Here is a 49,862-nt window from a genome sequence, read left to right on the forward strand (position 1 = left end):
GACCCTGTGGGAGAGTAGGACACCGCCGAACAAATTTTGAAAAAGCCTCGTCCCGAGTTGAAGTAATTCAGCTCGGGACGAGGCTTTTTTGCGTTTAGGGTCAGGGTATGCGTTATGACCTGGTCATCTTCGACAACGACGGCGTCCTCGTCGACAGTGAGCCCCTGTCCAACACCATCCTGGCCGGCTATCTCACCGAGCTCGGGCACCCCACGTCGTACGAGGAATCGATACGCGACTACATGGGGTCGGCGATGCACCGTATTCACGACCTCGTCCTGGAGCGGACCGGGCGGCGGTTGCCGGAGGAATTCGACGAGGTTTTTCACGGGCGGGTCTTCGCGGCTTTCGAGCGGGAGCTGCGGCCGGTGCCGGGGGTGACGGACGTCTTGGAGAAGCTGGCCGCGGACGGCATTCCGTACTGCGTGGGTTCCTCCGGGAGTCATGAGCGGATTCGGGTGGGGCACCGGGCGACGGGGCTGGACCGGTGGTTCGCGCCGGAGCGGGTCTTCTCCTCGCAGGACGTGGGGCGGGGGAAGCCGGCACCGGATCTCTTTCTGCATGCGGCGCGGGAGATGGGTGTGGTGCCCGAGCGGTGTGCGGTGATTGAGGACAGTCCGCTGGGGGTGCGGGCGGCGGTTGCCGCGGGGATGGACGTCTACGGGTACACGGCGATGACGCCGGCGGCGAAGCTGGTGGAGGCCGGAGCGACCGCGCTGTTCGGTGGGATGGGGGAGCTGCCGGATCTGCTGTGACGCGGCCTCACCCGCCGGACATACGTCGGAATTGATGGTGTGATCCATCTACCCAGCGGTAGCCGGGAGTTCTACGCTGAGCGGCCATGACGGCCCCTCTGGCACCGGGAGCGCAGCTGCGGCACGGCCGGGTTTCGCTCGCCCTCAGCTTCTTCGTCCAGGGTGCGGTCTTCGCCCTCCTCGTGACACGCATACCGGCGATCCAGGACCGGTACGGGATTTCGGACGGGCTGTTGCCGGTGTTCCTGGCGGCGGTGCCGGTGCTGGCCGGCGTCGGCAGCATCGTCACCGAGCAGCTGGTGAAGCGGGTGCGGCCGAGCCGGGTGCTGCGGTGCGTACAGCCGGTGGTGTGTCTGGCGTTGCTGGCCGTCGGATCGGTCGGGTCGATGGCGCAGGTGGCCGTGGCACTGGCGGCTTTCGGGCTGGCGGTGGGGGCGCTGGACGCCTCGATGAACATGCTCGGGGTGAGCCTGCAGCGCGCGTACGGGCGGAGCATCATGCTCGGCTTCCACGCCGCGTACAGCCTGGGCGGCATCGTGGGGGCGTCGCTGGCCTGGGCGGGAGCGCACTGGAAGCTGTCGCTGGGGCTGCTGTACGGGCCGGTGGTGGCGGTGCTGGTCCCGTTGGCAGTGGTGGTGGGCCGATGGTTCGTGGACCAGCGGGACGTGGCCGGGCCCGGAAAGCCAGAGCCCGTGCAGCCGGTGGAGGCCGGCCCCGGTGCCCCAGGCGCCCCGTCCGTCTCCGTAGCTCCCGCGGCCGCTGCCGCGCCGGTCACTCCCGTCGCGATGCGGCTGCTGTTGCCGTTGTGTCTGGTGATGGCGTTCGCCTATATAGGCGACTCGACGGTGTCCAACTGGAGCGCCAAGTATCTGCAGGACGTCCTGGGGAGTTCCGAGCAGCTCGCCACGGTGCCGTACAACGTCTACATGGTCACCACGCTGCTCGGGCGGGCGGTGGGGGACCTGGGGGTGCGGCGCTTCGGTGCGGTCGCGGTGGTGCGGTGCGGGACGGTGGTGGCGGCGGGCGGCTTCGCGGTGGTGGCCGCGGCGCCGGGGGCCTGGGCGGGCATGGCGGGGTTCACGCTGCTGGGGCTGGGGCTGTGTGTGATCGTGCCGCAGACGTTCGCGGCGGCCGGGCGGTACGCGTACGACAGCCAGGGTGCCGGGGCTTCGGACATGGCCGTCGCGCGGCTGAACATCTTCAATTACGTGGGCTTTCTGATCGGTTCTCCGTTGGTGGGGGCGCTGGGCGACGCCTGGAGCTATCGGGGGGCGATGCTGGTGCCGATGGCGCTTGTGCTGGTGACGCTCGTGTATGCCCGCTCGTTCGGTGCGCCGCGGGCCGGATACGGTGACAGGCATGAGCGGCCGCGCACAGCTGATGTGGGATGAGGCAGTAACGGGCTACAACTTCGGGCCCGGGCACCCGATGGACCCGGTCAGGCTCGCGCTGACCATGCGTCTGGTCGAGGCGTTCGAGCTGGACCGCGGACCGTTGGAGGTGGTCGCGGCCAAGCCGGCCGGGGACTCCACGCTGCGGCTGGTGCACCGCCAGGACTACATCGAGGCGGTCCGCCGGGCGTCGGCGGATCCGGCCGCCGCGGACCTCTCGTACGGGCTGGGGACGGCCGACGATCCGGCGTTCGCGGGGATGCACGAGGTGTCCGCGCTGATCGCCGGGCAGTCGGTCGGCGCGGCCGAGGCGGTCTGGCGCGGTGACGCGGCGCACGCCGTGAACTTCGCCGGCGGGCTGCACCACGGGATGCCGGGCGGCGCGTCCGGATTCTGCATCTACAACGACGCGTCGCTGGCGATCGCCCGGCTGCTGGAGCTGGGCGCCGAGCGGATCGCGTACGTCGATGTGGACGTCCACCACGGCGATGGGGTGCAGGCGGCCTTCTGGGACGATCCGCGGGTCCTGACGATCTCGCTGCACGAGCATCCGCGGACGCTGTTCCCGCAGACCGGCTGGCCGGAGGAGACCGGCGGGGAGGACGCGGCCGGCAGCGCGGTGAACGTGGCGCTGCCCGCCGGGACCGGCGACGAGGGCTGGCTGCGGGCCTTCCACGCCGTGGTGCCGGAGCTGCTGGGTGCGTTCCGCCCGCAGGTGCTGGTGACGCAGCACGGCGCCGACACGCACTTCGAGGACCCGCTGGCGCACCTCGCGGTGAGCCTGGACGCCCAGCGGGCGGTGGCCGAATCCTGTCACTCGCTGGCGCACGAGCACGCGGACGGGCGGTGGGTCGCGCTCGGGGGCGGCGGCTATGCGGTGGTGGACGTGGTGCCGCGCAGCTGGACGCATCTGACGGCGATCGCGGCCGGGCGGCCGATCGAGCCGACCACCGTGGTGCCGGAGTCCTGGCGGCACGAAGTCTTCCGGCGGACGCGCCAGTTGGCGCCGCAGCGGATGACGGACGGCCGGACGCCGCAGTGGCGGGATTTCCTCGACGGCGGTTACGACCCGGCCGACCGGCTGGACCAGGCGGTGCTGGCCACCCGGCGGGCGGTGTTCCCGGCGCACGGTCTGCTGCCGTAGCGGAGGCCGACGGAACGGGGCGGAGCCGGGATGCGCCCGGATGTGTGACTACCCGTCGGTTGGGGCATCGACCGGCCGGCCAACGGGCGAGCATGGACGGCGTGTTGGCCACCGGGGAGCTGCGGGCGCATCTGGTCGGGGCGCGGCTGGCGGGGACGATCGCGACGACCCGGGAGCAGAGCCTGGGGCGCTACCGGCTCTTCGCGGCGCGCGATCCCCGGGTGCTGCTGGGGCTGGACCCCGAGCGGGAGTGGCCGCTCAGCGCACTCCTGCGACTGATGGGACAGAAGTGCGGTGTTTCGGTCGATCCCGCGCACATTTCCGGCCCGGACGTGATCGATCCGGATCGTACGATCGCGGCGCTCGACCGGTTCGCCGACCGGATCGGCGTCGCCGCGGGCCGTGCGGAGCCGGTGCTGCTCGGCACCGGCCACCCGCAGGCGTTACTGGAGTTCTACGCCGGCCTCGCAGACGCCCTCTCGGCGGCGGGCTGCCCCGTCCTCACCCCGGCGTATGGCGTCCGTGTCGACATAGCGACCCGGTTCGGCGTACGCACCCGGGCCCTGGGCTACGTACGGGGAGTCGCGATGTTGCGAGAGACCGGCGTGCGGGGCGCGTCCGGGGCGGGGGGCGTACACACCCATTCGCCGCTGCCGGTACGGACCGTTCTGGCGGCCGCCGCGGACGCCGGAGGGCCGCTTCCGGGGCTGGTGATCGGGGACCACGGATGGGCCTGCGGGGCAGGTCAGCTGGGCATTGAGGCGATCGCACTGGCGGATTCGGACGACCCGGCTCCGTTCGTCGGACAGGCCGAGGGGCGGCTCTCGGAGGTGGTGCCGCTCGACGATGCCGTCCCGGCCGCGTCCTACCGGCCGCTCATGAGGTATGTCCTGGATCGTGTCGGTCTGTCATATTAGGCGGCTGTTCGCTGCTCCTCTTCCCCACTCGCATCACCCGCCCCTAATCTGGGGAGTGAGCGCATAGCGACGAAGAGTCACCGGAGGGGAAGCCGGTGACCGTCTTATGCGGAAGGTGCAGGTGTGTTCATGGCTGCTGACCAGAGGCCTCTGAACGAGGTCGTGTTCCTTACGGTGGCGGAAGTTGCCACGGTGATGCGAGTGTCCAAGATGACCGTGTACCGCTTGGTGCACAGCGGTCATCTGCCCGCGATTCGGGTGGGGAGGTCATTCCGGGTGCCGGAGCAGGCCGTTCACGACTACCTCCGGGAGTCCTACGTGGGGGTGGAATCGGCCTGACGGACACCTCGCCGACCCTCGGATTACGCCGTTCGCCCGGTGCCGGGTAGGCTGGCCCGATGTAGGTAGTGTGGGCTCGGACGCCCCGCACCGAGTGATTCGAAGTGAGCGAGGGTAGTCGTGGGCTCTGTTATCAAGAAGCGGCGCAAGCGGATGGCCAAGAAGAAGCACCGCAAGCTGCTCAAGCGCACCCGTGTTCAGCGTCGTAACAAGAAGTAAGCGACGCTGATCGCGAATTCGCAGCCCCCCATCGCCTTGGTGCGGTCGGGGGCTGCGGCGCGTTGTGGGCCGTATGGACGGTGGTGGGACGGAAATGTCGTCGTGGGCATCCCGTGGTCATCACTGCGCAACACCGACCCGATAGCGTTGACCGCACAGCTGGGCTACGCGCAGGTCGCGGCGGGAAGGTAGGGCTGATCTTGGGCAAGGTCGTGCTCGTCACGGGAGTCGCACGGCAGCTGGGCGGCAGATTCGTCCGCCGGATCCGGCGCGAGCCGGACGTCGACCGGGTGATCGGGGTCGACGCGGTGGCTCCCGAGCACCATCTGGGCGGCGCCGAATTCCTCAGGGCCGACATCCGGCACCCGGCGATCGCCCGGGTCCTGGCCGAAACCGGCGTCGACACCGTGGTCCATATGGATATCAACGGGACGCCGTTGGGCAAGCGCGGCGGCCGCACCTCGGTGAAGGAAACCAACGTCATCGGGACGATGCAGCTGCTGGGCGCCTGCCAGAAGGCCCCGAACGTCGAGCGCGTGGTCATCAAGTCCAGCACCAGCGTCTACGGCTCCGCGCCCCGCGACCCGGCCGTCTTCACCGAGACCACCACCCCGAAGTCGCTGCCCAGCGGAGGCTTCGCCAAGGACATCGTCGAGGTCGAAGGGTATGTCCGCGGCTTCGCGCGGCGCCGGCCCGACGTGGCCGTCTGCATCCTGCGGTTCGCCAACATCCTCGGGCCGTGCGCGGATTCCCCGCTCGCCGAGTACTTCTCGCTGCCCGTCCTGCCCACCGTCCTCGGTTACGACCCGCGGCTGCAGTTCGTCCATGAGGACGACGCCCTCGACGTGCTGCGGATCGCCGCCGCCGCGCCGCGCCGGGGCACGCTCAACAGCGGCACCTTCAACATCGCCGGCGACGGCGTCCTGCTGCTCTCGCAGACCTCCCGGAGGCTCGGCCGGCCCACCCTGCCGCTCTTCCTGCCGACGGTGACCTGGGCCGGCACCGCGCTGCGGTCCGTCGGCATCACGGATTTCTCGCCGGAACAGATCCGGCTGCTCACGCACGGCAGGGTCGTCGAGACGACGCAGATGCGCGAGACACTGGGGTTCCACCCCAAGTACACGACGGCGGAGGCCTTCGCGGAATTCGCCCGCAGCCGCGGACCCGGGCTGCTGCCGCCCGAGTCCCTCGCCCGCACCGTCGACCGGCTCGCCGGCGTGCTCACCGCACGCCGGACCCCGGCCCAGTGAGGAGGTCACCCACCATGGCGGACGCCAAGGTCATTCCCTTCGGCGAGGAGCCCCGGGCGCGCCGGAAGGCCCGGCGGGCCGGGCGCGGCGGGCGCGGTGCCGCGCTGGCGCCCGTACCGGAGGCCCGGACCGAGCACCCGCCGGCGGCACCCCCACAGCCCCGGCCGCGCTCCCTGGACGAGCGGATCGCGGGCGGACTGGCGTTCCTGCGCCGCCGGATCACCGGCGACTACGAGGTCGACGACTTCGGCTACGACGAGGAGCTGACCGACCAGGTCCTGATGTCGCTGCTGCGGCCCTTCGCCGAGAAGTACTTCCGGGTCGAGGTCAAGGGCATCGAGAACATCCCGGCGGACGGCGGGGCGCTGGTCGTCGCCAACCACTCCGGGACGCTGCCGCTGGACGGCCTGATGCTGCAGGTCGCGGTGCACGACAACCACCCGGCGCAGCGTCATCTGCGGCTGCTGGCGGCCGATTTGGTGTTCGTGCTGCCGGTGATAAACGAGCTGGCGCGCAAGGCCGGGCACACCCTGGCCTGTGCGGAGGACGCCCAGCGGCTGCTGGAGCGCGGCGAGATCGTCGGGGTGATGCCGGAGGGCTTCAAGGGCATCGGCAAGCCCTTCGCGGACCGCTACAAGCTGCAGCGCTTCGGGCGGGGCGGCTTCGTGTCGACGGCGCTGAAGGCCGGGGTGCCGATCGTGCCGTGCTCGATCGTGGGCGCCGAGGAGATCTACCCGATGATCGGGAACGCCAAGACCCTGGCGCGGGTGCTGGGGCTGCCGTACTTCCCGATCACGCCGACGTTCCCGTGGCTGGGCCCGCTGGGCGCGGTGCCGCTGCCGACGAAGTGGACGATCCAGTTCGGCGAGCCCATCCCGACCGACGGCTACCCGCCGGAGGCGGCGGACGACCCGATGCTGATGTTCAACCTCACCGACCAGGTGCGCGAAACGATTCAGCACACCCTGTACAAGCTGTTGGTGCAGCGGCGGTCGGTGTTCTTCTGAGCCCCCGCAAGCTGTTGGTGCGGCGGCGTTCGGTGTGCTTCTGAGCTCTTGGCAAGCCGTTGGTGCGGCGGCGTTCGGTGTTCTTCTGACGGGGCCGCAGTGCGGCGGATCGTCGTGTGAGGAGCATCGAACGCCGCCGCACCGGGCGCGGCGTGGCGTTACTTCGGGAGGTCCTGGCCGTCGATGCCCAGGCCGGGCAGCAGGCCCGGGAGCAGCGGGGGCAGGGTGACGTCGGGGTGGCCGCCGGGGTGGCCTCCCGTGCCGTGGCCGGCGTCGTGCGGGGACGGGCTGCCGGACTTGTCCTGCGGGTCGAGCAGACCGCCCGTGTTGCCGCCGAGCAGACCGTCCTCCTGGGACGGGGAGGCCGACGGACGGGGGGCGTGCCGGCCCGCGGAGTGGCCCGTGGCGGCGGAGCCGTGGCCGGAGGGGGCCGGGCGGCTGTCGGAGCCGGAGCCGGTGCCCGCGGAGGCCGGGGTGTTGCGCGGGTGGTTCTTGCCGTCGGGGGCCTGCGGCAGCAGCGAACGGAGCGGACCGACCTCTTGGTCTATGGCGTCGAAGACCGAGCTGACCTGGTCGCGGACGTCCATGAGCTGCACCGGGAGCTTGTCGCGCAGCTGCGACCACGTGCCGCGGTGGGACCGGGTGAAGGAGTTCAGCGCCTGGATCGGGCCGAGCGAGCCGTCCCGCTCGTAGGCCGCGTGCAGCAGGCGGTGCCCCTCGCCCGCGTCGTGCTTCACCCCGGACAGGGCGCGGCGGACCTCGCCGAGCGACTCGTGGTCGAGGTCGGCGGCCCGGGCCCGCTCCAACAGGCGGCGCGCCTCGAACATGCGGGTGGACGCCTGGTCGAGGTAGAGCCGGCCGCGGTCGGAGTCGTCGTCGGCCATGTCGAGCTTGAGGTCCTCCATGCCCCGCTTGAGGCCGTAGAGGCCGTCACCGGGCAGGGCGTCGGAGCTGGCGGCGGCGACCCCGGTGAAGGCTCCGGCCGCGACGCCGACGGTCAGCCCGCCGGCGGCCAGTCCTTTGGAGAGCCGGGAGCGCGGCCGCAGCCGGCCGATCGATTTGTCGGCGCGGTGCGCGCCCTTGTGTTCGCGCTGCTCGGGCACCCTGGCACCCTCGGACGGAGCGCCTTCGGCGAAGGCGGACTCCATCGCGGCGAGGAGCTGGGCGCGCTGGACAGTCTTGACCTCGGCGGCCATCTCCGGCCGTGGAAGCCTCCCGAGACCGTCGGCGACCGCCAACAGCCGTGCCTCGCCCGGCGTCTGTGCCGGATTGTCGACCTGTTCCTCGGCCGCCGCGCCCTTGAGGACCTGCTCCTCCAGGGTCTGGGCGAAGGCGTTGGCCCGCCGGTGCACCGAGACATTCGCGATCACGGGCGGCACCTCCTCTCATCATCCCGCTCGACTCCCCGGACTGGCTTTGACTATCCAGACGGGCCGGACGGTTGCACACCGATGTCCGCGGCCACTCGATCGAGTGAGAGGCAGCGGGCACGGCGTGACCGCATGGAGCCTGCACTCCGCACAACGAGCGGCGCGGCACTCGGGTTACGCACTCACGATGATCTGACCGACCGGGCACGGCCGGTCACCAGGCGTGAGCGTGGTGCGGCGCACGGAGGGGCGGAGAAGCACGGAACGAGGGGGGTGGATCAGCGGGCGTCTTCGGGGAGGAGGCGCGCGAGGGTGCGGACGGCGCGGTACTGGAGGGTCTTGATGGCGCCCTCGTTCTTGCCCATGACGCGGGCGGTCTCGGCGACCGAGAGGCCCTGCAGGAACCGCAGCGTGACGCATTCCTGCTGTTGGGGGTTGAGCTTGCGTACCGCCTCCAGGAGGGCGGCGTTGGAGAGGGACTCGAGGACCGACTCCTCGGGGCTGCGCTCGACCTCGTTTGCGTCGAGCATCTCCCCGGTGGTGACTTCCAGGCGGAAGCGCGAGGACTTGAAGTGGTCGGCGACGAGGTTACGGGCGATGGTCACCAGCCAGGCGCCGAAATCACGGCCCTGCCAGGTGAAGGTGCCGATGCGGCGCAGGGCGCGCAGGAACGTCTCACTGGTGAGGTCCTCGGCCGTGGCGCGGCCGCCGACGCGGTAGTAGATGTAGCGGTAGACGGTGTCGGCGTACTGGTCGTAGAGGCGGCCGAAGGCCTCGGCCTCGCCGGCCTGGGCGCGTTCGACGAGGTCCATCATGCGACGGCTGTCGCTGTCGGCGGGGCGCCGGGCGGTGGTCGTGCCGGCGCCGGCGCGGCGGGTTCTGCCGGCGGCCTTGCCGACCGCAGCGCTCCCGTCGGCCAGGGCGTAGCAGGGTCCGGCGGCGGGGACGGCTGAGGCGAATGCGGGGACGGCGTACGCGGTGGGGACGAAACTGCGCAGGTGGTCGACGAGTGTCGTACGCAGCGTAGCCAGGCCCGAGGCGTCAACCCCGACGTGTGGGTACACGGGACTCCCAGAGGCAGAGCTTCCATCACGTGCAGTGCGGGACCGTTCACTCGTCGTAGGGACGTGTGGGTTCCGGATTGCGTCTGAGGAGAATAACGCTTCGTACAGGCAGCGCTACACCCAGTTGCTCAAATCATCGATTACTTACGGTCTGTGACGGGTTGGTGGCAGATCAAGTATCGAATACTGAGCAACTATTGATCGGAAGGGAACGCAATCTGCCTGGTTGGAAGGCGTGTTGTGGTTGTCCCGCGGCGAGGGGACTGACCGGGAGCCCGTGGGGGTAGGGAGTGTGGATGGCCCGCCGCGCCGACGGGCGATCAGTCCTGGTCAGCGGCGGCGGCGCTGGAGTGCGACCGCGGCCGCGGCGCCGCCCGCGAGGGCGCCCACTCCGGCCGCCGCGGGGATGCCGATCTTGGCCGCCTTGCGGCCGGTGCGGTAATCGCGCAGCCGCCATCCGTGTGCCCGGGCGTGCTTGCGCAGTCGGCTGTCCGGGTTGATGGCGTACGGGTGACCGACCAGCGACAGCATCGGGATGTCGTTGGCGGAGTCGCTGTAGGCGGCGCAGTGCGACAGGTCCAGTCCCTCGGCGGCGGCCAGCGCGCGGACCGCCTCGGCCTTGGCCGGGCCGTGCAGCGGCTCGCCGACCAGCTTGCCCGTGTAGATCCCGCCCACGGACTCGGCGACGGTGCCCAGCGCGCCGGTCAGGCCCAGCCGGCGGGCGATGATCGTCGCGGTCTCCACCGGGGCGGCGGTCACCAGCCAGACCTTCTGGCCGGCGTCGAGGTGCGCCTGGGCCAGGGCGCGGGTGCCGGGCCAGACGCGTTCGGCCATGTACTCGTCGTAGATCTCCTCGCCGATGGACATCAGCTCGGAGACGCGGTGGCCCTGGACGATGGACAGCGCGCTGTTGCGGACGTCCGCCATGTGCTCGGGGTTCTCCGAGCCGGCCAGCCGGAAGTAGATCTGCTGCCAGGCGAAACGGGCCAGGTCGCGCTTGTGGAAGAAGTGCCGCTTGTACAGGCCGCGGCCGAAGTGGAACAGCGCGGCGCCCTGCATGACGGTGTTGTCGAGGTCGAAGAAGGCGGCGGCCGCGGTGTCCCCGACGACCGGGAATTCCGGTTCGGCCGGGGCCTCCTCGACGGCCTGGGCCTCCTCGACCTCCTGCGAGGTCTTCCGGGCGGCCTCGGCGGCGGCCTCGCCGGCCAGCACGCTGCGGGCGGTGGCGGGGCGTCGGCGGCGGGGGATCCAGCCCAGGTCGAAGAGCGCCCCGGAGGGCATCCAGCCGGATCGGCGAGCGGGCGAGGGGCGGGCGGCCATGGCGCTAGCGTAGCCAGTTTGTTCGGTGCTTCCGGTTACGGGCGCGTGTCCGGTGGGCCGGGAGCCGTCGACGGTCGCATTACGGCCGACTCGCGGGCGGGCCCGGCCGCCCCGTGGCGGCTCAGGCGCCCAGGGCGGTCCGCAGCCGCTGCGGGTCGACGCGCCAGAAGTCGTGCTGGGCGCCGTCGATCAGGACGACCGGAATCTGCTCCCAGTACTTGCGGTGCAGTTCGGCGTCCTCGGTGATGTCCTTCTTCTCCCAGGACGCTCCGGTCTCGGCGCAGATCTTCTCGATCACCGCCTGGGCGTCGTCGCAGAGGTGGCAGCCGGGCTTGCCGACGAGGGTGACCAGCCGGTCGGCGGGGCGCTTGCGGGGGCTGCGGCTGAACAAGGGGGCCATGGAGCCATTGTGCCGGGTCGGCGGGGAAGCGAGGGGGCGGCGGGACGGGCGCCGGGCGGGCCCGGGTCGCTTACCATCGATGGACGATTTGTAGGTTTCCGGGGGGATAGCGACAAGGAGTGCACGCGCGTGTCCCCGTCGGTGCTGCCGTGGTGTGCGGGCGGCGCGAGTGAACGGTGTGACGTGGGAGTTGGTTCCACGGAGGGCCGGAAAGGGCGCGTGACCCCCATCACTTTGGCCGGACAAAGCGGACACCATCTTTGTGCACGCGTTCACAAAGACATAGCCTGCAGGAGACAGGGCGGTCGGGTTCCATACGGTCGCCCGCAGCCCCGCTCTACCCGCAGGAGCACCGTGGCAACTGGCCGAACTCACCGACCGGCGACCCGAAGCCGAGGCATCCCCGAGGCCACCGTCGCCCGGCTTCCGTTGTATCTGCGCGCACTGACCGCGCTCTCCGAGCGCTCGGTGCCCACGGTCTCGTCCGAGGAGCTCGCGGCCGCGGCGGGGGTCAACTCCGCCAAGCTCCGCAAGGACTTCTCCTACCTCGGCTCCTACGGGACCCGCGGCGTGGGCTACGACGTGGAGTACCTCGTCTACCAGATCTCGCGCGAGCTGGGCCTGACCCAGGACTGGCCGGTCGTCATCGTCGGTATCGGTAACCTCGGCGCCGCCCTCGCCAACTACGGCGGCTTCGCCTCCCGCGGCTTCCGCGTCGCCGCGCTGATCGACGCGGACCCGGCCATGGCCGGCAAGCCGGTCGCCGGCATCGCGGTCCAGCACACCGACGAGCTGGAGCACATCATCGAGAGCAACGGCGTCTCGATCGGCGTGATCGCCACGCCGGCCGGCGCCGCCCAGCAGGTCTGCGACCGCCTGGTCGCGGCCGGCGTCACCTCGATCCTCAACTTCGCCCCGACCGTGCTGACCGTCCCCGACGGGGTCGACGTCCGCAAGGTCGACCTGTCGATAGAACTGCAGATCCTCGCCTTCCACGAGCAGCGCAAGGCCGGCGAGGAAACCCCCGAGGGCGGCGCCCCGGCCACCTCCGGCCGTGCCGCCGCCGTCGCGGCCGCGGCCGAAGCCGCCGCCGCGGCCGACCGCAAGGGACCTGACGGGGACGTGCCCGCCGTGATGCCGGCATGAGCGAGCGCAGCGAGCGAATCATCGAAGGGTGCGTCACGGGCGAAGGCCGTGCCTCGCGAAGCGAGGTGCGAGCATGAGCCTTCTCGTCGTCGGACTGAGCCACCGCAGTGCGCCGGTGAGCGTGCTGGAGCGGGCCGCGCTCGACCCCGAGGCGCGCGGCAAGCTGCTGCAGGACGCGGTGTCGGCCGAGCCGGTCACCGAGTCCGCGGTGCTGTCCACCTGCAACCGCATCGAGCTCTACGCCGACGTGGACAAGTTCCACGCCGGTGTCGCCGAGCTGTCCACCCTCCTGGCCCGCCACAGCGGCGTCGACCTGGAGGAGCTGACCCCCTACCTCTACGTCCACTACGAGGACCGCGCCGTCCACCACCTCTTCTCGGTGGCCTGCGGCCTGGACTCGATGGTCGTCGGCGAGGGCCAGATCCTCGGGCAGATCAAGGACGCGCTGGCCGTCGCGCAGGAACAGCACACCGCCGGGCGGCTGCTCAACGACCTCTTCCAGCAGGCCCTGCGGGTCGGCAAGCGGGCCCACAGCGAGACCGGCATCGACAAGGCCGGCCAGTCGCTGGTCACCTTCGGCCTGGAGCAGCTGGCGGCCGGCCGGGACGTCGAGGGCTGGGCGCACGGCAAGCGCGCGCTGGTCATCGGCGCCGGCTCGATGTCGTCGCTGGCCGCCACCACCCTCGTCCGCAACGGCATCGGCGAGCTGGCCGTCGCCAACCGCACCGTCGCGCGCGCCGAGCGGCTGGTGGCCATCCTCACCGAACCCGGCGGGCCCGGCGCGGCAGGCGGCCTGACCGCCCGCGCGGTGGCGATGTCCGGCGTCGAGGACGAGCTCGCGCTCGCCGACATCGTGGTGTCCTGTACCGGCGCGACCGGCCTGGTCCTCACGGGCGGGACGGTCGCCGCCGCCCGCGCCGGCCGCACCGCACCGCTGGCGCTGCTCGACCTCGCCATGCCGCGCGACATCGACGCCGCGGTCCACCGCATCGAGGGCGCCCACCTCGTCGACATCGAGTCGCTCGCCGACGCCTCCGCGGACGCCCCGATGGCGGCCGACGTGGACAAGGTGCGCGGCATCGTCTCCGACGAGGTCGCCGCCTTCGGCGCCGCCCAGCGGGCCGCGCACATCACCCCCACCGTGGTCGCCCTGCGCACCATGGCCGCGGACGTCGTCACGAGCGAGATCGCCCGGCTCGACGGCCGCCTCCCCGACCTGGACGACAAGCAGCGCGCCGAGATCACCCAGACCGTGCGCCGCGTCGTCGACAAGCTCCTGCACGCGCCCACCGTGCGGGTCAAGCAGCTCGCCAGCGAACCCGGCGGCGCCGGGTACGCGGACGCGCTGCGCGAACTCTTCGATCTCGACCCCCAGACTGTCGCCGCCGTCAGCCGGGCCGATACCCGCGGCGGCAGTCATGAAGCACGGGAGCGGGCATGAAAGACAGCACCAACAGACCACTGCGGCTGGGCACCCGCCGCAGTGCGCTCGCCATGGCCCAGTCCGGGCAGGTCGCCGAGGCGGTGCGCGAGCTCACCGGCCGGCCCGTCGAACTGGTGGAGATCACCACGTACGGCGACACCTCCCGCGAGCACCTCGCGCAGATCGGCGGCACCGGCGTGTTCGTCTCCGCGCTGCGCGACGCGCTGCTCGACGGGGACATCGACTTCGCCGTCCACTCGCTCAAGGACCTGCCCACCACGCAGCCCGAGTCGCTCGCCCTGGCCGCGATCCCCGTACGGGAAGACCCCCGTGACGCGCTGATCGCCCGGGGCCGGCTCACCTTCGAGGAGCTCACCGCCGACCCGGACCGCGTCGCCCGCATCGGCACCGGCTCCCCCCGGCGGATGGCGCAGCTCAACGCGTGGGCCCGCGCGCTGGGCCGGCACATCGAGACGGTGCCGATACGCGGGAACATCGACACCCGCATCGGTTTCGTCGAGAAGGGCGAACTGGACGCCGTCGTGCTGGCCGCGGCCGGTCTCACCCGTATCGGCCGGATCGACGAGGCGGCGCAACTGCTGTCGCCCGACGTGGTTCTGCCCGCCCCCGGCCAGGGGGCACTGGCGATCGAGTGCAGGGCGGGGCACACCGCCCAAGACGCTGCCCTCGTCGCCACGCTCGCCGAGCTCGACGACCCGGACACCCGGGCCGCCGTGACCGCCGAGCGATCCCTGCTCGCCGCCCTGGAGGCCGGCTGCTCCGCACCCGTCGGGGCGCTGGCCGACCTTTCCCCAAGCTCTCGACTTCGCTCGAGCAGGGGAGGCCCCAAGGCCGACGAGCAGGCTGTCACCGAATTGCATCTGCGTGGTGTCGTCGGCACGACCGACGGCAGCACGCTGGTGCACTTGTCCACCACCGGGCACGTACCCGCCTCTCCCGACGAGACGTCGGTCCCGCAGCAGCTGGGCCGCGAACTCGCCGCCGAGATGCTCGCCAAGGGTGCGGCCGGTCTTATGGGGGAGCGAGCACTTTGAACCCCACCGCCCCGAACCACTCCACCTCCGGTCAGGTCACCTTCCTGGGTGCCGGGCCGGGTGACCCGGGTCTGCTGACGCTGCGTGCCGTGGAGGCGCTGGCCTCCGCGGACGTACTGATCGCCGACCCGCAGGTGCTCGACGTCGTGCGTGTACATACGCGCGCGCAGGTGGACACACCACTGCAGGCGTCAGCTGACGAGGCGTCAATCCCCGCCGACATCCCCACCCTTAGGGACGCCGCCAATCTTGTCATGGCGGCCGCCCGGGCGGGCAAGCGGGTCGTCCGGGCGGTCACCGGCGACCCCGGTCTGGACGGGAACGTCGCCGAGGAGATGCTGGCCTGCGCCGCAGAGGGAATCGTCTTCGAGGTCGTGCCCGGCATCGCCGCAGCCGTCGGCGTGCCCGCGTACGCCGGTGTGCCGCTGCGCGACGCCGAGGGCACCGACGTGCGCTTCGTCGACGCCCGCAGCGCCGATGACCGCTGCTGGTCGGAGCTGGGCACCAGCGACGCCACCGCGGTCGTCTCCACCTCCCTCGACGCGGTGGCCGCGGCCGCCGGCGAGCTGGTCACCGCGGGCCGCAAGCCCGACACCCCGATGACCGTCACCGTCGCCGGCACCACCACCCGCCAGCGCACCTGGACCGCCACCCTCGGGTCGGTCGCCCAGGTGCTCAAGGCCGCCAAGGTGCTGCCGTCGCCGGACGGCGGCCAGCCGGTCATAGCCGTGGTCGGTGAGCGCAGTGCCGCCGCGCAGCGCGACCGGCTCTCGTGGTTCGAGTCCAAGCCGCTGTTCGGCTGGCGGGTGCTCGTACCGCGGACGAAGGAGCAGGCCGCGTCGCTCTCCGACCAGCTCGTCTCGTACGGCGCGGTGCCGCACGAGGTCCCGACCATCGCCGTCGAACCGCCGCGCACCCCGCAGCAGATGGAGCGCGCGGTCAAGGGCCTGGTCACCGGCCGCTACGAGTGGATCGCCTTCACGTCGGTCAACGCCGTCAAGGCCGTCCGTGAGAAGTTCGAGGAGTACGGGCTCGACGCCCGGGCCTTCGCGGGCATCAAGGTCGCCGCGGTGGGCGAGCAGACCGCCAAGGCGCTGGTCGCCTTCGGCGTGAAGCCCGACCTGGTCCCGTCCGGCGAGCAGTCCGCCGCCGGTCTGCTGGAGGACTGGCCGCCGTACGACCCCGTCTTCGACCCGATCGACCGGGTCTTCCTGCCCCGGGCCGACATCGCCACCGAGACCCTGGTGGCCGGCCTGATCGAGCTGGGCTGGGAGGTCGACGACGTCACCGCCTACCGGACCGTGCGGGCCTCGCCGCCGCCGGCCGAGACCCGCGAGGCGATCAAGGGCGGCGGCTTCGACGCCGTGCTCTTCACCTCCTCGTCGACCGTGCGGAACCTCGTCGGCATCGCCGGCAAGCCGCACAACGTGACCGTGATCGCCTGCATCGGCCCGGCCACCGCCAAGACGGCCGAGGAGCACGGGCTGCGCGTCGACGTGATGTCGCCGGAGCCGTCCGTGCACAAGCTGGCCGAGGCGCTCGCGGACTTCGGCGCGGCGCGCCGGGACGCCGCGATCGAGGCCGGCGACCCGGTCACCCGCCCCAGCGAGCGCCGGCCGGGCTCCCGCCGCCGGGCCCGCAGCTGACGGCGGTACGTCAGCGCTACGGCGGCGGACCGCAGCGGTCCGACAGCGTTTCGCGCCCCGCACCCGGTGATCCGGGCGCGGGGCGCGGCGCGTTGGGGCCCGGGAGGGGTGCCCCGGGCGCCGGGCGGCTGCCGACGATGCGTCGGCAAAGGCGGGTGCGGGGCGGGCGTAGCGTGGTGGCATGACGAAGTACGGAAGCTTCCCCGGTGCGCGGCCGCGGCGGCTGCGCACCACCCCGGCGATGCGCCGGATGGTCGCCGAGTACCGGCTGCACCCGGCCGACTTGATCCTCCCGGCGTTCGTCCGGGAGGGCATCGGTGAGCCGGCGCCGATCTCCGCGATGCCGGGCGTCGTCCAGCACACCCGCGACACCCTCCGCAAGGCCGCCGTCGAGGCGGTGGAGGCGGGGGTCGCCGGGATCATGCTGTTCGGCGTGCCGCTGGACGAGAAGAAGGACGCCGCGGGCACCGCCGGCACCGACCCCGACGGCATCCTGCAGGTCGCCATCCGGGACGTCCGCGCGGAGGTCGGCGACGACCTGGTGATCATGTCGGACCTGTGCCTGGACGAGTACACCGACCACGGCCACTGCGGTGTCCTGGACGCCGCCGGGCGGGTCGACAACGACGCGACGCTGGAGCGCTACGCGGAGATGGCGCAGGTCCAGGCCGACGCGGGCGTCCACGTCGTGGGTCCCAGCGGCATGATGGACGGGCAGGTCGGAGTGATCCGGGACGCCCTGGACCAGACCGGCCACGAGGACGTGTCGATCCTCGCCTACACGGCGAAGTACTCCTCGGCGTTCTACGGCCCGTTCCGCGAGGCGGTGGGCTCGTCGCTGAAGGGCGACCGCAAGACGTACCAGCAGGACCCGGGCAATCTCCGCGAGTCGCTGCGCGAGCTGGCGCTCGACCTGGACGAGGGCGCCGACATGGTCATGGTCAAGCCGGCGCTGCCCTACCTGGACGTACTGGCGAAGTTCGCCGACGCGGTGGACGTGCCGGTGGCCGCGTACCAGATCTCCGGTGAGTACGCGATGGTCGAGGCGGCCGCCGAGAAGGGCTGGATCGACCGCGACAGGGCGATCCTGGAGACCCTGACGGGCATCAAGCGGGCCGGCGCGAACATGATCCTCACGTATTGGGCGACGGAGGTCGCGCGGGGGCTGTGAGGCGGCATCGCGGCTTGCCGTGACCTTTGTCTGACTTGTCAGGTTTTGAGCGCCGTACGCGGGGCACGGACTCGATGACGAAGACCGCGACTGAGCGAGGAGCGGGTCACCGTGACTGCCAAGGACACCATGCGGGCCAAGGGCGCCCAGGTCATCGGCACCATGAAGGAGGTCGTCGGCAAGGCGACCCACAACCGCAAGCTGCAGGCCGAAGGCAAGGCCGAGAAGGCGGCCGGGCACGGGCTGGACGCGAAGGAGAAGGCGACGCACCGGTTGCGGAGGCATTGACCGCCCACGTACTCGGCTGCAGCGCCGTGGGGATGAACGCTGAGCGGGGGTGCACGTGAGCGATCACGTGCACCCCCGCTTCCGGTCTCGCCCGGCCAGGTGAGGCGGTGCCTCAGAGGCGCTCGGGCGTGCGGATGCCCAGCAGTGCCATGCCCTGGTGGAGGGTGCGGGCCGTCAGGTCGCAGAGGAAGAGGCGGTTGGCCACCTGGTCGGCGCCGGCCTCGGCCTTCAGGACCGGGCACTGGTCGTAGAAGGTCGTGAACAGCGAGGCGAGGCCGTAGAGGTACGCGGCGACCTTGTGGGGCTCGTACGACGCGGCCGCCTCGATGACGGTCTCGCCGAACTGGTCGAGGTGCAGGCCCAGCGCCCGCTCCGCGGGAGCCAGTGCCAGCTCCGGGTGCGCCTCGGGACGTGCGTCGCCGGCCTTGCGGAAGATCGAGCGGATCCGGGCGTAGGCGTACTGGAGGTAGACGGACGTGTCGCCGTTGAGCGACACCATCTGGTCCAGGTCGAACTTGTAGTCCCGGCTCGGCGACGTCGACAGGTCCGCGTACTTCACCGCGCCGATGCCCACCTGGGCGCCGTTCTCGGTGATCTCCTGTTCGGTCAGGCCGATCGGCGCGCCCTTCTCCCGCACCACCGCCGTCGCCCGCTCGGCCGCCTCGTCGAGGAGGTCCTCCAGGCGGACCGTCTCGCCCGCGCGGGTCTTGAACGGCTTGCCGTCCGCGCCCAGCACCGTGCCGTAGCCCATGTTGTGCGCGGTGACGCCGTCGTTCAGCCAGCCCGCCCGGCGGGCAGTCTCGAAGACCATCCGGAAGTGGAGGGACTGGCGGACGTCGACGACGTAGAGCAGCGTCGTCGCCTGCAGGTCGAAGACGCGGTTGCGGATCGCGGAGAGGTCGGAGGCCGCGTAGCCGAAGCCGCCGTCCGCCTTCTGCACGATCAGCGGCACCGGCTGGTCGTCCTTGCCGCGGATCTCGTCGAAGAAGACGACGAGGGCGCCCTCGGAGCGGACGGCCACGCCCGACTCCTCCAGGAGACGGGCCGTCTCGGCCATCATGTCGTTGTACGCGGACTCGCCGACGATCTCGTCGTCGCGGATCTCCATGTCCAGCTTCTCGAAGACCGAGTAGAAGTAGACCTTCGACTCGTCCACGAACCGCTGCCACAGGTCGAGGGTCTCCTTGTCGCCGGACTGGAGGGCGACGACGCGCTTGCGGGCCCGCTCCTTGAACTCCTCGTCGGAGTCGAAGACCGCGCGCGACGCCTTGTAGACCCGGTTGAGGTTGCTCATCGCCTGCTCGCCGTCGACGTCGGCCGCCGGGGCCAGCTCGCCGGGGTTCTCGATCAGGTACTGGATGAGCATGCCGAACTGGGTGCCCCAGTCGCCGATGTGGTGCCGGCCGATCGTCCGCTCGCCGGTGAAGTCCAGCATGTGGCGCAGCGCGTCGCCGATGACCGCCGAGCGCAGGTGCCCGACGTGCATCTCCTTCGCGACGTTCGGCTGGGCGTAGTCGATGACCGTGAGGCCCGGCTTGTCCTTCAGGGGCACGCCGAGCCGGTCGCCGTCGGCGGCGCGGGCGGCGAGCGTCTCGGTGATCGCCCGGTCGGTGATCGTGATGTTCAAGAAGCCCGGTCCGGAGACCTCGACGTCCTTGAGGAGGTCGCTCTCGCCGAGCGCGTCGACGACCTTGGTGGCCAGCTCCCGCGGGTTGCCCTTCAGCTTCTTGGCCAGTGCCAGCAGGCCGTTGGCCTGGAAGTCGGCCCGGTCGCTACGTCGCAGCAGCGGGTCCGCGGCGCCGGCCTCCGGCAGGGCTGCCGAGAGGGCGTCCGCGAGGCGCTGGTGGACCGAAGCTGCGAGGGAAGGGACCGAGGCCATGAAGCTGCGCTCTCTTCTAGACGAAGGTGTCTTTGAAGGGGAAAGGGTTTGCCACTGAGTATCCCATGCCGTTACCACTGAATTTCCGGACGGTGGGCGTCTGGGACAATGGCACCGTCAGGCTTTTGTGCGTCGCACGCGCAAGACGGCGCAATCGAGGAAGCACCAGGAAGAGGAAGGGCCGATCGTGGCTCAGCAGAGCACCGAGACCGACTGGGTCTCCAGGTTCGCGGACGAGGTCATTGCCGAGGCGGAGCGCCGCGCCGCCGGCAAACTGGCGTCGGGTGCTGCCGCACCGGTCATCGTCTGCGCCTCGGGCCTGAGTCCCTCCGGCCCGATCCACCTCGGCAACCTCCGCGAGGTCATGACCCCGCACCTGGTCGCCGACGAGATCCGCCGTCGTGGCCACGAGGTCCGGCACCTCATCTCCTGGGACGACTACGACCGGTACCGCAAGGTCCCGGAGGGCGTCGAGGGCGTCGACAAGTCCTGGGCCGAGCACATCGGCAAGCCGCTGACCTCGGTTCCGGCGCCGGCCGGCTCGGCGTACCCGAACTGGGCGGAGCACTTCAAGGCCGCCATGACCGAGGCGCTCGCCGAGCTGGGCGTCGAGTACGACGGCATCAGCCAGACCGAGCAGTACACCTCCGGCGTGTACCGCGACCAGGTCCTGCACGCGATGAAGCACCGCGCGGACATCGACGCGATCCTCGCCCAGTACCGCACCAAGAAGGCCCCCGCGAAGAAGTCCCAGAAGCCCGTCGACGAGGCGGAGCTGGAGGCGGCCGAGGGGTCGGGTGCGGCCAGCGAGGACGACGGCAGCGGCGGTTCGGCGGGCTACTTCCCGTACAAGCCGTACTGCGGGCAGTGCGAGAAGGACCTCACCACCGTCACCTCGTACGACGACGAGACCACCGAGCTGACCTACACCTGCACCGCCTGCGGCTTCGGGGAAACGGTCCGGCTGAGCGAGTTCCACCGCGGCAAGCTGGTCTGGAAGGTCGACTGGCCGATGCGCTGGGCGTACGAGGGCGTGATCTTCGAGCCGTCCGGTGTCGACCACTCCTCGCCCGGCTCGTCGTTCGTCGTCGGCGGGCAGATCGTCCGGGAGATCTTCGACGGCGCCCAGCCGATCGGCCCGATGTACGCCTTCGTCGGCATCAGCGGCATGGCCAAGATGTCCTCGTCGCGCGGTGGCGTGCCGACCCCGGGCGACGCGCTGCAGATCATGGAGGCGCCGCTGCTGCGCTGGCTGTACGCCCGCCGCAAGCCCAACCAGTCCTTCAAGATCGCCTTCGACCAGGAGATCCAGCGGCTCTACGACGAGTGGGACAAGCTGGAGGGCAAGGTCGCCGACGGCACCGCGCTGCCCGCCGACGCGGCCGCCCACTCCCGGGCGGTCCGCACCGCCGCCGGCGAGCTGCCCCGCACGCCCCGCCCGCTGCCGTACCGCACGCTCGCCTCCGTCGCGGACATCACCGCCGGCCACGACGAGCAGACCCTGCGGATCCTCGGCGAGCTCGACCCGGCCAACCCCGTCACGTCCCTGGACGAGACCCGGCCCCGGCTCGACAAGGCCGAGCACTGGATCAACACCCAGGTCCCGGCCGACCAGCGCACCATCGTGCGCGACGAGCCGGACGCCGAGCTGCTGGCCTCGCTGGACGACCAGGGCCGCGAATCGCTGCGGCTGCTGCTCGACGGCCTCGACGAGCACTGGTCGCTGGACGGCCTGACCACGCTCGTCTACGGCGTGCCCAAGGTCCAGGCGGGCCTGGCCCCGGACGCCAAGCCGACGCCCGAGCTGAAGGTCGCCCAGCGCGCCTTCTTCGCGCTGCTCTACCACCTGCTGGTCGGCCGGGACACCGGGCCGCGGCTGCCCACGCTGCTGCTGGCGGTCGGCGCCGACCGGGTGCGCAAGCTGCTGGGCGGCTGATGGTGGCTGACGGCGGCGACCGGGTGCAAGCCGCTCGGCGGCCGGCCGGCGCGGCCGACGGCGCCGCCGACTGGTCGTAGACGCCGCGCGGGCTCTGCGACTCAAGGGTGAGAACGGGTTCGGCCCCGGCGAGGAGGATCCCCGGGGCCGAACCCGTCACGCTGGAGCCATGAGGGGAATCATCGGCTTCATCGCCATGCTGCAAGGAGCGCTCGGCTTCATCGGCAAGACGTTCTTCGACGGTGCCTGGGGGCTGCTGGCCCACTGGTTCGACCTGCCGTCGGTCGCCTACCTCGGCCTGTTCCTGGCCGGCGCGGCGCTGGCCGTATGGGGCGACACGGACAAGAAGCGGAAGGCGGAGCGGGTGTAGCGGGTGTAGGGGCGGGCGGGCTGCCTCACGGGTCCACGGGCCCACGCGAGGTGCTCGCCCCGGGCGCGTTACGCGATGTGCTCGTCCATCAGCTCGGCGTTGAGGCGGTCGGTGAACTGGTCCATGTAGCGGTTCAGTTCGCGCGACCGCAGCCGGATCCCGTACTGCGCCTCCATGTTGGCCGCGAACGCGCCCGGTGTCGGCATGCCCTCGCCTTCGATGGAGCGCCGGAAGACCTGGTAGACGTCCTCGTCGTGGGGGACAGCGGCCGGGACCTCGGCGGGCTGCGGGTCCGCCTCCGCGACGCCCTTGCCGAGCGGACGCGTTCCGCCTGCCCCGTTCGGCACCGGGACCTGCGGCGCCGGCTCGGGCTCCGGCGCGCGCGGCGCCGGTACCGGGACCTGCTCGCCCGTCGTCACCCGTTGCTGCTCGTCGTACGCGGGCTGGGCCTCCGGTTCCCGGTCCGGGTCCGGGATATACGTCGGGTCGTAGTCGCCCTGGTACGCCACCTGCGGCGACGCCGCGAACCACTGGTTGGGCAGCTGCTCGTCGGGCAGCGGCTCGGTGGGCAGCTGCCCGGCCGGCTCCTGGGCACGCGGCTGCAGAGCGGGCTTCACCGACTGCTGCGTCGCCGGCAGCAGCTGTGGCTCGATGCCCGCCGCGGCGAGCCCCGCGGGAGCGGTCTCCGCCAGCGGCACCCCGTACCGCGCGAGCCGCAGCGGCATCAGGGACTCCACCGGAGCCTTGCGGCGCCAGGCACGGCCGAAGCGCGACCGCAGGCGCGCCTGGTAGACCAGCCGTTCCTGCTCCAGCTTGATCACCGCGTCGTACGACCGTAGTTCCCACAGCTTCATCCGCCGCCACAGCAGGAAGGTCGGGATCGGCGACAGCAGCCACCGGGTGATGCGCACGCCCTCCATGTGCTTGTCCGCCGTGATGTCGGCGATGCGGCCGATCGCGTGCCGGGCGGCCTCGACGGCGACCACGAACAGGACCGGGATCACCGCGTGCATGCCTACGCCCAGCGGGTCGGGCCAGGCCGCCGCGCCGTTGAAGGCGATCGTCGCCGCCGTCAGCAGCCAGGCGGTCTGCCGCAGCAGCGGGAACGGGATGCGGATCCAGGTGAGGAGGAGGTCCAGGGAGAGCAGGACACAGATCCCGGCGTCGATGCCGATCGGGAACACGTAGGAGAAGTTCCCGAAGCCCTTCTTGATGGCCAACTCACGGACCGCCGAGTAGGAGCCCGTGAAGCCGATGCCTGCGATCACTGCCGCACCGGCGACGACCACACCGATGAGGATGCGGTGGGTACGAGTCAACTGCGCCGTCTTCGTCGCGGACACCCGCGGTCCCTCCCCGGCTCGGCGAAATGGCGCGCCTAGCCTGGCACACCGCCCGCCGCGCCCCGCCGGGAGGTGCCCGGAGGGGCGGGGCAGGCCGGCGGGGGCGAGCCGGCGGGGGACGTCAGACCGCCGTCAGGCGCGCGTCAGATCGGCATCCGAATCGGCCACCCGCATCGGCGTCCGATCGGCATCCGATCGACCTCAGTGGTTCGCCTTGAGGGCGGTGGCGACCGCTTCCTTCGCGGCGGCCTGGGCCTTCTTCAGCAGGTCGGCGCCCTTCGGGGTGTCGGCGCCGGCCAGGCCCGCGCCGTTGTAGTTGATCGTCACGACGATGTTGGAGGCGCGGGCGACGATCGTGGTGTTCTTGAAGTCGTTGCCCTCCTTCTTCACGTCGTAGGTGATCGCGGTGGCCTCGTCGCCGGTGCCGCCGGTCGGGGCGGCCTTGAGCTTCTTGGCGCCCTTGGCGGCCTTCGCGTCGCTGACCTGCTTGGCGTAGAAGTCGGTGGCGCGCTTCTCGCCGGAGCCGATGCCCGGGTCCGAGTCGTAGCGCTGGTAGCCGATGTCCAGCCAGCGGAACTGGGTGCCGTCGACGCCCTGCTCGTCGGAGCTGTTCCAGGAGCAGGTGCCGTGCGAGGCGTTGTCCGTGGACTGGCCCTGGTCCCCGGCGGCGTCCTTCACCTTGGGCAGCAGCTTCTTGATGGTGTCCTTGGAGAACGCCGAGCAGGGGTTCGGCAGCTTCTTGTACTTCGCGGGCTCCACGGTCGGCGACGGCTGGGCGGAGCGGCTGGGCGCGGCGGAGGAGGCGTCACCAGAACCGGAGTCCGAGCTGCCGCTGTCCGAGCCGGAGCAGCCGGCGACGAGCAGCACCGGTACTGCTGCGCAGGTGAGGAGGCTGGCGAGGCGCTTGGCTGAACGGTGCATGGTTCCTTCGCTGTTCGTCGTCGTGCGTCGGCGTCGTGTTGTCGGCGTCGTGCGGCGTTCGGCGTGGTCGGTCGTCGTGCGTCGTCGGTTCGCTAGAGGGCACGGTACGCGGCGCGGCGAGGTGGGTGCCCGTTTCGTACCGGTCAGCACAAGGAGCGAAACGGGCATACGACTCGGTCCGGACGATCAGCCCGAGTCGCTCAACTCGGGCTATTCGGCGAGGCGGTCGGCCAGCTCATCGGCCAGCGAACGGGCCTTGTCCTGCAGTTCCTGGCTCTCCGGCAACATCGACTTGTCCGTGGACCACTGGTCGTAGGTGATCGTCACGATCACGTTCGACGTGCGAAAGACCACAGTGACGTCGCGGTGCACACCGGAGTCCGCGGTGATCAACTTGTCGTTGAGGAACGCCGCGTCCGCCAGGCCGTCGAGCACCCGCGGCGCGGTGGAGGCGCCGGCGCCCGCACTCGGGTCCGTGGTCGGCGGCGTGGTCGAGGCCGTGCTCTTGTCCCCGCTCGCGTCCCCGCCCGGGCTCGCGCTCGGGTTCGCGCTCGCATCGGTGCCGGGCTTGCCCGAGGCGCTGGCCTTTCCGGCGGGGGCCTCGGTGGAATTCTTCCCTGCGGCGGCCGCCCCGCCCTTCGCACCCCCTGTGCTCTTTGTGTCCTTTGTGCCCTTCGTGCTCTTCGACGGGGGAGCGGTGGGGGAGGAGCCGGTGCCGTCGCCGGACGGGATCTTTGCGGCCAGTTCCTTGCTGTCGTAGATCCCCTGCGCCTTGTCGTCATCGCTGACGGCGGCGTCGTACGAGACCACGCGCTGGATGTCGAGGCTCAGATGGCGGGTGCCCGCGTCGGTCTCGCGGGTCCAGTGGCAGCCGACCCGGCGGTCCGTGTCGTACGTGATGTCGGCCTGGCCGCTGTAGAGCTTGTCGGCCTCGGCGCCGGAGAGCTGCTGGCCGTCGCCGGGCAGCATTCCGCGGACGGTGCTGCGCGAGGGCAGCCCGCAGGCCTCCGGGAGGGTCTGGTAGCGGCCCGGTTCGGCGGACTGGCTCGTCGCGGCGGGGTCGCCGCCCTTGGCGTCGGCGGCGTCACCGTCGGTGCCGGGGCCGCCGGTGCAGCCGGCGAGGCCGACGGCCAGCGCCGCGACGGCCACCAGTGCGGCACCGGGTGCGAACGGTTTGCGGGGCATCGTTCGCGGCTCCTTCCCTCGAAATTCCCTCAAGAAATGCGGTTGCCGCCGGACGGCGGCCGATGGACACAATGTCTATCGCACGTCTTGCCGCGCACGCCGGTTCACCGTCCAAGATCAGGTAATTTGTCCGGCTTTTGCGTTTTTCAGGTTTTCGGGGGAATGAGGAAGTTATGCCGTACGTCGAGGTACCGGGCGCCCAGGTGCCGATCCGGATGTGGACCGACCCGGCCACGGTGGAGGACGTGGCGATGCAGCAACTGCGCAACGTCGCCACCCTCCCGTGGATCAAGGGCCTGGCCGTGATGCCCGACGTGCACTTCGGCAAGGGCGCCACGGTCGGTTCGGTGATCGCGATGCGCGGGGCGGTCTGCCCGGCGGCGGTCGGCGTCGACATCGGCTGCGGAATGAGCGCGGTGAAGACCTCGCTCACCGCCAACGACCTGCCCGGCGACCTGTCCCGGCTGCGCTCGAAGATCGAGCAGGCCATTCCGGTGGGCCGGGGCATGCACGACGACCCGATCGATCCCGGCCGGCTGCACGGTTTCCCGACGGCCGGATGGGAGGACTTCTGGGCGCGGTTCGACGGGGTGGCGGATGCCGTCAAGTTCCGTCGCGAGCGGGCCGTCAAGCAGATGGGAACGCTCGGCAGCGGCAACCACTTCCACGAGATCTGCATCGACGAGGACCAGTCCGTGTGGATCATGCTGCACTCCGGGTCGCGCAACATCGGCAAGGAACTCGCCGATCACCACATGGGCGTGGCCCAGAAGCTGCCGCAGAACCAGGGCCTGGTCGACCGCGACCTCGCCGTCTTCATCGCGGACACTCCGCAGATGGCCGCGTACCGCAACGACCTCTTCTGGGCGCAGGAGTACGCCAAGCACAACCGCGAGATCATGATGGCGCTCACCCAGGACGTCGTCCGCCGGGAGTTCAAGAAGGCCAAGGTGACCTTCGGGGAGGTCATCTCCTGCCAGCAGGAAGATGCCGAAGGTCAGATGAGGACCGTCGAGTACCGCCCTGGTGTCATCAGCTGCCACCACAACTATGTCAGTGAAGAGCAGTACGACGGGATGGATCTGCTGGTTACCCGTAAGGGAGCCATCCACGCGGGCTCGGGGGAGTGGGGGATCATCCCCGGTTCCATGGGCACGGAGTCGTACATCGTCCGTGGCCTGGGCAACCCGAAGTCGTTCAACTCGGCGTCGCACGGTGCCGGCCGGAGGATGAGCCGGAACGCTGCCAAGCGGAAGTTCTCGACGCGGGACCTGGAGGACCAGACGCGGGGTGTGGAGTGCCGCAAGGACTCCGGCGTGGTGGATGAGATCCCGGGCGCGTACAAGCCGATCGGTCAGGTGATGGAGCAGCAGCGGGACCTGGTCCAGGTGGTCGCGAAGCTCAAGCAGGTCATTTGCGTGAAGGGCTGAGGGCCAGCACTACACGTGATCGAACTACCCCGGACCGGATGTGGTCCGGGGTTTGTGGTGGGGAAGGCGTATGCCGCAGCCTTCCGAGCCTGGCCGAACTCCTTGGGCGTCCGGCCTCTGACGGAACATCGCAGCATGTGCCGTCCGGCCCGTCCTGCCCATCTCGGCACAGGGCTGGTCGGCCCGGTGCGCCGCCCAGGCCAACAGCCGACTGTGAAGCCCTGCCTCACGCTGAACTCCCGCGCCTACCCACGTCGCCCGGGCCAAGGCAGGCTGTTGGCCAGGACCTCATTGCGTCCACTGGGCAAATGCCTTCTGCACGTCGTGGGGCGAGTCGGCGAGAGCGGCGCCGTCAGGTTCGGCTGCGGTGACGTGAGGGAGGTGGACGATGACGTCGTACGCGTCCAGGGGGCTGACGTCGCTGTAGTGAGTGCCGAGACGCTGTTGGGTGACGGACCGAACGGCCTCGGTATCGGCTGGTGACAGCCGCCGCAGGTCGGTGGCGAAGGGCACGTCGGAGCTGGCGGCCATGAGCGCGTCGAGGCTGCCGGGCCGGGGCGGCTCCAGCTCGGTGAAGAGCTTGCCGGCGTAGAAGTCGGCTGAGGTGTTGAGCGTTTGGCCTGCGCCGTTGGTGATGCCGATGACCAGATAATCCTCCCCGATCCGGTCGGCCAGGTGCATGCCCATCTTCGCCGCCGGGGGCATGCCGGGCCACAGGGTCGGCCAGCGTTGGATGTGGCCGTTGTGAGCGGCCAGCACGATCCGGTCCTCTCGGCGCAGGATCCATTCGACGGTGTCGGCGATCGCGGCGTCGCGGTTGAAGAACAGGCTCTCCCGGTCGCCACGGGCCAGGGCGCGGACATTGGCGTCGATGGTGACGGTCAGGCGCAGCGCGCGCAACGCGTACTCGTAGGCATCGGCGGTGGTGCGCCGACGGTAGTCCAGGCATCGTCCTTCCATACGCGCGGCGAGCTCGGCCAGCCCTGCCGTCAGCGCATCCCGACGCTCGCTCGGGAGCTGCCCGTATGCGGTCAGGGACTGGGACAGAGAGAACGCCGACGGCGCCGCAAAGGCCGTGGCGGTCTCCCGCAGGCTCGGGTCCACCTCGAAGTCGGGATCTGCCTGCGCAAGGTAGGCGACGACGACGTCCAAGCCGGGCAACGGGGAGATGTTCGAGCCGGACAGGTCGATGCCATAGAAGCCGACCGGTCGGGCGGCATCCAGATTGTGCTGCCGCATCCACTCCAGATGGGCCCGCATCTCGGTCCACAGCCCCATCAGCGACGTCATGCCGTGCGCTAAAACCTGGTCGATCCGGCCCTGGCCGCCGCGGATCCAGTCGTCGGCCAGCCATCCCTCGACGAACCCCGACTCCATCGCGTAGGCGCCGAAGCCGTGCCGCTCGACCAGGTACCGCGTCAGGCGGTGGCGCAGCTGGTACGACTCGCGGTTGTAGTGCGCGTTCTCGCCGATCGCCACCACCCTCGCGTCACCGATCGCCTCATCCAGCCATGCCAGGTCCTCCTGCGGCCCGTCCGGATGCAGAGTGCGCAGCTGCCGTACCGCCTCGATGCTTAACCGAGCCGCCGTCGGCGAGGTGTCCGCGGTCATTCCCATGCCCCTTTCGCGATTTCCCAACTTTGGGAACGGTACCAGGTATGGAACTATTGATGGATGGACACCCTCGACCTGCTGCTGCACCCCGTGCGGCTACGCATCACTCATGCCATGTCCGGTGGGCGGAGCTGCTCCGCCGCCGAGTTGTGCGCGGCACTGCCCGATGTCCCCAAGACCACCGTGTACCGGCACGTCGGGTTGCTGGCCGAGGGCGGAGTGCTGGAGGTTGCGGACGAGCAGCGGGTGCGCGGTGCGGTGGAGCGGCGCTACCGGCTGCACCGAGACCGGATGAAGATCGAGCCCGAGGCGGGCGCGTCGATGTCTCTGGACGACCATCGCCATGGCTTCGCCGCTGCCATGGCTGCCCTGCTCGCCGAATTCAATGCCTATCTCGACCGGCCGGGAGCTGACCCGTTCGCCGACTCCGTTGGCTACCGGCAAGGCACCCTCTGGCTCAGCCCCGACGAACTCACCGAGATGATCAGCGAGTGGCAACATTCCTTCGTGTCACGCGCGACCAACGAACCGGCCCCTGGCCGCAGACCCCACCTGGTGAGCGCGATCTTCTTTCCGACTGAGGACCATCGCGATACGGCCGGCTCGTGAAACAGCGTGCCCGCGACAGCCGTGCTGGACGTTCGCCCGGCCGCCGGAATCGGCTGGCTCTTGCGGTGAGGCGTTTGATTGAGTGAGGAGATGTCTGAGGAAGTCCTGTGGGAGCGCACGCTGCACCAGCGTGTCTACCCGCGCACGGTGGCCGTGGCGGGGGACTGTGTCGTCGCCCATGAGCGGCGGAGCCGTCTGGTCTGCTTGGACTGGCGGGACGGCACGCTCCGATGGGACGTCCCGTTCGGTCTCTGGCCGCGTTCGGTCGTGGCGGCCGGTGACCACTGCCTCGGCATCGCGCAGAACGCCGACGTCCTCACCTGCTGGGATCTCCGCACCGGGGCCGTGCTCTGGAAGGCCGATCTCCCTCGACTCGCCGGGCACATCGTGGTCGGCGACGACACTGTGATCGTAGGCGGATGGCGCGGCTACACACCGCTGCACGCTTTCGATCTGTCCACTGGCCGCCTCCTATGGAGCACAGGTGAACGCCACGACACCGTCCGCCCCCTGGTCGTCGGCGATGCCGTTCTGATTGGGGAGGACCAAGGGGCGAGCGTGCGTCTGATCCGGATGCGTGACGGCTGGCAGCGGGCCCGGTGGGAGCTTCCGGAGCCGTTGATCGCCGCTGATGCAAGGATGATCTTCTCCTGGGCGGGCGCTGACCGTGTCCTGGCCCGTTGCGGACAGAGCACCGTCGTCGAGATCCCCATCGGGGGTGGAACCATCCGCACCCTCCGGTGCCATGACAGAGCTCTGGCAGCTACTGCGGTCCACCGCACCGGCGGACTGCTGTGGCTGAGGGAACCCACGGGATACGCAGTGGCCGACCACGCCGAGGGAGCACTTCGGTGGCGGATCGACCTCCGGCAGCGACCGGCCGAGGGCGTGATCCCTGCCGGGTCCGGGTTCCTGATCGGCGGCGGCCAAGGCACGCTGTTCCACATCGACTCCACCGGGCGGGTGATCAAGCGCTCGGCTGTGAGCCGGCGCATTGCCGAGCTGTGCTCTGCCGGCCCGGACAGTGACCCCGACGCATTGATCGTGGCCACCCGTAGCACCCTGCTGGCGCTCAGGATCGCAGCCGCCGACGCATCCCGGGAGCCCTTGCAGGACGATGGGCCACATCACCGCTGGGTTCGCTCGGGTGAATCGCCTGGGCTGCTCTGAGGTACGACTTTGGGGCGACACGTGCGGGGAGAGCGGCAGCGTCTTCAATGTGGCGGCTGAGTGTCCCGCCGCAAACTTGCCTGAAGGCACAGGTCAGTTGTAGCCACCACAACTACGTGGCGGAGGAGCAGTACGACGGCATGGACCTGCTGGTGACCCGTAAGGGCGCGATCCGGGCCGGCGGCGGGGAGTACGGCATCATCCCCGGCTCGATGGGCACCGGCTCGTACATCGTCCGCGGCCTGGGCAACCCGGCGTCCTTCAACTCCGCCTCGCACGGCGCCGGCCGCAAGATGAGCCGGAACGCCGCCAAGAAGCGCTTCACCACGCGCGACCTGGCGGAGCAGACGCGGGGCGTGGAGTGCCGCAAGGACTCCGGGGTGATCGACGAGATCCCGGGCGCCTACAAGCCGATCGAGAAGGTCATCGACCAGCAGCGTGACCTGGTGGAGGTCGTCGCACACCTCAAGCAGGTGGTGTGTGTGAAGGGCTGAGCTGTGTGAAGCTGAAGGGCGGCGTGGCGCGGGGTGCGCCACGCCGCTTTGCGTTACGTCGCTTTGCGCTGGGCCGCTGTGCGTTACGCCTTACGCCTTACGCCGCCTGGCGTGACGCGGGCCGGCTCAAGTGGGGTGAGTGCCGACTCAGGTGGTGCGAGTGCGGTGCACCTTCGTGTTGGAGGCCTGGGCGCGGGGCCGGACCACCAGGAGGTCGATGTTGACGTGGGAGGGGCGGGTGATCGCCCAGGCGATGGTGTCGGCGACGTCCTCCGCGCTGAGCGGCTGCTCCACGCCCTCGTAGACCTTCGCGGCCTTTTCGGTGTCCCCACGGAAGCGGGTGGTGGCGAACTCGTCGGTCTTCACCATGCCCGGCGCGACCTCGATGACGCGCACCGGCTCACCGCACAGCTCCAGCCGCAGCGTCTCGGCGATCACATGCGCACCGTGCTTGGCCGCGACATATCCGCCGCCGCCCTCGTACGTGCCATGACCCGCGGTGGAGGACAGGACGACGACGGTGCCGTCCCCGGAAGCAGTGAGCCTGGGCAGCAGCGCCTGGGTCATGTGGAGCACGCCGAGCACATTGACCTCGTACATGGCGCGCCAGTCGGCGGGGTCTCCGGTGGCCACCGGTTCCGCGCCGAACGCGCCACCGGCGTTGTTGACCAGGACGTCGACGGACGGCAACTCGTCGAGCGAGGCCACGAAGGCGTCGACGGCGGCACGGTCGGTGACGTCCAGCGCATGGGCCTGGGCGTTCGGCAGCTCGGCGGCGAGCGCCTCGATGCGGTCCTTGCGGCGGGCGGTGAGCACGACGCGGTAGCCGGCGGCAGCCAGCGCTCGCGCGGTCGCGGCGCCGATGCCGCTGCTGGCTCCGGTGACAACGGCGGTACGGGCCTCGGCGCTGGGTGTGCGGGCGCTACGGGCATCGGCGCTACGGGCATCGGCGGTCATGACGCTCTCCTCGGAACCGGTGGGACGGCGGGACGGCGAATCGGCGCGCGTCGGCGTGACCGTTGTACGGCCTGGCCGCGGTCGCGGTGTGGCCAGGATATGCAGCGCCCGATCAACTGTTGATCAATTACTGGTGAGCACCTGATCAACCGGTGAGCACCTGATCAAGTGGTGAGCACCTGATCAACGCCTGGTCGAGGCCTCGCGAGCGGTGGGGCCGTGCCGGCCGGTGGGACGCGGCCTGGCGACCGGTGGGGCCTGGCGCCCGGTGGGGCGCGGCCTGGCGAAGGGTGGGGCCTGGCGCCCGGTGGGTCGTTGCGCCCGGTGGGGCCGCCGCAAGGAACAGGCGGCTCACCGCCGGAACGGTCAGCGGCTCCTGGGGCCGTACATGATCACTGCCATCCCGGCCAGGCAGATCAGCGCGCCGATGACGTCCCACCGGTCGGGGCGATAGCCGTCGGCCACCATTCCCCAGGCCAGCGATCCGGCGACGAAGACCCCGCCGTACGCGGCAAGGATGCGCCCGAAGTTGGCGTCGGGCTGGAGCGTGGCCACGAAGCCGTACACCCCGAGGGCGAGCACGCCGGCCCCGATCCACGCCCAGCCGCGGTGTTCGCGGATCCCCTGCCACACCAGCCACGCCCCGCCGATCTCGAACAGCGCGGCAACGACGAACAGGGCAGCGGAACGCGCGATAAGCATGCGGCGAGCGTAAGCCCGGCCGACCCCGCCGGTGCGCGAGAGCCTCCCCGGCGGTGGGCGAGAGCCCCCCGGCGATGGGCTAGAGCCCCCCGGCGGTGCCGCAGGCGAACGCCCACCACGGCACGCCACCCCGTGACTTTCACATGCCACCCCGGGACTGTCAGTGGTGCATGAGAGCTTCGAATCATGCTGATTGAACGGGCTTATCTGGACCTTCCGACGGGGACGGGGGCGGCCGAGGACGGCTGGCCGTGGACGGTGCCCTGTGTCCGGCAACTGGCCGCCGAAGGGCTTGCCTTCCGTGCGCCCGTCACCTTCCTGGTGGGCGAGAACGGTTCGTGGAAGTCCACGCTGGCCGAGGCGCTGGCGGAAGGCTTCGGTCTGGATTCGTACGGCGGGTCGGCGGGCTACAAGTACGCCTCCTCTCGTGAGGCTTCGCTGTTGGGCGGTCTGCTGCGGTTCGATCCGACGCGGGAGGGGCGGCGGATGGTGCGGGGGCCGCGGACGCGTCGCCGCGGCTTCTTCCTCCGGGCCGAAACGGCGCTGGAAGCGCTGAACGGCGAGAGGAGTACCCGGCGGCTCTCCCAGGGCCCGGACGAGATGAGCCACGGCGAGAGCTTCCTGCTGGCCTTCCGCGAACGGTTCGCCGAGCGCGGGCTGTACGTGATGGACGAGCCGGAGGCGGCGCTGTCCTTCTCCTCCTGTCTGGAACTGGTCGGGCTGATGAACGAGTTGGCGCGGATAGGCGCTCAGGTCGTGTGCGCCACCCACTCACCGCTGCTGACGGCTCTGCCCGGGGCGGAGATCGTGGAGGTCGGCGAGCACGGCATGCGGTCGGTGGAGTGGGCGGAGCTGGGCCTCGTCGATCACTGGCGGCGATACCTCAACGACCCACGGGTGTATCTGCGGCATGTACTGCCATCGGGCTGAGCCGCAGCGAGCTCCGACGCCACCTGTGCCCTGACGAGTACCGTGCTCCGACGCTCCCCGTAGCCGTCCGCCTCCCCCGTAGCCGTCCGCCTCCCTCGCAGCCGTCCGTCTCCGCGGAGGCGGACGCCCCGCTCAGCCGTTCGCCGGTGTGGCGCCCGTCCACCGTATGAGTGCGCTGCGCAGTGCCGCGGCACGTTCGGCGGGGGTCGTGGAGTCGGTGGCCCAGGCGATATAGCCGTCGGGGCGTATCAGCAGGGCGGTGCGGCGGTCGCTGTCCCAGGCGGCCGGGATGACGCGGTCGTCGTCCGGACGCAGGCCGGTGGGCTCGTCGGCGGGGGTGATGAGGACGAACTTCCCCTGGCGGAGGAGTTCGTAGAGCCGGCCGCCGCCGGCCAGGCGGATGTCCGGGGCACGGTGGCCGGCGAGCCGATGGGCACCCGGCCCGGCCGGATAGCTGATCCCGATACCGGAAATCGTGCGTATCGCGCGGCGGGACACCGGCCGCAGATGGTCGATGAGTCGCGCGGCGACTCCCCGGACCGCACGCCCGGCAGGGGAGTGCAGCAGGGCCATCCGCAGGATGGCGCCGCTGCTGCGCAGCACCGACTTGCCGACGGGATGCCGCTCGGCCTGATACTGTCGAGCAGGGACTCGGGGGAGTGGCCGCGTATCACGGCGGCCAGCTTCCAGCTGAGGTTGGCGGCGTCCTGAAGGCCGGTGTTCATGCCCTGACCGCCCGCGGGGGAGTGGACATGCGCGGCGTCCCCGGCGAGGAAGACCCGCCCGACGCGGTACTGCGGGGCCTGGCGTTCGTCGCTGTGGAAGCGGGAGACCCAGCGCGCGTCCCGCATGCCGTAGTCCGTGCCGAGCGCGAGCCGGGTGACCTCGCGGGCCTCGTCGAGATCGGCGGGCGTGCCGTCGTCGGCCTGACGGTGGCGGTTCCAGCCGATGACGCGGTACCAGCCGTCCCCGAACGAGCCGATCAACGCGAACGCCTCGCCCGTGGCGTTGAAGGTGAAGGGGGACGGCGGCGTCTCGTCCAACCGGACGTCGGCGAGGATCACCGAGCGGATCACGGACTTCCCGGGGAACGGCAGGCCCACGGCCTCCCGGATCGTGCTGCGCACGCCGTCGGAGCCGACGAGGTAGGCGGCGCGGGCCCTGCCGATGCCGTCGGCGGTGCGCAGCTTCACCGTCACCCCCTCCTCGTCCTGGTCGAGGCCGAGCACCTCCGAGTCGTACCGGAACACCACACCGGCCTTCCGGGCCCGCCGCTCCAGCAGCCGTTCGACCTCGAACTGCGGGGTGATCAGGACGAAGGGGAAGCGGCTGGCGAGCTGGGTGGGGTCGAGGGTGGCCTCCCCGAAGAGCCGGAGGCGGGAAATCGGATGGCCGCCGGCGACCAGCTCATCGGCGAGACCACGGGCGTCGAGCTGTTCCAGCGTGCGCGCATGGACGGCGAGGGCGCGGGTGAGGTTGCTGGTGGTGTCGGCGCGGCGTTCGAGAAGCGTGACGGACAGGCCGGCCTCGGCGAGGTCCCCGGCGAGCAGCAGCCCGGTGGGCCCGGCACCGACGACGAAGACGTCCGCCGTGTCCGTCATGTCTGCGGCATCAGCCATGTCTGTGGCATTCGCGCTGTCCGTGCCGGGGGCGAGGTGTGCGGCGGCTTCCGGGAGGTCTCTGACCTCGGCCTTCGGCGCCGTGCTGCGCCCCTCGTCCCGGGTGCCGGACTGGTCCGGTGTGCGGTTCATGGCGTCCATGGCTTCCGCCTCCTTTGCGTGCGCCTGCGCCTATGCCAACGCATGTTGGTCAACGCTTGTTGGCAAGCGTAAGGCGCGTCGGCTTGGCGTGTCAACAGTCGTTGGCCTACAGTTGTTGACATGCCGCACGATCGCCCTCTTACTGCTGCTGAGCCCGACGCCCTCGCCGAATCCGCGGCCTCCGACGTCGACAGCGACACCGGGGCCCCTGCCGGCGCCCCGTCCGCCGCTGTCGGCGCCCCGTCCGCCGGCCCCGCGGGCCCGCCCCGCCGGTCCGCCGCGACCAGGGCCGCGATCCTGGCCGCCGCCCGTGACCGCTTCGCCGCGGACGGCTATGAGCGCGCCACGATCCGCGCCATCGCGCGCGAAGCAGGCATCGACCCGTCGATGGTCATGCGCTACTACGGCAACAAGGCCGGCCTTTTCGCGGCCGCCTCCGAGATCGAGGTGCACGCGCCCGACCTGAGCCACGTACCGCGAGAAGAAGTCGGCGCCCGGCTCGTGCGCCACTTCCTGGAGCGGTGGGAGGGCGACGAGGTGCTGACCGGCATGTTGCGCGTCGGTGCGACGAACGAAGCAGGCGCGGAGCGGATGCGCGGCGTGTTCGCCGAACAGATCAGGCCGGTGCTCGCGGCGGTCTGCCCGGTCCCCGAGGAGGCCCCGAAGCGCGCGGCGTTGATCGCCTCCCAGATACTCGGCATGGCGCTGTGCCGTTACGTCCTGCACCTCGCGCCGGCCGTCGCCCTCAGCCATGACGAGGTCATCGCCTGGCTGGCGCCCACGATCCAGCGCTATCTGACGGCGGAGCAGCCGTAGGGCGGGCCGTTGCCGGGGCGGGGAGGGTATTCAGTCCCCGGACAGCGGCCGCGGCACCCGGCCGGCAACCCGCCCCATATTTCCCTCGAAGACCTGCCGCGCCTCCGGGGTCAGCGTCCGAAGCGCCACCATCGCCGTGAGGATCACGTCGCACAGCTCGCTTTGCACGTCGTCCCAGGTGTGGCTGTGACCCTTGCGCGGGTTCTGGCCGGTGGCGCCGATCACCGCCTGCGCGACCTCGCCCGCCTCCTCGGAGAGCTTCAGGATGCGCAGCAGCCGCTCCTGTTCCGGTGGCAGCGTGCTCTCACCGTCGAGCCAGCGCACCAGGTGGTCGACGGTTTCCCAGACGGCTGACGGGGAGTCGGCCGGAGGCACGGACGAGGCGTCGACGGGCGGAGGCGTATCGGACATGGCCCGATTGTGCCCGTGTCCGGCGGCGTACGCGCCTAGTGTGGTTGAACCTCCGTATGTGAAGCCCGGTATGTGCACCGCTATAGCTGAAACCCCATATACGAATCGCCATACACGAATCGCCATATACGAATCGCTTCGCGTACGAACTGCCGTGCACGAACTCGCCGTGCACAACCCCGTATTGCTGCTGGTTGGTGGGAAGGGGCACGCTTCAGATGGCCGAGCACCGCACGTACCGCGATCCGCTCCCCGAGGAGCTGGTCGATTTCTACGGCCTGGTGCCGTTGCCGCGTGAGGGCGGGCGGTTCCGGCCTACGTGGTCGGGTCCGCCCCGGTCCGACGGACGGCCCGAGGGTACGGCGATCGTGATGCTGCTGACCGCCGAGCCGGGCGACTACTCCGCCCTGCACCGGCTGCCCACCGACGAGATCTGGCACTTCTACCGGGGCGATCCGCTCTCCCTCTTCCTGCTGACCGAAGGGCCCGAGGAAGACGGGCAGCCTCAGGGGACCGAGGGGCGCGGGGCGAGCGCGCCCGATGGCCGCGCGGCCCGTACGGTCGTCCTCGGGCCGGACGTCTTGGGTGGCCAGCACGTTCAGTTCACCGTTCCGGCCGGGACGTGGATGGCCGCCGAGGTCGCCGACGGCGGCTCCTGGACGCTGTTCGGCTGCACGATGGCGCCCGGTTTCACCTTCGAGGACTACGAACACGGGGACGCCGCCGAATTGGCCGCGCGGTTTCCCCGGGAGGCAGCGCGGATCGCCGCGCTGAGCCGGCCATGACAGGGGAGTGGGCCCCTTTCAGCCTGAACTGCGGTGGGGCGGCGGTTACTCCCCGTGACGGCGGTGGACCGGTGGGATTCGGCCAGGCGGGCGCGGGCTCGGACGGTCCGGCTGGGGCGGACGGTCCAGATGTTCAGGCCAGCGCGGATGGTCCGGAGGTTCGGGACAGCGCGGACGGTCCGGATGTTCAGGCCAGCCAGGTCAACGAGAACGGCGCGGCGCACGAATTGGGGATGGCGGCAGGTCAGCCCGAGCGCCAGCCGCCGCCCCATCCCCGGCCCCAGCCCGAGTGCCAGCCGCAGCCTCAGCCCCGCCATCCCCAGAGCCACTCCCACCCCCATCCCCAGCCCCAGAGCCACCGCCACCCCCACCCTCATCCCCAGAGCCACCCCCACCTCCCCGATCTTTCGGGGCAAGTGGTGCTTGTTACCGGGGCCGCGGGTGGGGTCGGGCAGGGGATTGCGGTGCGGTTCGCGGAGGCCGGGGCGGCGGTGGTGGTGCATTACCGGACCGGGGCAGAGGCGGCGCGGGCGCTGGTGGGGCGGATCGAGGACGGCGGCGGGAGTGCGTTGGCGCTGGCGGCCGATCTGGCCGTCGAGGAGGAGTGCCACCGGCTGGTGGCCGAGGCGGCCGGCTGGCGCGGGCGGCTCACCGCGCTGGTGAACAACGCCGGGGTGCAGCCGACGCAGGAGCTGGCGGGGATGTCGCTCGCCGACTGGCGGGCGGTGGCGGACCTCAACGTGCACTCGGTGTTCGCCTGTACGCAGGCCGCGGCGGCCGTGATGCGGGAGGGCGGCGGCGGGTCGGTGACGCATATCGCGTCGATCGAGGCGGACCGTCCGGCGCCGCAGCACGCCCACTACTGCGCGTCGAAGGCGTCGGTGGTGATGCACGCACGCGCCGCCGCGCTGGAGTACGGCCGGTACGGCATCCGCGTCAACAGCGTCTCGCCGGGCCTGATCGACCGGCCCGGGCTGGCCGAGGACTGGCCCGACGGGGTACGGCGCTGGCACGCGGCGGCGCCCACCGGGCGGTTGGGGCGGCCGGAGGACGTGGGCGACGCCTGTGTGTTCCTCGCCTCACCGATGGCGTCCTGGATCACCGGACAGAACCTCGTGGTGGACGGCGGAGTCTCCGCCCGTCCTACGTGGTGAGCCCCATCGCCCTACGAGACCTGGCCACCCACTGGCTCACCAACCCACGAGCTCGCCGGCTCACCAGCCCACCGGCTCACCAGCTCGCCAACCCACCGGCCGTCCCGTCCCCCTAGGCCGCCACCCGCCCCCCAGGTCGCCACCCGCCGAACCGTTACGCCCAGACCAAGCCGAACCGCCCCAGCCACCGAGCCACAAGCTGCCGAACCGTTACAGCCCCCCGAGCAACAAGGCGCCGAACCGTTACGCCCCACCACGGACACAAGCCGAACCGTTACGGCCACACCAAGCAGTAAGCCTGGTGGCCCGCCTCGTGGAGGCGGTGGCTGAAGTCCTGCCATTCGTGGAGGAGCTGGTAGACGGCGAAGGCGTCGCGGGGGCCGCCGCGGTCGGGGACCGTGGACCAGATGAAGGCGGCCGCGCCGACCGATTCCTCGCCGATGCCGCGCAGCGGGTCGACCACGGTCATGGGGAGCTTGACGACGGCGTAGTCGGGGTGGAGGACGACGAGTTCGAGCGGCGGAACCTTATGGAGGGGTATGCCCTCTATACCGGTGAGGACCATGGCGGCCATGGTCTCCGGCTTGATCTTGGTGAACATCCCGCCCATGCCGAGCTCGTCACCGCCGAGTTCCTCAGGGCGCATGGAGATCGGGACCCGGGCCGCCGTCGCGCCGTTGGGCGCGCCGAAGTACTTGTAGGTCACCCCCATGCGGCCGCCCCTGATGTCCCCACCCTTGATGCCTTCGGTCTCGCGCCGGTGACGGCCGCGCTGGGCGCGCCCGGAACCCCGGTCATCGGTTCCTTCGCCCAGTTCGCCACCGCGATGCATATCTCCACCCGACCACTCGCAGCCCCAGCCGCGCAACCCGATCATCGTCTCAGAGACCTCCCCCGTCACCGGCGCGCGAAACGCCCGGCCGCACGCCCCCGTGCGCCTCTGAGACCATTGCTTGCGTGACTCACTCGTCCGTCGCCCCAGTTTCGCAGACAAGCGGGGGCTGACGCCCGGTCGAAAGCGAGAGGAATCAAAAAAGGATCGAGTGGGAACCGCGCGGCGCCTTAGGAGGTCCAAGCGGGGATTCCCACGCCGTTGTCAGCCGGGGCCGTGCCCGTGCGCCGCCGCCCTCCCCGTTTATGCAGGTCAGGATCACAGTGTCTTTTCCGTATGAAGCCCCTGTTTCGCAGTCGCTGTTCGAGCGCGCCTCCGTGGTGACGCCCGGCGGCGTCAATTCACCGGTGCGGGCGTTCCGCGCCGTCGGCGGTACGCCCCGTTTCATGGTGTCCGGTACCGGTCCGTACCTCACCGACGGCGATGGCCGTGAGTACGTCGACCTCGTGTGCTCGTGGGGGCCGATGATCCTCGGGCACTCGCACCCCGAGGTGATCGCGGCGGTCCAGGAGGCGGTCGCGCGCGGCACGTCCTTCGGTACGCCCGGCGCGGGCGAGGTCGAGCTGGCCGAGGAGATCGTGGCCCGGATCGAGCCGGTCGAGCAGGTGCGCCTGGTGTCGTCCGGCACCGAGGCGACGATGTCGGCGATCCGTCTGGCGCGCGGGTTCACCGGCCGCCCCAAGGTGGTCAAGTTCGCCGGCTGCTACCACGGGCACGTGGACGCGCTGCTGGCCGCGGCCGGCTCGGGCGTGGCGACCTTCGGGTTGCCCGACACGCCCGGCGTGACCGGCGCGCAGGCCGGCGACACGATCGTGCTGCCGTACAACGATCTGGAGGCGGTGCGGGCCGCGTTCGCCGCGCACCCGGGCGAGATCGCCTGTGTGATCACCGAGGCGTCGCCCGGCAACATGGGCGTGGTGCCGCCGCTGCCCGGCTTCAACCAGGGCCTCGCGGACCTGTGCTCGGCCAACGGCGCGCTGTACATCTCCGACGAGGTGATGACCGGCTTCCGCGTCAGCAAGGCTGGTTGGTACGGGATTGATGGGGTTCGTCCGGATCTGATGACCTTCGGCAAGGTCATGGGCGGTGGCTTCCCGGCGGCGGCGTTCGGCGGCCGCGCCGACGTCATGGCGCATCTCGCCCCGGCCGGCCCGGTCTACCAGGCGGGCACCCTGTCCGGGAACCCGATCGCCACCGCCGCCGGTGTCGCGCAGCTGCGGCTGCTGGACGACGCCGCGTACGAGAAGGTCGACGCGGTCTCCGCCGAGCTGCGCTCGCTGGTCGGCGGGGCGCTGGCCAAGGAGGGCGTGGCGCACCGGCTCCAGGTGGCGGGCAACATGTTCTCCGTCTTCTTCACCGAGCGGGACGTCACCAACTACGACGAGGCCAAGGCGCAGGAGTCCTTCCGCTTCACCGCGTTCTTCCACTCGATGCTGTCCCAGGGCGTCTACCTCCCGCCGTCCGCGTTCGAGTCGTGGTTCGTCTCGACCGCGCACGACACCGCGGCCGTCGAGCGGATCGCGGCCGCCCTGCCGGCCGCCGCCCGGGCCGCCGCCGAAGCGACGGAATGAGGGGGAAATGAACCAGAGCAGCAACGACGTCCCCGCCGGCGACGACATCACCGTCGTCCACCTCATGCGGCACGGCGAGGTGCACAACCCGGAGGGCGTGCTGTACGGGCGCCGGGCCGGCTACCACCTCTCCGAGCTGGGGCGGAAGATGGCCGACCGGGTCGCCGAGCACCTCGCGGACCGGGACATCACCCATGTCGTCGCCTCGCCGCTGGAGCGTGCGCAGGAGACCGCGACGCCGATCGCCGCGGCGCACGGTCTCGACCTGGCCACCGACGAGCGGCTGATCGAGGCGGCCAACGTCTTCGAGGGCAAGACCTTCGGGGTCGGTGACGGGGCGCTCAAGAAGCCCGGCAACTGGAAGTACCTGACGAATCCGTTCCGGCCCTCGTGGGGCGAGCCGTATCTCGAACAGGTCGTACGGATGATGGCGGCGCTCGGCGCGGCGCGGGACGCGGCGCGCGGGCACGAGGCGGTGGCGGTCAGCCACCAGCTGCCGATCTGGATCGTGCGCAGCTTCGTGGAGCGGCGGCGGCTGTGGCACGACCCGCGGAAGCGGCAGTGCACGCTGGCTTCGCTGACGTCGTTCACGTTCCACGGCGACAAGATCATTTCGGTGGGGTACAGCGAACCGGCGCGCGACCTGGTTCCCTCCCACCTCCTGGCCGGCGCCAAACCGGCGAAGGGGAAGAGCAAGGCCTACGGGGCCTGACTCTGCATCAGATGGCGGAACGTCAAAGCCAAGCAGAAATGGAATATCCGGGCGATTAACTCGTAGCCCCGGTGCTCAACATGCCCACTTCTCGATTGTCCGTTTATATGGATATTGAGTTCGGCGAGCACGGATGGGGACGAGGGCATGCGCGCGATCAGTCGGCGAAACCTGCTGGGCCTGGGAGTTGGTGCAGCCGCGGCGCTGGGCGTCGCCGGCTGTTCCACGCCGGGCCCGCAGGTCGGCGCCGACAGACGGAAGGTCACAAGCTCCGTCCAGGCCCGCCCCAAGCTCATCGGTGACGGTTCGACGGCGAATTACGGCGCGCAGCCGAACCAGCCGAAAGCACCCGAACGGATGGAGCCCGGACAGACCCCGCCGCAGTTCGTGGTCTTTTCCTGGGACGGCGCGGGAGAGGTCGGAAACGGCCTCTTCCCCCGCTTTCTCCAGCTCGCCAAGGACCACGGCGCGGCCATGACCTTCTTCCTCTCCGGCCTCTATCTCCTGCCGGAATCCCAAAAGCACCTCTACGAGCCGCCGAACAACCCGACCGGCGCCTCCGCCATCGGCTACCTCGCCGACGACCACATCAGGGAGACGCTCACCCACGTCCGCCAGGCCTGGCTGGACGGCCACGAGATCGGCACCCACTTCAACGGCCACTTCTGCGGCGACGCCCCGACCTCCGTCAAACACTGGACCCCCCGCCAGTGGTACTCCGAGATCGACCAGGCGATGGACTTCGTCACCAAATGGCGGACCCATACCGGCTTCGCCGAGGCCGACCCGCTGCCGTTCGACTACCGGCGGGAATTGGTCGGTGGCCGCACGCCCTGTCTGCTCGGCCAGCGAAATCTGCTGCCCGCCGCCCGGGCACTCGGCTGGCGCTACGACGCCAGCTCGCCCGGCGGCCTCCAGATGTGGCCGAAGAAGAAGTTCGGCCTCTGGGACTTCCCGCTCCAGCAGATTCCCTTCCCGGGGCACTCTTTCGAGGTGCTCTCGATGGACTACAACCTCCTCGCCAACCAGTCCAGGAGGTCCACCAAGGCCCCGCCGGCCAATTATCCCGGCTGGCGGCAGCAGGCCACCGACGCATATATCTCCGGATTCCGCCGCGCCTACGAGACCAACCGCGCCCCCCTCTTCATCGGCAACCACTTCGAGGAGTGGAACGGCGGCATCTATATGGACGCCGTCGAGGAGGCCCTCAAGTACATCGCCAACGAGCAGAACCGCGATGTCCGTCTGGTGTCGTTCCGGCAGCTCACCGACTGGCTCGACGCCCAGGACCCCGAGGTGCTGCGCAGGCTCCAGGAGGTCCCGGTGGGCGCGCGGCCCGCCGAGGGCTGGAAGGAGTACCTCTCGGCCACGTGACCGCGTGACCGCGCAACGTACCGGCCCGGCCCCGCGCGCCCGCCGCCTGACATGCCCCTTCGGGCGGGGACAGGCCGGGCGAGGGGGGCGCGGAAGATCCGGAATCGGCCCATGCGAAACTTTTCACATGAGTGCTGACGCCCCACGCCGCCGCACGCGCCGCCGCCGGATCCTCCTGTTCGCCGCAGGGGCCGCGGCCGCCTCGCTGTGCTTGAGCGCCTGCGGGGACGGTGCCTCCGGAGGCTCGGCCCAGACCCGTTTCGTCCAGGGCAAGGACGGCGTCGACACCGTCAAGAAGGCCGACCGGCAGCCCGCGCCCGACCTGTCCGGCGAGACCACCACCGGCAAGCAGCTCGACGTCGCCGACTACAAGGGCAAGGTCGTCATCCTCAACGTGTGGGGCTCGTGGTGCGGCCCCTGCATCGCCGAGGCCCCCAACTTCGCCAAGGTCGCCAAGGAGACCAAGGACAAGGGCGTCCAGTTCCTCGGCATCAACACCCGTGACTCCCAGAAGTCCCAGGCCACCAGCTTCGAGGAAGAGCACAAGGTGCCCTACCCGAGCCTGTTCGACCCCACCGGCCGGCTCATGCTGCGCTTCCCCAAGGGCAGCCTCAATCCGCAGTCCATCCCCTCCACGATCGCCATCGACCGGCACGGCAAGATCGCCGCCCGCTCGATCGGCCCGCTCACCGAGGACGAACTGCGCAGCATGGTCAAGCCGCTGATCGCCGAGAAGTGATTTCGCCAGAGATGGAACTCACCCAGCTCGCCGTCGCCCCCGACCACACCGTCGTCTCCGGCACCCTGCTCGCCGCGGTCCCGCTCGCGCTCCTCGCCGGCCTCGTCTCCTTCTTCTCCCCCTGCGTCCTGCCGCTGGTCCCCGGCTACATGTCGTACGTGACCGGCGTCACCGGCACCGACCTCGGCGAGGCCCGCCGCGGCCGGATGCTCGCCGGCGCCGGACTCTTCGTCCTCGGATTCACCGCCGTCTTCGTCTCCGGCGGCGCCCTCTTCGGCTTCTTCGGCAAGACCCTGCTGGACTACAAGGACGTCATCTCCCGCGTCCTCGGCGCCCTGCTGATCCTCTTCGGCCTGACCTTCGCCGGCGTCCTGCAACGCTTCGGGCAGCGCGAATTCCGCTTCCACAAGAAGCCCGCCATGGGCCTGGCCGGCGCGCCGCTCCTCGGTGTGCTCTTCGGCCTCGGCTGGACCCCGTGCCTCGGCCCCACCTTCGCCGCCGTCCAGGCCCTCACCCTGTACGACGCCAGCGCCGCCCGCGGCGCGCTCCTCACCGTCGCCTACTGCCTCGGCCTGGGCGTGCCGTTCATCGCCGTCGCGCTGGCCTTCCGCCGCGTCCTCGGCGCCTTCGGCTGGGTCAAACTCCACTACCAGTGGGTGATGCGGATCGGCGGCGGCATGATGGTCGCCCTCGGCGTCCTCCTCGTCACCGGCCTCTGGGACAGCATGATGTCCGAGCTCCAGAGCTGGACCCAAAGCTCCACCGTTGGGATCTGATCGATGTCCACCAAGACCGACACCCCCCGCGACCCCGGCGCGCCCGGCGCCGACGACGCGGGCGCCGACCTCGGCGCGGCCGGCTCCCAGCTCTCCACCGCGCCCCGCGAAGACGTCACCCTGCCCTCGCTCGGCCCGGTCGGCTGGGCCCGCTGGTTCTGGCGGCAGCTGACCTCCATGCGGGTCGCGCTGCTGCTGCTCTTCCTGCTGTCGATCGGGGCCATCCCCGGCTCGCTGATCCCGCAGACCAGCATCGATCCCGTCAAGGTCGACCAGTTCAAGGCCGACCACCCCACCCTCGGCGACGTCTACGACAAGCTGGGGATGTTCCACGTCTACAGCTCGGTGTGGTTCTCCGCCATCTACCTGCTGCTGTTCATCTCCCTGATCGGCTGCATCGTGCCGCGCAGCTGGCAGTTCGTCGGCCAGCTCCGCGGCCGCCCCCCGGCCGCCCCCCGCCGGCTGACCCGGCTGCCCGCGTACACCACCTGGCGCACCGACGCCGCACCCGACGACGTGCTCGGCGCCGCCGAGCGGATGCTGAAGAAGCGCCGCTTCCGTGCCCACCGCGCCGACACCGCGGTCGCCGCCGAGAAGGGCTACCTGCGCGAGGTCGGCAACCTCGTCTTCCACGTCGCGCTGATCGTGATGCTCGTCGCGTTCGCCGTCGGCAGCCTGTGGAAGTCCGAAGGCGGCAAGCTGATCACCGAGGGCGACGGCTTCGCCAACAGCCTCACCCAGTACGACGACTTCACGTCCGGTGCCTTCTTCGACACCGACACCATGGAGCCGTTCGGCTTCACCCTCGACAAGTTCGACGCGACCTACGAACGCACCGGCCCGCAGAAGGGCACCCCGCGGATCTTCCGCGCCCACATCCGGTACTTCTCCGGTGCCGACGGGCAGGAACACAAGACCACCATCGAGGTGAACACCCCCCTCGACATCGCCGGTTCCAAGGTCTACCTGCTCTCCCACGGCTACTCGCCCGACGTCACCGTCAAGGACGGCCGTGGCAAGACCGTCTACAACGGCGCCGTCCCCTTCCTCCCCCAGGACCCGAAGAACTTCACCTCCACCGGTGTCGTCAAGGTCCCCGGCGCCCGCACCAAGGACGACAGGCCCAACCAGCTCGGCTTCCAGGGCTTCTTCGTCCCCACCTTCGGCGGCAAGGGCTCCGGCTCGATGTTCTCCACCTTCCCGGCGCTCGACAACCCCCGCCTGGTGCTCACCGCGTACCACGGTGACCTGGGCGTTGCCTCCGGGCTCCCGCAGAACGTCTACCAGCTCGACAAGAAGGACCTGAAGCAGTACAAGGTCGACGGCCGGGCGGTCGCCCAGATGATGAAGCCCGGCGAGACCATGAAGCTCCCCGGCGGCGACGGCAGCATCACCTTCAACGGCGTCAAGACCTGGGCCAGCTTCAAGATCACCCACCAGCCCGGCAACGGCCTCGCCCTCACCGGCGCGGTCACCGCCCTGCTCGGCCTGGCCGGCTCCCTCTTCATCCAGCGGCGCCGCGTCTGGGTACGCGCCGAGCGAGGGGCGGACGGCGTCACCGTCGTCGAGATGGCCGGACTCGGCCGCAGCGAGTCCGCCCGCCTCCCCGAGGAGCTCGGCGACCTCGCCGCGGTCCTGGAGCCCGACGCCCCGCTCGCCCCGCACCCCGACCCGGACGCCGACCCCGCCCCGGACGCCGAAGCCACCCCCTCCGAAGACCCCGCGGAGCCCACCGACTCTGACGGTCCTGCTGACCCCTCCGAAGGAGCGCGCGCGTGAACCTCGCCGCCGCAGCCAACGAGACACTGGCGCACAACAGCAATGTCCTGGTCTATTCGGCCATGGCGATCTACACCCTCGCCTTCGTCGCGCACATGGCCGAGTGGGTGTTCGGCAGCCGCAGCAAGGTCGGCCGCACCGCCGCCGCCCTCACCCCGGCCGCCGCCGCCTCGGCGCCCGCCACCGTCACGGCCCGGCAGAGCGGCGGCACCGCCGTACTGGAACGGCCCAAGGTCATCACGAAGTCCGCGGCCGGCAGCCGCGACGTCCCCGACGGCCCCGGTGCCGCCGGCGGCACCGAGAAGGGCGACCTCTACGGCCGCATCGCCATCTCGCTGACCGTCCTCGCCTGGGCGCTCCACGTCGGCGGCGTCGTCACCCGCGCCCTGTCCGTACAGCGTGCCCCCTGGGGCAACATGTACGAGTTCTCCACCACCTTCGCCGCCGTCGCCACCGGCATCTACCTGCTGCTGCTCGTCCTTGGGAAGAACGTCCGGTGGATCGGCCTGCCGCTGGTCACCACCGTCCTGCTCGACCTCGGCCTCGCCGTCTCGGTGCTCTACACCGCCAGCGACCAGCTCGTCCCCGCGCTGCACTCCTACTGGCTGTGGATCCACGTCAGCTGCGCGATCCTCTCCGGCGCCGTCCTCTACCTCGGCGCCGTCGCCACCCTGCTGTTCCTCTTCCGCGACCGCTACGAGGCCAAGGTCGCCGACCCCGCCGGCAAGCAGCCCGGCGCCTTCGCCGCCTCCGTCCTGGAACGGCTGCCCTCCGCCGCGTCCCTCGACAAGTTCGCCTACCGCGTCAACGCCACCGTCTTCCCCCTGTGGACGTTCACGATCATCGCGGGCGCCATCTGGGCCGAGGCCGCCTGGGGCCGCTACTGGGGCTGGGACCCCAAGGAGGTCTGGTCCTTCATCACCTGGGTCGCCTACGCCGGCTACCTGCACGCCCGCGCCACCGCCGGCTGGAAGGGCCGCAAGGCCGCCTGGCTGGGCCTGATCGCCTTCGCCTGCTACCTCTTCAACTACTACGGCGTGAACATCTTCGTCACCGGCCTGCACTCCTACGCCGGCGTCTGAACCACCCGCACCACCACACGGTGCCGTACGGCAAGCCCTCGGGCGGAACCCGTACGGCACCGTCGTCCGTTCAGCGGCCGGCCCCCGCCGGGCCCCGCCCGTCCGCGCCGTCACCGCCGCCTGCGCCGCCCCCGCTCCTGCCGCGGCGGCACCTGCCCCGCCCCCGGCAGCGTCGGCTTCGGCAGATGCGCCACCTCCCACTGCGCCTCCGCCAGTTGCTCCGCCGTGTCGTCCGGCAGCCACGGCGGCCGGCGCGCCGCGTGCCGGAAGCCGAACGCCGACGTCAGATCGCCGAACGCCGACCGCCGCCAGTCACTGATGTTCGGCTCCGCCACACCCGTCCAGCGCTCCAGGAACTGCAGCACCGACGTGTGGTCGAACGGATCACCGGCCGCCCAGCCGCCCACCGTCCACGGCGACACGATCAGACACGGCACCCGGAAGCCACCCCCGATCGGCAGCCCCCTGACGAATTCGTCCTTCGTCCCCGGCGGCGGCACCGGCGGCGGCACATGGTCGAAGAGCCCGTCGTTCTCGTCGTAGTTGAGGATGAAGACCGTCTTCGCCCAGACCCGCGGATTCGACGCGATCGCCTCCAGCTTCTGCGCCACATAATCCGCGCCGGCCGCCGGCAGATAGTCCGGGTGCTCCGACTGGTGACTCGTCGGGATCAGCCACGACACCGCCGGCAGTCGATCGCCCCGCGCATCGTCCTCGAAGGTGCCGGCCGGCTGCGGCCGTACCCCCCGCTCGTACAGCGGATCACCCGGCTGGGAGTCCCGGAACGTCTGGAACTGCTCCAGCAGGTTGCAGCCGTAGTCGTCCTCCTCCTGGTACACCTTCCAGCTGATCCCCGCCGCCTCCAAGCGCTCCGCGTACGTCGTCCAGCGGTACGGCTTGGGCGCGGTGTTGTTCAGCACCGGCCCGCCCAGCGTGCCGCCCGGGTCCAGCGTGCCGGTCATCCAGTACAGCCGGTTCGGCCAGGTCGGCCCGAGGACCGAGCAGAAGTAGTTGTCGCACAGCGTGAACGCCTCCGCCAGCGCGAACTGGAACGGGATGTCCTCCCGCGTGTGATAGCCCATCACATACGGGCCGTTGACCCCGTCCGCCTTGCGGTGCGCCGGCAGCCAGCGGTCCATCTTGCCGCCGTTCCACGCCTCGTGCTGCACCGACCAGGCATGACTCGTGGAGGGGATGGCCTGCGCGCTGGACGTGTGGGTGTTGAGCCGGAACGGCAGCAGATAGCCGTCCGGATTCTCCGCGTCCGGCTGGTGGAAGACGTCACGGCCGTCCGGGAGCGTCAGCGCGTCCGGGTCGGCGAAACCACGGACCCCGCGCAGCGTGCCGAAGTAGTGGTCGAACGACCGGTTTTCCTGCATGAGCATGACGACGTGCTCGACGTCGTGCAGCGAACCGTGACGTGCGGGTCCGGCGGCGACGGCCTTTTGGACGCTGGGCGGCAGCAGAGTCAGCGCGGCGGCGCCACCGACCGCGCCGGCCGCGGAGCCGAGGAGTCTGCGTCGGGTCATGTCGGGCATATGTGCCACTCTCCCTGAGTCGCGTGAGCCCTCAGTGGGCCGACATGACTGTGGCGGCGGGGGAGTTTCCCGGGCAGGGGGAGACAGCTGTACGGTCCGTCAATTGGCCATGAACCACCGGGAGTTGGCCAGACCGCGCTACGTCCCGTACGCCACCCGAAGCAGTCCCGCACGGACCGCGTGGTGGCCGGAATTACGCGTTTACCGGGCCGCCTCAGGACACGCGGCCGAGCCCCGGAGTTCCCTCGGGTGCAGGGTACGGACGCTCCTCGGGCAGCAACCCGGCCGCCCCCGCCACGTCCCCCGCTGCCATCCGCGCCCGCACCTCACGCGCCAGCTCCGTCACGTCCGTGATCCCCACCGTCCACTCGTCCGCGTAACCCCGCGACGCCTCCCCGGCCAGGCCCAGCTGCAACGAACGGTACGGCAGCGCCCGCAACCACAGATCGCGCTCCGGATCCCACTGCACCCGCGCCGGCGACTCCCGCAACTGCCGCCGCCAGGCCTCCCGGTCCGCATGCTCGTCCCGGTCGTAGTGCGACAGACACGCATGCCCGAGCGCCCAGTCAAAACCCGCCCGGTCGATCTCCACCGCCAGCACCGTCTCCTGCCCGGCCTTGGACGCCCAGCCGCAGCGGTACATCATCCACAGGAACGACGGCTTGATCCACGTCATCCGCTCCCGCTTCCACGCCACCGGGAACCGCCCGTCCCGCGCCGCCGGCAGCCCCAGCTCGGATGGGGGTACCCCCTGCTCTTTCAGAGCTTGGGGGAGTACGCCTGATAGACGGTGACGGTCCGTTCGGTGTAACGGGCGCGGATACGGCGGACGGGCTCGGCGCTGTGGTGCGGGACGGTGCTCATGAGCGGTCATCCTGGCCGACGCCGAAGCGGCGGAGCCACCGAATTGACGGCCCGGATGGCCCGGAAGCGCCCTAGGGGGTGTCTTCAAATGATCTCGGGTGGTGGACCATGGTCGGGTGATACGTCGCCATGAACTATCCGATGCTGAGTGGGAGTTCGTCCGA

At 70.7% G+C, this 49,862-nt stretch carries 44 protein-coding genes and 3 pseudogenes; 31 read left to right on the plus strand and 16 right to left on the minus strand.

The window, feature by feature from the left end:
* The first annotated feature begins 107 nt into the window (after positions 1 to 107).
* The 8 genes from AB0E02_RS32880 to AB0E02_RS32915 all read left to right on the plus strand — a co-directional run bounded on the left by AB0E02_RS32880 (position 108) and on the right by AB0E02_RS32915 (position 7,022).
* Complete coding sequence (locus AB0E02_RS32880; RefSeq protein WP_362146328.1) at positions 108 to 755, plus strand: HAD family hydrolase; 648 nt, start codon at positions 108 to 110, stop codon at positions 753 to 755.
* Between the two features lie 86 nt (positions 756 to 841).
* Positions 842 to 2,146 (plus strand): MFS transporter, encoded by a 1,305-nt coding sequence (locus AB0E02_RS32885; RefSeq protein WP_362146331.1) that lies wholly within the window; start codon positions 842 to 844, stop codon positions 2,144 to 2,146.
* The gene (locus AB0E02_RS32890) at positions 2,115 to 3,290 is read left to right on the plus strand and encodes an acetoin utilization protein AcuC (protein ID WP_362146334.1); all 1,176 of its coding nucleotides are present in this window, start codon (positions 2,115 to 2,117) and stop codon (positions 3,288 to 3,290) included. Before AB0E02_RS32885 ends, AB0E02_RS32890 begins: the two co-directional genes overlap by 32 nt.
* A 101-nt stretch (positions 3,291 to 3,391) precedes the next feature.
* The gene (locus AB0E02_RS32895) at positions 3,392 to 4,207 is read left to right on the plus strand and encodes a phosphatase (RefSeq protein ID WP_362146424.1); all 816 of its coding nucleotides are present in this window, start codon (positions 3,392 to 3,394) and stop codon (positions 4,205 to 4,207) included.
* 129 nt (positions 4,208 to 4,336) lie between these two features.
* A complete protein-coding gene (locus AB0E02_RS32900; protein ID WP_014144137.1) occupies positions 4,337 to 4,546 on the plus strand; it encodes a helix-turn-helix domain-containing protein in 210 nt (69 codons plus the stop codon).
* 120 nt (positions 4,547 to 4,666) lie between these two features.
* Positions 4,667 to 4,765 carry an AURKAIP1/COX24 domain-containing protein gene (locus tag AB0E02_RS32905; protein WP_003948845.1) on the plus strand — a complete coding sequence of 33 codons (99 nt, stop codon included), beginning with the start codon at positions 4,667 to 4,669 and terminating at the stop codon, positions 4,763 to 4,765.
* Positions 4,766 to 4,965: 200 nt separating this feature from the next.
* The gene (locus tag AB0E02_RS32910) at positions 4,966 to 6,015 is read left to right on the plus strand and encodes an NAD-dependent epimerase/dehydratase family protein (protein WP_201810669.1); all 1,050 of its coding nucleotides are present in this window, start codon (positions 4,966 to 4,968) and stop codon (positions 6,013 to 6,015) included.
* A gap of 14 nt (positions 6,016 to 6,029) precedes the next feature.
* Entirely contained in the window at positions 6,030 to 7,022 is a 993-nt protein-coding gene (locus tag AB0E02_RS32915; protein ID WP_030416667.1) for a lysophospholipid acyltransferase family protein, read from the plus strand.
* A gap of 158 nt (positions 7,023 to 7,180) precedes the next feature.
* On the opposite strand, the gene AB0E02_RS32920 is transcribed toward AB0E02_RS32915, so the two are convergent.
* From AB0E02_RS32920 to AB0E02_RS32935, 4 genes are all read right to left on the minus strand, one after another.
* Complete coding sequence (locus tag AB0E02_RS32920) at positions 7,181 to 8,392, minus strand: DUF5667 domain-containing protein (protein ID WP_362146339.1); 1,212 nt, start codon at positions 8,390 to 8,392, stop codon at positions 7,181 to 7,183.
* Positions 8,393 to 8,670: 278 nt separating this feature from the next.
* Positions 8,671 to 9,456: an ECF subfamily RNA polymerase sigma factor, BldN family gene (locus AB0E02_RS32925; RefSeq protein WP_030416665.1), complete on the minus strand. Its 786-nt coding sequence runs from the start codon at positions 9,454 to 9,456 to the stop codon at positions 8,671 to 8,673.
* A gap of 330 nt (positions 9,457 to 9,786) precedes the next feature.
* Positions 9,787 to 10,737 (minus strand): HAD-IB family hydrolase, encoded by a 951-nt coding sequence (locus AB0E02_RS32930; RefSeq protein WP_030416664.1) that lies wholly within the window; start codon positions 10,735 to 10,737, stop codon positions 9,787 to 9,789.
* 160 nt (positions 10,738 to 10,897) lie between these two features.
* Positions 10,898 to 11,176, minus strand: coding sequence for a glutaredoxin family protein (locus AB0E02_RS32935; protein ID WP_362146343.1), 279 nt, complete (start codon positions 11,174 to 11,176; stop codon positions 10,898 to 10,900).
* Between the two features lie 354 nt (positions 11,177 to 11,530).
* On the opposite strand from AB0E02_RS32935, the gene AB0E02_RS32940 reads away from it, so the two are divergent.
* The 6 genes from AB0E02_RS32940 to AB0E02_RS32965 all read left to right on the plus strand — a co-directional run bounded on the left by AB0E02_RS32940 (position 11,531) and on the right by AB0E02_RS32965 (position 17,905).
* Positions 11,531 to 12,322: a redox-sensing transcriptional repressor Rex gene (locus AB0E02_RS32940; protein WP_030416662.1), complete on the plus strand. Its 792-nt coding sequence runs from the start codon at positions 11,531 to 11,533 to the stop codon at positions 12,320 to 12,322.
* 73 nt (positions 12,323 to 12,395) lie between these two features.
* Positions 12,396 to 13,763, plus strand: a complete 1,368-nt coding sequence (locus AB0E02_RS32945) for a glutamyl-tRNA reductase (protein ID WP_362146347.1) — start codon at positions 12,396 to 12,398, stop codon at positions 13,761 to 13,763.
* Positions 13,760 to 14,800, plus strand: coding sequence for a hydroxymethylbilane synthase (gene hemC / locus AB0E02_RS32950; protein WP_362146350.1), 1,041 nt, complete (start codon positions 13,760 to 13,762; stop codon positions 14,798 to 14,800). The genes AB0E02_RS32945 and hemC overlap by 4 nt, the downstream gene beginning before the upstream one ends.
* Positions 14,797 to 16,446, plus strand: a complete 1,650-nt coding sequence (locus AB0E02_RS32955; protein ID WP_362146353.1) for a bifunctional uroporphyrinogen-III C-methyltransferase/uroporphyrinogen-III synthase — start codon at positions 14,797 to 14,799, stop codon at positions 16,444 to 16,446. Before hemC ends, AB0E02_RS32955 begins: the two co-directional genes overlap by 4 nt.
* Positions 16,447 to 16,627: 181 nt before the next feature.
* Positions 16,628 to 17,617, plus strand: a complete 990-nt coding sequence (gene hemB / locus AB0E02_RS32960) for a porphobilinogen synthase (RefSeq protein ID WP_362146356.1) — start codon at positions 16,628 to 16,630, stop codon at positions 17,615 to 17,617.
* Between the two features lie 111 nt (positions 17,618 to 17,728).
* Positions 17,729 to 17,905, plus strand: coding sequence for a CsbD family protein (locus AB0E02_RS32965; protein ID WP_362146358.1), 177 nt, complete (start codon positions 17,729 to 17,731; stop codon positions 17,903 to 17,905).
* 112 nt (positions 17,906 to 18,017) lie between these two features.
* Here AB0E02_RS32965 and argS read toward each other — a convergent pair whose 3' ends face one another.
* Entirely contained in the window at positions 18,018 to 19,784 is a 1,767-nt protein-coding gene (gene argS / locus AB0E02_RS32970) for an arginine--tRNA ligase (protein WP_362146361.1), read from the minus strand.
* Positions 19,785 to 19,971: 187 nt separating this feature from the next.
* Between argS and lysS the strand changes: the two genes are divergently transcribed.
* Together lysS and AB0E02_RS32980 are read left to right on the plus strand one after the other, a co-directional pair.
* Positions 19,972 to 21,720, plus strand: coding sequence for a lysine--tRNA ligase (lysS, locus tag AB0E02_RS32975; RefSeq protein WP_362146364.1), 1,749 nt, complete (start codon positions 19,972 to 19,974; stop codon positions 21,718 to 21,720).
* 169 nt (positions 21,721 to 21,889) lie between these two features.
* Positions 21,890 to 22,090, plus strand: a complete 201-nt coding sequence (locus tag AB0E02_RS32980) for a hypothetical protein (protein ID WP_030416812.1) — start codon at positions 21,890 to 21,892, stop codon at positions 22,088 to 22,090.
* A 68-nt stretch (positions 22,091 to 22,158) separates the two neighbouring features.
* Here AB0E02_RS32980 and AB0E02_RS32985 read toward each other — a convergent pair whose 3' ends face one another.
* The 3 genes from AB0E02_RS32985 to AB0E02_RS32995 all read right to left on the minus strand — a co-directional run bounded on the left by AB0E02_RS32985 (position 22,159) and on the right by AB0E02_RS32995 (position 25,539).
* On the minus strand, positions 22,159 to 23,433 hold the full coding sequence (locus tag AB0E02_RS32985; protein ID WP_362146368.1) for a DUF2637 domain-containing protein: 1,275 nt from the start codon (positions 23,431 to 23,433) through the stop codon (positions 22,159 to 22,161).
* Between the two features lie 201 nt (positions 23,434 to 23,634).
* Complete coding sequence (locus AB0E02_RS32990; RefSeq protein WP_362146371.1) at positions 23,635 to 24,354, minus strand: DUF3558 family protein; 720 nt, start codon at positions 24,352 to 24,354, stop codon at positions 23,635 to 23,637.
* A 210-nt stretch (positions 24,355 to 24,564) separates the two neighbouring features.
* Positions 24,565 to 25,539, minus strand: a complete 975-nt coding sequence (locus AB0E02_RS32995) for a hypothetical protein (RefSeq protein WP_362146374.1) — start codon at positions 25,537 to 25,539, stop codon at positions 24,565 to 24,567.
* 173 nt (positions 25,540 to 25,712) lie between these two features.
* Here AB0E02_RS32995 and AB0E02_RS33000 point away from each other — a divergent pair, with 173 nt between their 5' ends.
* Positions 25,713 to 26,969, plus strand: coding sequence for an RtcB family protein (locus AB0E02_RS33000; RefSeq protein WP_362146376.1), 1,257 nt, complete (start codon positions 25,713 to 25,715; stop codon positions 26,967 to 26,969).
* Between the two features lie 288 nt (positions 26,970 to 27,257).
* Here the strand turns inward: AB0E02_RS33000 and AB0E02_RS33005 are convergent, their stop codons facing one another.
* Positions 27,258 to 28,580: an erythromycin esterase family protein gene (locus AB0E02_RS33005; protein WP_362146379.1), complete on the minus strand. Its 1,323-nt coding sequence runs from the start codon at positions 28,578 to 28,580 to the stop codon at positions 27,258 to 27,260.
* Positions 28,581 to 28,643: 63 nt separating this feature from the next.
* Here AB0E02_RS33005 and AB0E02_RS33010 point away from each other — a divergent pair, with 63 nt between their 5' ends.
* From AB0E02_RS33010 to AB0E02_RS33020, 3 genes and pseudogenes are all read left to right on the plus strand, one after another.
* The gene (locus AB0E02_RS33010) at positions 28,644 to 29,192 is read left to right on the plus strand and encodes a helix-turn-helix domain-containing protein (RefSeq protein ID WP_362146382.1); all 549 of its coding nucleotides are present in this window, start codon (positions 28,644 to 28,646) and stop codon (positions 29,190 to 29,192) included.
* A 78-nt stretch (positions 29,193 to 29,270) separates the two neighbouring features.
* Complete coding sequence (locus AB0E02_RS33015; RefSeq protein WP_362146385.1) at positions 29,271 to 30,362, plus strand: PQQ-binding-like beta-propeller repeat protein; 1,092 nt, start codon at positions 29,271 to 29,273, stop codon at positions 30,360 to 30,362.
* Between the two features lie 89 nt (positions 30,363 to 30,451).
* Positions 30,452 to 30,856: pseudogene (locus AB0E02_RS33020) on the plus strand (RtcB family protein); the annotation flags it as partial.
* 147 nt (positions 30,857 to 31,003) lie between these two features.
* Here the strand turns inward: AB0E02_RS33020 and AB0E02_RS33025 are convergent.
* Together AB0E02_RS33025 and AB0E02_RS33030 are read right to left on the minus strand one after the other, a co-directional pair.
* Positions 31,004 to 31,813, minus strand: coding sequence for an SDR family oxidoreductase (locus AB0E02_RS33025; RefSeq protein ID WP_362146386.1), 810 nt, complete (start codon positions 31,811 to 31,813; stop codon positions 31,004 to 31,006).
* A 366-nt stretch (positions 31,814 to 32,179) separates the two neighbouring features.
* Positions 32,180 to 32,515 carry a YnfA family protein gene (locus AB0E02_RS33030; RefSeq protein WP_030416806.1) on the minus strand — a complete coding sequence of 112 codons (336 nt, stop codon included), beginning with the start codon at positions 32,513 to 32,515 and terminating at the stop codon, positions 32,180 to 32,182.
* A gap of 186 nt (positions 32,516 to 32,701) precedes the next feature.
* Between AB0E02_RS33030 and AB0E02_RS33035 the strand changes: the two genes are divergently transcribed.
* The gene (locus AB0E02_RS33035) at positions 32,702 to 33,445 is read left to right on the plus strand and encodes an AAA family ATPase (RefSeq protein ID WP_362146388.1); all 744 of its coding nucleotides are present in this window, start codon (positions 32,702 to 32,704) and stop codon (positions 33,443 to 33,445) included.
* Positions 33,446 to 33,577: 132 nt separating this feature from the next.
* Here the strand turns inward: AB0E02_RS33035 and AB0E02_RS33040 are convergent.
* Positions 33,578 to 35,064: pseudogene (locus AB0E02_RS33040) on the minus strand (FAD-dependent oxidoreductase).
* A gap of 261 nt (positions 35,065 to 35,325) precedes the next feature.
* Between AB0E02_RS33040 and AB0E02_RS33045 the strand changes: the two are divergent.
* Complete coding sequence (locus AB0E02_RS33045) at positions 35,326 to 36,021, plus strand: TetR family transcriptional regulator (protein ID WP_362146391.1); 696 nt, start codon at positions 35,326 to 35,328, stop codon at positions 36,019 to 36,021.
* 30 nt (positions 36,022 to 36,051) lie between these two features.
* On the opposite strand, the gene AB0E02_RS33050 is transcribed toward AB0E02_RS33045, so the two are convergent.
* Positions 36,052 to 36,432: a MazG-like family protein gene (locus tag AB0E02_RS33050; RefSeq protein WP_362146394.1), complete on the minus strand. Its 381-nt coding sequence runs from the start codon at positions 36,430 to 36,432 to the stop codon at positions 36,052 to 36,054.
* Between the two features lie 218 nt (positions 36,433 to 36,650).
* On the opposite strand from AB0E02_RS33050, the gene AB0E02_RS33055 reads away from it, so the two are divergent.
* Positions 36,651 to 37,217: a cupin domain-containing protein gene (locus AB0E02_RS33055; RefSeq protein WP_362146397.1), complete on the plus strand. Its 567-nt coding sequence runs from the start codon at positions 36,651 to 36,653 to the stop codon at positions 37,215 to 37,217.
* 416 nt (positions 37,218 to 37,633) lie between these two features.
* On the plus strand, positions 37,634 to 38,371 hold the full coding sequence (locus AB0E02_RS33060) for an SDR family oxidoreductase (RefSeq protein WP_362146400.1): 738 nt from the start codon (positions 37,634 to 37,636) through the stop codon (positions 38,369 to 38,371).
* A gap of 274 nt (positions 38,372 to 38,645) precedes the next feature.
* Here the strand turns inward: AB0E02_RS33060 and AB0E02_RS33065 are convergent, their stop codons facing one another.
* Positions 38,646 to 39,203 (minus strand): hypothetical protein, encoded by a 558-nt coding sequence (locus AB0E02_RS33065; protein ID WP_078866473.1) that lies wholly within the window; start codon positions 39,201 to 39,203, stop codon positions 38,646 to 38,648.
* Positions 39,204 to 39,526: 323 nt separating this feature from the next.
* Here AB0E02_RS33065 and hemL point away from each other — a divergent pair, with 323 nt between their 5' ends.
* The 7 genes from hemL (at position 39,527) to ccsB (ending at position 47,296) form a co-directional block, all read left to right on the plus strand.
* The gene (gene hemL, locus AB0E02_RS33070; RefSeq protein ID WP_362146403.1) at positions 39,527 to 40,834 is read left to right on the plus strand and encodes a glutamate-1-semialdehyde 2,1-aminomutase; all 1,308 of its coding nucleotides are present in this window, start codon (positions 39,527 to 39,529) and stop codon (positions 40,832 to 40,834) included.
* 7 nt (positions 40,835 to 40,841) lie between these two features.
* Complete coding sequence (locus AB0E02_RS33075; RefSeq protein ID WP_362146405.1) at positions 40,842 to 41,546, plus strand: histidine phosphatase family protein; 705 nt, start codon at positions 40,842 to 40,844, stop codon at positions 41,544 to 41,546.
* A 147-nt stretch (positions 41,547 to 41,693) separates the two neighbouring features.
* A complete protein-coding gene (locus AB0E02_RS33080) occupies positions 41,694 to 42,920 on the plus strand; it encodes a hypothetical protein (protein ID WP_362146408.1) in 1,227 nt (408 codons plus the stop codon).
* Between the two features lie 127 nt (positions 42,921 to 43,047).
* Positions 43,048 to 43,659 carry a TlpA disulfide reductase family protein gene (locus tag AB0E02_RS33085; protein ID WP_310727759.1) on the plus strand — a complete coding sequence of 204 codons (612 nt, stop codon included), beginning with the start codon at positions 43,048 to 43,050 and terminating at the stop codon, positions 43,657 to 43,659.
* 11 nt (positions 43,660 to 43,670) lie between these two features.
* Positions 43,671 to 44,435, plus strand: a complete 765-nt coding sequence (locus AB0E02_RS33090; protein WP_362146412.1) for a cytochrome c biogenesis protein CcdA — start codon at positions 43,671 to 43,673, stop codon at positions 44,433 to 44,435.
* A 3-nt stretch (positions 44,436 to 44,438) separates the two neighbouring features.
* The gene (locus tag AB0E02_RS33095; RefSeq protein WP_362146415.1) at positions 44,439 to 46,214 is read left to right on the plus strand and encodes a cytochrome c biogenesis protein ResB; all 1,776 of its coding nucleotides are present in this window, start codon (positions 44,439 to 44,441) and stop codon (positions 46,212 to 46,214) included.
* A complete protein-coding gene (gene ccsB / locus AB0E02_RS33100) occupies positions 46,211 to 47,296 on the plus strand; it encodes a c-type cytochrome biogenesis protein CcsB (RefSeq protein ID WP_362146418.1) in 1,086 nt (361 codons plus the stop codon). Before AB0E02_RS33095 ends, ccsB begins: the two co-directional genes overlap by 4 nt.
* A gap of 110 nt (positions 47,297 to 47,406) precedes the next feature.
* Here the strand turns inward: ccsB and AB0E02_RS33105 are convergent, their stop codons facing one another.
* Positions 47,407 to 48,834 carry an alkaline phosphatase family protein gene (locus tag AB0E02_RS33105; RefSeq protein WP_362146421.1) on the minus strand — a complete coding sequence of 476 codons (1,428 nt, stop codon included), beginning with the start codon at positions 48,832 to 48,834 and terminating at the stop codon, positions 47,407 to 47,409.
* Between the two features lie 214 nt (positions 48,835 to 49,048).
* Positions 49,049 to 49,698: pseudogene (locus AB0E02_RS33110) on the minus strand (DUF4291 domain-containing protein).
* Between the last annotated feature and the right edge of the window lie 164 nt (positions 49,699 to 49,862).

Origin of the sequence: Streptomyces sp. NPDC048196, from assembly GCF_040652715.1 — a bacterium.
GTDB classification, from domain to species: Bacteria; Actinomycetota; Actinomycetes; order Streptomycetales; family Streptomycetaceae; genus Streptomyces; species Streptomyces siderophoricus.

Excerpts from the sequence above, each read along its gene's own strand:
- AB0E02_RS32900 (WP_014144137.1), top strand. The coding sequence starts at position 4,337 with ATGGCTGCTGACCAGAGGCCTCTGAACGAGGTCGTGTTCCTTACGGTG.
- AB0E02_RS33080 (WP_362146408.1), top strand. The coding sequence starts at position 41,694 with ATGCGCGCGATCAGTCGGCGAAACCTGCTGGGCCTGGGAGTTGGTGCA.
- AB0E02_RS32995 (WP_362146374.1), bottom strand. The coding sequence starts at position 25,539 with ATGCCCCGCAAACCGTTCGCACCCGGTGCCGCACTGGTGGCCGTCGCG.
- AB0E02_RS33030 (WP_030416806.1), bottom strand. The coding sequence starts at position 32,515 with ATGCTTATCGCGCGTTCCGCTGCCCTGTTCGTCGTTGCCGCGCTGTTC.
- AB0E02_RS33035 (WP_362146388.1), top strand. The coding sequence starts at position 32,702 with ATGCTGATTGAACGGGCTTATCTGGACCTTCCGACGGGGACGGGGGCG.
- AB0E02_RS32890 (WP_362146334.1), top strand. The coding sequence starts at position 2,115 with ATGAGCGGCCGCGCACAGCTGATGTGGGATGAGGCAGTAACGGGCTAC.
- argS (WP_362146361.1), bottom strand. The coding sequence starts at position 19,784 with ATGGCCTCGGTCCCTTCCCTCGCAGCTTCGGTCCACCAGCGCCTCGCG.
- hemB (WP_362146356.1), top strand. The coding sequence starts at position 16,628 with ATGACGAAGTACGGAAGCTTCCCCGGTGCGCGGCCGCGGCGGCTGCGC.
- AB0E02_RS32885 (WP_362146331.1), top strand. The coding sequence starts at position 842 with ATGACGGCCCCTCTGGCACCGGGAGCGCAGCTGCGGCACGGCCGGGTT.
- AB0E02_RS33075 (WP_362146405.1), top strand. The coding sequence starts at position 40,842 with ATGAACCAGAGCAGCAACGACGTCCCCGCCGGCGACGACATCACCGTC.
- AB0E02_RS33010 (WP_362146382.1), top strand. The coding sequence starts at position 28,644 with ATGGACACCCTCGACCTGCTGCTGCACCCCGTGCGGCTACGCATCACT.
- AB0E02_RS32915 (WP_030416667.1), top strand. The coding sequence starts at position 6,030 with ATGGCGGACGCCAAGGTCATTCCCTTCGGCGAGGAGCCCCGGGCGCGC.
- AB0E02_RS32930 (WP_030416664.1), bottom strand. The coding sequence starts at position 10,737 with ATGCCCTCCGGGGCGCTCTTCGACCTGGGCTGGATCCCCCGCCGCCGA.
- AB0E02_RS33005 (WP_362146379.1), bottom strand. The coding sequence starts at position 28,580 with ATGACCGCGGACACCTCGCCGACGGCGGCTCGGTTAAGCATCGAGGCG.
- hemC (WP_362146350.1), top strand. The coding sequence starts at position 13,760 with ATGAAAGACAGCACCAACAGACCACTGCGGCTGGGCACCCGCCGCAGT.
- AB0E02_RS32990 (WP_362146371.1), bottom strand. The coding sequence starts at position 24,354 with ATGCACCGTTCAGCCAAGCGCCTCGCCAGCCTCCTCACCTGCGCAGCA.
- AB0E02_RS32935 (WP_362146343.1), bottom strand. The coding sequence starts at position 11,176 with ATGGCCCCCTTGTTCAGCCGCAGCCCCCGCAAGCGCCCCGCCGACCGG.
- AB0E02_RS33045 (WP_362146391.1), top strand. The coding sequence starts at position 35,326 with ATGCCGCACGATCGCCCTCTTACTGCTGCTGAGCCCGACGCCCTCGCC.
- AB0E02_RS33105 (WP_362146421.1), bottom strand. The coding sequence starts at position 48,834 with ATGCCCGACATGACCCGACGCAGACTCCTCGGCTCCGCGGCCGGCGCG.
- AB0E02_RS33055 (WP_362146397.1), top strand. The coding sequence starts at position 36,651 with ATGGCCGAGCACCGCACGTACCGCGATCCGCTCCCCGAGGAGCTGGTC.
- AB0E02_RS33065 (WP_078866473.1), bottom strand. The coding sequence starts at position 39,203 with ATGCATCGCGGTGGCGAACTGGGCGAAGGAACCGATGACCGGGGTTCC.
- AB0E02_RS32880 (WP_362146328.1), top strand. The coding sequence starts at position 108 with ATGCGTTATGACCTGGTCATCTTCGACAACGACGGCGTCCTCGTCGAC.
- AB0E02_RS32980 (WP_030416812.1), top strand. The coding sequence starts at position 21,890 with ATGAGGGGAATCATCGGCTTCATCGCCATGCTGCAAGGAGCGCTCGGC.
- AB0E02_RS33090 (WP_362146412.1), top strand. The coding sequence starts at position 43,671 with ATGGAACTCACCCAGCTCGCCGTCGCCCCCGACCACACCGTCGTCTCC.
- AB0E02_RS33025 (WP_362146386.1), bottom strand. The coding sequence starts at position 31,813 with ATGACCGCCGATGCCCGTAGCGCCGATGCCCGTAGCGCCCGCACACCC.
- AB0E02_RS33085 (WP_310727759.1), top strand. The coding sequence starts at position 43,048 with ATGAGTGCTGACGCCCCACGCCGCCGCACGCGCCGCCGCCGGATCCTC.
- AB0E02_RS33095 (WP_362146415.1), top strand. The coding sequence starts at position 44,439 with ATGTCCACCAAGACCGACACCCCCCGCGACCCCGGCGCGCCCGGCGCC.
- AB0E02_RS33050 (WP_362146394.1), bottom strand. The coding sequence starts at position 36,432 with ATGTCCGATACGCCTCCGCCCGTCGACGCCTCGTCCGTGCCTCCGGCC.
- AB0E02_RS33000 (WP_362146376.1), top strand. The coding sequence starts at position 25,713 with ATGCCGTACGTCGAGGTACCGGGCGCCCAGGTGCCGATCCGGATGTGG.
- AB0E02_RS32945 (WP_362146347.1), top strand. The coding sequence starts at position 12,396 with ATGAGCCTTCTCGTCGTCGGACTGAGCCACCGCAGTGCGCCGGTGAGC.